The 57,389-nt window shown below is 70.0% G+C and carries 50 protein-coding genes (2 of these 50 running past the window's edge); 22 read left to right on the forward strand and 28 right to left on the reverse strand.

The features are described 5' to 3' along the window. Positions 1-371, reverse strand: partial view of an Lrp/AsnC family transcriptional regulator gene (locus tag HJ588_RS02425; protein WP_343036563.1) — the 5' portion only. The gene continues 91 nt to the left of window position 1, outside the view; 371 of the gene's 462 nt are visible here — the first part of the coding sequence; the start codon lies at positions 369-371; the stop codon falls past the left edge of the window. A 135-nt stretch (positions 372-506) separates the two neighbouring features. On the opposite strand from HJ588_RS02425, the gene pdhA reads away from it, so the two are divergent. The 5 genes from pdhA to HJ588_RS02450 are packed head-to-tail and all read left to right on the forward strand — an operon-like array spanning position 507 to position 5,640. After that, positions 507-1,622, forward strand: a complete 1,116-nt coding sequence (gene pdhA, locus HJ588_RS02430) for a pyruvate dehydrogenase (acetyl-transferring) E1 component subunit alpha (protein WP_171151612.1) — start codon at positions 507-509, stop codon at positions 1,620-1,622. Continuing rightward, positions 1,619-2,638, forward strand: coding sequence for an alpha-ketoacid dehydrogenase subunit beta (locus HJ588_RS02435; RefSeq protein WP_171151615.1), 1,020 nt, complete (start codon positions 1,619-1,621; stop codon positions 2,636-2,638). The genes pdhA and HJ588_RS02435 overlap by 4 nt, the downstream gene beginning before the upstream one ends. Beyond that, entirely contained in the window at positions 2,638-4,302 is a 1,665-nt protein-coding gene (locus HJ588_RS02440; protein ID WP_171151617.1) for a dihydrolipoamide acetyltransferase family protein, read from the forward strand. Before HJ588_RS02435 ends, HJ588_RS02440 begins: the two co-directional genes overlap by 1 nt. Positions 4,303-4,354: 52 nt before the next feature. Further along, positions 4,355-4,666, forward strand: a complete 312-nt coding sequence (locus HJ588_RS02445; RefSeq protein ID WP_171151619.1) for a DUF4333 domain-containing protein — start codon at positions 4,355-4,357, stop codon at positions 4,664-4,666. Continuing rightward, complete coding sequence (locus HJ588_RS02450) at positions 4,663-5,640, forward strand: CorA family divalent cation transporter (protein WP_171151620.1); 978 nt, start codon at positions 4,663-4,665, stop codon at positions 5,638-5,640. Before HJ588_RS02445 ends, HJ588_RS02450 begins: the two co-directional genes overlap by 4 nt. Here the strand turns inward: HJ588_RS02450 and hutI are convergent. The 5 genes from hutI to hutH form a co-directional block, all read right to left on the reverse strand. Next, positions 5,637-6,818 (reverse strand): imidazolonepropionase, encoded by a 1,182-nt coding sequence (gene hutI, locus HJ588_RS02455; protein ID WP_171151622.1) that lies wholly within the window; start codon positions 6,816-6,818, stop codon positions 5,637-5,639. The two genes, HJ588_RS02450 and hutI, sit on opposite strands and share 4 nt — an antisense overlap. A 120-nt stretch (positions 6,819-6,938) precedes the next feature. Further along, positions 6,939-8,267 carry a formimidoylglutamate deiminase gene (locus tag HJ588_RS02460; protein ID WP_171151624.1) on the reverse strand — a complete coding sequence of 443 codons (1,329 nt, stop codon included), beginning with the start codon at positions 8,265-8,267 and terminating at the stop codon, positions 6,939-6,941. Further along, positions 8,264-9,466 carry an allantoate amidohydrolase gene (locus HJ588_RS02465; RefSeq protein WP_425483525.1) on the reverse strand — a complete coding sequence of 401 codons (1,203 nt, stop codon included), beginning with the start codon at positions 9,464-9,466 and terminating at the stop codon, positions 8,264-8,266. The genes HJ588_RS02460 and HJ588_RS02465 overlap by 4 nt, the downstream gene beginning before the upstream one ends. 7 nt (positions 9,467-9,473) lie before the next feature. Next, positions 9,474-11,129, reverse strand: a complete 1,656-nt coding sequence (gene hutU, locus HJ588_RS02470) for a urocanate hydratase (RefSeq protein ID WP_171151626.1) — start codon at positions 11,127-11,129, stop codon at positions 9,474-9,476. Between the two features lie 40 nt (positions 11,130-11,169). After that, positions 11,170-12,711 carry a histidine ammonia-lyase gene (gene hutH, locus HJ588_RS02475; RefSeq protein ID WP_171151628.1) on the reverse strand — a complete coding sequence of 514 codons (1,542 nt, stop codon included), beginning with the start codon at positions 12,709-12,711 and terminating at the stop codon, positions 11,170-11,172. Positions 12,712-12,793: 82 nt separating this feature from the next. Between hutH and HJ588_RS02480 the strand changes: the two genes are divergently transcribed. From HJ588_RS02480 to HJ588_RS02500, 5 genes are all read left to right on the forward strand, one after another. Then, positions 12,794-13,561, forward strand: a complete 768-nt coding sequence (locus HJ588_RS02480; RefSeq protein ID WP_171151630.1) for an IclR family transcriptional regulator — start codon at positions 12,794-12,796, stop codon at positions 13,559-13,561. A 38-nt stretch (positions 13,562-13,599) separates the two neighbouring features. Continuing rightward, positions 13,600-14,790 (forward strand): NTP transferase domain-containing protein, encoded by a 1,191-nt coding sequence (locus HJ588_RS02485; protein ID WP_171151632.1) that lies wholly within the window; start codon positions 13,600-13,602, stop codon positions 14,788-14,790. Positions 14,791-14,799: 9 nt separating this feature from the next. Next, entirely contained in the window at positions 14,800-15,768 is a 969-nt protein-coding gene (locus tag HJ588_RS02490) for an NAD(P)H-quinone oxidoreductase (protein ID WP_171151634.1), read from the forward strand. Between the two features lie 41 nt (positions 15,769-15,809). Further along, positions 15,810-16,382 (forward strand): bacterial proteasome activator family protein, encoded by a 573-nt coding sequence (locus HJ588_RS02495; protein WP_246241742.1) that lies wholly within the window; start codon positions 15,810-15,812, stop codon positions 16,380-16,382. Positions 16,383-16,465: 83 nt separating this feature from the next. Further along, a complete protein-coding gene (locus HJ588_RS02500) occupies positions 16,466-17,563 on the forward strand; it encodes a mannosyltransferase family protein (protein ID WP_212755255.1) in 1,098 nt (365 codons plus the stop codon). A 30-nt stretch (positions 17,564-17,593) separates the two neighbouring features. Here the strand turns inward: HJ588_RS02500 and HJ588_RS02505 are convergent, their stop codons facing one another. From HJ588_RS02505 to HJ588_RS02520, 4 genes are all read right to left on the reverse strand, one after another. Next, a complete protein-coding gene (locus tag HJ588_RS02505; RefSeq protein WP_171151636.1) occupies positions 17,594-18,550 on the reverse strand; it encodes a hypothetical protein in 957 nt (318 codons plus the stop codon). A gap of 320 nt (positions 18,551-18,870) precedes the next feature. Continuing rightward, entirely contained in the window at positions 18,871-20,649 is a 1,779-nt protein-coding gene (locus HJ588_RS02510) for an HNH endonuclease signature motif containing protein (RefSeq protein ID WP_171151637.1), read from the reverse strand. Between the two features lie 1,025 nt (positions 20,650-21,674). Next, on the reverse strand, positions 21,675-22,178 hold the full coding sequence (locus tag HJ588_RS02515; protein ID WP_171151639.1) for an NUDIX hydrolase: 504 nt from the start codon (positions 22,176-22,178) through the stop codon (positions 21,675-21,677). After that, the gene (locus tag HJ588_RS02520; protein WP_171151641.1) at positions 22,178-23,845 is read right to left on the reverse strand and encodes an FAD-binding dehydrogenase; all 1,668 of its coding nucleotides are present in this window, start codon (positions 23,843-23,845) and stop codon (positions 22,178-22,180) included. The genes HJ588_RS02515 and HJ588_RS02520 overlap by 1 nt, the downstream gene beginning before the upstream one ends. A gap of 47 nt (positions 23,846-23,892) precedes the next feature. On the opposite strand from HJ588_RS02520, the gene HJ588_RS02525 reads away from it, so the two are divergent. Continuing rightward, positions 23,893-24,771, forward strand: coding sequence for a hypothetical protein (locus HJ588_RS02525; protein WP_171151643.1), 879 nt, complete (start codon positions 23,893-23,895; stop codon positions 24,769-24,771). Here HJ588_RS02525 and HJ588_RS02530 read toward each other — a convergent pair. Further along, positions 24,761-25,084, reverse strand: a complete 324-nt coding sequence (locus HJ588_RS02530) for a hypothetical protein (RefSeq protein WP_171151645.1) — start codon at positions 25,082-25,084, stop codon at positions 24,761-24,763. The two genes, HJ588_RS02525 and HJ588_RS02530, sit on opposite strands and share 11 nt — an antisense overlap. Between HJ588_RS02530 and HJ588_RS02535 the strand changes: the two genes are divergently transcribed. Beyond that, a complete protein-coding gene (locus tag HJ588_RS02535; protein ID WP_171151647.1) occupies positions 25,056-25,358 on the forward strand; it encodes a hypothetical protein in 303 nt (100 codons plus the stop codon). The two genes, HJ588_RS02530 and HJ588_RS02535, sit on opposite strands and share 29 nt — an antisense overlap. A 61-nt stretch (positions 25,359-25,419) precedes the next feature. Here HJ588_RS02535 and HJ588_RS02540 read toward each other — a convergent pair whose 3' ends face one another. From HJ588_RS02540 to HJ588_RS02555, 4 genes are all read right to left on the reverse strand, one after another. Continuing rightward, positions 25,420-26,418: an alpha/beta fold hydrolase gene (locus HJ588_RS02540; RefSeq protein ID WP_171151649.1), complete on the reverse strand. Its 999-nt coding sequence runs from the start codon at positions 26,416-26,418 to the stop codon at positions 25,420-25,422. A gap of 74 nt (positions 26,419-26,492) precedes the next feature. Then, positions 26,493-27,530 carry an SGNH/GDSL hydrolase family protein gene (locus tag HJ588_RS02545; RefSeq protein ID WP_171151652.1) on the reverse strand — a complete coding sequence of 346 codons (1,038 nt, stop codon included), beginning with the start codon at positions 27,528-27,530 and terminating at the stop codon, positions 26,493-26,495. A 135-nt stretch (positions 27,531-27,665) separates the two neighbouring features. Then, positions 27,666-28,625 carry a GDSL-type esterase/lipase family protein gene (locus HJ588_RS02550; RefSeq protein ID WP_171151654.1) on the reverse strand — a complete coding sequence of 320 codons (960 nt, stop codon included), beginning with the start codon at positions 28,623-28,625 and terminating at the stop codon, positions 27,666-27,668. A gap of 23 nt (positions 28,626-28,648) precedes the next feature. Next, positions 28,649-29,830 (reverse strand): PucR-like N-terminal domain-containing protein, encoded by a 1,182-nt coding sequence (locus HJ588_RS02555; protein WP_484489522.1) that lies wholly within the window; start codon positions 29,828-29,830, stop codon positions 28,649-28,651. Between the two features lie 269 nt (positions 29,831-30,099). On the opposite strand from HJ588_RS02555, the gene HJ588_RS02560 reads away from it, so the two are divergent. From HJ588_RS02560 to HJ588_RS02575, 4 genes are all read left to right on the forward strand, one after another. Then, entirely contained in the window at positions 30,100-31,158 is a 1,059-nt protein-coding gene (locus tag HJ588_RS02560) for a ferredoxin reductase (RefSeq protein WP_246241743.1), read from the forward strand. Positions 31,159-31,175: 17 nt separating this feature from the next. After that, positions 31,176-32,423, forward strand: coding sequence for a fatty acid desaturase family protein (locus tag HJ588_RS02565; protein WP_171151660.1), 1,248 nt, complete (start codon positions 31,176-31,178; stop codon positions 32,421-32,423). A 63-nt stretch (positions 32,424-32,486) separates the two neighbouring features. Then, positions 32,487-32,756 carry a hypothetical protein gene (locus tag HJ588_RS02570; protein ID WP_171151662.1) on the forward strand — a complete coding sequence of 90 codons (270 nt, stop codon included), beginning with the start codon at positions 32,487-32,489 and terminating at the stop codon, positions 32,754-32,756. Between the two features lie 84 nt (positions 32,757-32,840). Next, entirely contained in the window at positions 32,841-33,584 is a 744-nt protein-coding gene (locus HJ588_RS02575) for a histidine phosphatase family protein (RefSeq protein ID WP_171151664.1), read from the forward strand. A 174-nt stretch (positions 33,585-33,758) separates the two neighbouring features. Here the strand turns inward: HJ588_RS02575 and HJ588_RS02580 are convergent, their stop codons facing one another. After that, the gene (locus HJ588_RS02580) at positions 33,759-35,552 is read right to left on the reverse strand and encodes a long-chain-acyl-CoA synthetase (RefSeq protein WP_171151667.1); all 1,794 of its coding nucleotides are present in this window, start codon (positions 35,550-35,552) and stop codon (positions 33,759-33,761) included. Between the two features lie 241 nt (positions 35,553-35,793). On the opposite strand from HJ588_RS02580, the gene HJ588_RS02585 reads away from it, so the two are divergent. Then, positions 35,794-37,419, forward strand: a complete 1,626-nt coding sequence (locus tag HJ588_RS02585) for an ABC-F family ATP-binding cassette domain-containing protein (protein WP_171151669.1) — start codon at positions 35,794-35,796, stop codon at positions 37,417-37,419. Here the strand turns inward: HJ588_RS02585 and HJ588_RS02590 are convergent. The 4 genes from HJ588_RS02590 to HJ588_RS02605 form a co-directional block, all read right to left on the reverse strand. Next, complete coding sequence (locus HJ588_RS02590; protein ID WP_171151671.1) at positions 37,401-38,141, reverse strand: class F sortase; 741 nt, start codon at positions 38,139-38,141, stop codon at positions 37,401-37,403. The genes HJ588_RS02585 and HJ588_RS02590 overlap by 19 nt on opposite strands. Before the next feature lie 13 nt (positions 38,142-38,154). Next, complete coding sequence (locus HJ588_RS02595) at positions 38,155-38,925, reverse strand: LPXTG cell wall anchor domain-containing protein (RefSeq protein WP_171151673.1); 771 nt, start codon at positions 38,923-38,925, stop codon at positions 38,155-38,157. Between the two features lie 107 nt (positions 38,926-39,032). Continuing rightward, a complete protein-coding gene (gene glmS / locus HJ588_RS02600; RefSeq protein WP_171151675.1) occupies positions 39,033-40,853 on the reverse strand; it encodes a glutamine--fructose-6-phosphate transaminase (isomerizing) in 1,821 nt (606 codons plus the stop codon). A 32-nt stretch (positions 40,854-40,885) separates the two neighbouring features. Next, positions 40,886-41,146, reverse strand: coding sequence for a hypothetical protein (locus HJ588_RS02605; RefSeq protein ID WP_343036565.1), 261 nt, complete (start codon positions 41,144-41,146; stop codon positions 40,886-40,888). A 177-nt stretch (positions 41,147-41,323) separates the two neighbouring features. On the opposite strand from HJ588_RS02605, the gene HJ588_RS02610 reads away from it, so the two are divergent. Both HJ588_RS02610 and ligD read left to right on the forward strand, forming a co-directional pair. Next, entirely contained in the window at positions 41,324-42,820 is a 1,497-nt protein-coding gene (locus tag HJ588_RS02610) for a CehA/McbA family metallohydrolase (RefSeq protein WP_171151678.1), read from the forward strand. A 68-nt stretch (positions 42,821-42,888) separates the two neighbouring features. Continuing rightward, positions 42,889-43,854, forward strand: a complete 966-nt coding sequence (gene ligD, locus HJ588_RS02615; protein ID WP_171151680.1) for a non-homologous end-joining DNA ligase — start codon at positions 42,889-42,891, stop codon at positions 43,852-43,854. On the opposite strand, the gene HJ588_RS18915 is transcribed toward ligD, so the two are convergent. From HJ588_RS18915 to poxB, 7 genes are all read right to left on the reverse strand, one after another. Next, a complete protein-coding gene (locus HJ588_RS18915; RefSeq protein WP_343036566.1) occupies positions 43,788-44,645 on the reverse strand; it encodes a dolichyl-phosphate beta-glucosyltransferase in 858 nt (285 codons plus the stop codon). The genes ligD and HJ588_RS18915 overlap by 67 nt on opposite strands. Next, positions 44,642-46,732 carry an ArnT family glycosyltransferase gene (locus HJ588_RS18920; protein WP_212755256.1) on the reverse strand — a complete coding sequence of 697 codons (2,091 nt, stop codon included), beginning with the start codon at positions 46,730-46,732 and terminating at the stop codon, positions 44,642-44,644. Before HJ588_RS18920 ends, HJ588_RS18915 begins: the two co-directional genes overlap by 4 nt. Before the next feature lie 210 nt (positions 46,733-46,942). Then, the gene (locus HJ588_RS02625; RefSeq protein WP_171151682.1) at positions 46,943-47,605 is read right to left on the reverse strand and encodes an SDR family oxidoreductase; all 663 of its coding nucleotides are present in this window, start codon (positions 47,603-47,605) and stop codon (positions 46,943-46,945) included. Between the two features lie 41 nt (positions 47,606-47,646). Further along, on the reverse strand, positions 47,647-48,531 hold the full coding sequence (locus tag HJ588_RS02630; RefSeq protein ID WP_171151684.1) for an SDR family NAD(P)-dependent oxidoreductase: 885 nt from the start codon (positions 48,529-48,531) through the stop codon (positions 47,647-47,649). 111 nt (positions 48,532-48,642) lie between these two features. Next, positions 48,643-50,232 (reverse strand): M4 family metallopeptidase, encoded by a 1,590-nt coding sequence (locus HJ588_RS02635; protein WP_171151686.1) that lies wholly within the window; start codon positions 50,230-50,232, stop codon positions 48,643-48,645. A gap of 129 nt (positions 50,233-50,361) precedes the next feature. After that, a complete protein-coding gene (locus HJ588_RS19895) occupies positions 50,362-53,595 on the reverse strand; it encodes an SNF2-related protein (RefSeq protein ID WP_171151688.1) in 3,234 nt (1,077 codons plus the stop codon). A gap of 43 nt (positions 53,596-53,638) precedes the next feature. Next, positions 53,639-55,363, reverse strand: a complete 1,725-nt coding sequence (poxB, locus tag HJ588_RS02645) for a ubiquinone-dependent pyruvate dehydrogenase (RefSeq protein ID WP_171151689.1) — start codon at positions 55,361-55,363, stop codon at positions 53,639-53,641. A gap of 160 nt (positions 55,364-55,523) precedes the next feature. Here poxB and HJ588_RS02650 point away from each other — a divergent pair, with 160 nt between their 5' ends. Genes HJ588_RS02650 through HJ588_RS02660 form a run of 3 tightly spaced genes read left to right on the forward strand, consistent with a single transcriptional unit; the run spans position 55,524 to position 57,186 of the window. Beyond that, complete coding sequence (locus HJ588_RS02650; protein WP_171151690.1) at positions 55,524-56,420, forward strand: multinuclear nonheme iron-dependent oxidase; 897 nt, start codon at positions 55,524-55,526, stop codon at positions 56,418-56,420. Then, positions 56,417-56,908: an SCO6045 C-terminal-like domain-containing protein gene (locus HJ588_RS02655; protein ID WP_171151691.1), complete on the forward strand. Its 492-nt coding sequence runs from the start codon at positions 56,417-56,419 to the stop codon at positions 56,906-56,908. The genes HJ588_RS02650 and HJ588_RS02655 overlap by 4 nt, the downstream gene beginning before the upstream one ends. Continuing rightward, on the forward strand, positions 56,905-57,186 hold the full coding sequence (locus tag HJ588_RS02660) for a hypothetical protein (protein ID WP_171151692.1): 282 nt from the start codon (positions 56,905-56,907) through the stop codon (positions 57,184-57,186). Before HJ588_RS02655 ends, HJ588_RS02660 begins: the two co-directional genes overlap by 4 nt. Before the next feature lie 32 nt (positions 57,187-57,218). Here the strand turns inward: HJ588_RS02660 and HJ588_RS02665 are convergent, their stop codons facing one another. After that, positions 57,219-57,389 carry the final stretch of an HNH endonuclease signature motif containing protein gene (locus HJ588_RS02665; RefSeq protein ID WP_171151693.1) on the reverse strand. 1,302 nt of this gene lie beyond the right edge of the window, so only the last 171 of its 1,473 coding nucleotides appear in the window; the start codon falls outside the window, past its right edge; its stop codon occupies positions 57,219-57,221.

Here is a 57,389-nt window from a genome sequence, read left to right on the forward strand (position 1 = left end):
TCGAGCACGAGCGTGCGCAGCGCGACGTTGTCCGGGGCGTGCGCCCGCAGGATCACGTCGAACTCGGCGCCGAGCAGGGCGATCGTGTCGACATAGTCCAGGTGCGCCAGCGCCGCGGAGACCTGTCGCCAGGTGTTCTGCTCGATGTTCAGCGCGATGTACGCCGTGGTGTCCAGCCCCGCGCGATGCGGCACCACCCGGGTCGTATAGCCGGCGATCACGCCGTCCTCGGTGAGCCGCTGCAGCCGCGCGTAGGCGCCGGCCCGGGACAGGTGGAGCCGCTCGGAGAGCGCCCGCACCGAGAGCCGCGCGTCGCGCACCAGTGCACCGAGGATGCGCCGGTCGGTCTCGTCGAGCCGGCGGGGCGGCACCGACTGTCCATCGAAGGCTTGCGCCCCGGACCGTTTGCTGGACTCTTGGCTTGGCATCATTCCATCATCGCACCAATCATCCAATCTTGTCCGGTTGAAGTGAGCAACTTGGCTGGGTGACGGGACACTGGTGTGATGGAGACCACAGCTCACGCCGCGACCGAATCGCTGCTGCCGTCGGCCCATCCGGTGCAGTTGCTCGACCCGACCGGTGCGGAGGTGCCGCAGACCGGCACCGCCCGCGACTACGCGATGCCGAGTGCCGCACGGCTGCGTGCGGTCTGGCACGCGATGGTGATCGGCCGGCGCTTCGACATCCAGGCGACCGCGCTGACCAAGCAGGGGCGGCTCGCGGTCTACCCGAGCTCCCGCGGCCAGGAGGCCTGCCAGGTCGGGGCGACCCTGGCGATCCGGCCGACCGACTGGATGTTCCCGACCTACCGCGAGTCGATGGCGCTGGTCACCCGCGGCATCGACCCGGTGGAGGTGCTGTCCCTGCTCCGCGGCGACAGCCACTGCGGCTACGACCCGATCGCGACCCACACGGCGGCGCAGTGCACTCCGCTGTCGACGCAGCTGGTGCACGCGGCCGGTGCGGCATACGGCGAGAAGCGGCGCGGCCGCGACAGCGTGGCGCTGGCCTTCATCGGCGACGGCGCGACGAGCGAGGGCGACTTCCACGAGGCGCTCAACTTCGCTGCGGTCTTCGAGTCGCCGACGATCTTCTTCGTGCAGAACAACAAGTATGCGATCAGCGTGCCGCTCTCCAAGCAGACCAAGGCTCCGTCGTTGGCATACAAGGGGATTGGCTACGGCGTGCCCGCCGAGCAGGTCGACGGCAACGACCCGGCCGCGGTGCTCGCGGTGATGGACGTCGCGCTCGAGCACGCCCGCTCCGGCAAGGGGCCGTTCCTCATCGAGGCGCACACCTACCGGCTGGACGCGCACACCAACGCCGACGACGCGACGCGCTACCGGTCCTCGGACGAGGTGACCGCCTGGCTCGACCGCGACCCGATCGCCCGCGTGGAGGCGTGGCTCAAGGCGCGCGGCGAACTCAACGACGACATCGTCGCCGCCACCAACGCCGAGGCGGAGGCGCGTGCGTCGGAGCTGCGTGACCGGATGAACGCCGAGCCGACGGTCGAGCCGATGTCGTTGTTCGACAACGTTTTTGCCGAGCCGACGGCACAACTGGAAGAGGCTCGCGCAATGGTGCAGGCCGAGCTCGAGGCGGAGGCCACGGCATGAGCAGCGCACGGCCGGTGACGATGGGGTCCGCGCTCAACACCGCACTCCGCGACAGCCTGCGTGACGATGACGACGTGCTCGTCTTCGGCGAGGACGTCGGCACGCTCGGCGGCGTCTTCCGCATCACCGACGGTCTCGCGGCCAACTTCGGCGAGGACCGCTGCTTCGACACCCCGCTCGCCGAGGCCGGCATCGTGGGCTTCGCAATCGGCATGTGCCTCACCGGTTTTCGCCCCGTCGTGGAGATGCAGTTCGACGCGTTCGCCTACCCGGCGTTCGAGCAGATCACCTCGCACGTCGCGAAGATGCGCAACCGCACCTCCGGCCGGGTCGGGCTGCCGATGGTGATCCGCGTGCCCTACGCCGGTGGCATCGGCGGCGTCGAGCACCACTGCGACTCCAGCGAGGGCTACTACGCGCACACCCCCGGCCTCAAGGTCGTCACCCCGTCCGACGCGGCGGACGCCTACAGCCTCCTGCGGGAGGCGATCGACGACCCGGACCCGGTGATCTTCATGGAACCCAAGGCGCTCTACTGGTCCAAGCAGGAGATCGAACTCCCTTCCCGCCAGCCGGCTTTCGGCAAGGCCGTCGTCCGGCGCAAGGGCACCGACGTCACGCTGGTGACCTACGGGCCGTCGGTGCCGATGGCGCTCAAGGCGGCCGAGGCCGCGGCCGATGAGGGCTGGAGCGTCGAGGTGGTCGACCTGCGCACGATCGTGCCGTTCGACGACGAGACCGTGGTGGAGTCGGTGCGCCGCACCGGCCGCTGCATCGTGGTGTCCGAGGCGCAGGGCTTCGCCGGTGTCTCCGGTGAGGTCGCGGCACGGGTGAGCGAGCGTTGCTTCCACTCGCTGCAGGCGCCGGTGCTGCGGGTCAGCGGACTCGAGATCCCTTATCCCGCACCGATGTTGGAGAAGATCCACCTGCCCGGCGTCGAGCGCGTGCTCGACGCGATCTCGCGACTGCAGTGGGACGACCAGCCCGACCTGACCTTCGCAGGAGGGGCCGTCTGATGGCCGAGCAGACCTTCAACCTGCCCGACCTCGGCGAGGGACTGACCGAGGCCGAGGTCGTCGAATGGCTCGTCGCCGACGGCGACGACGTGCTCGTCGACCAGCACGTGGTCGTGGTCGAGACCGCGAAGGCGACCGTCGAGGTGCCCTGCCCGTATGCCGGGAAGGTCAGCCGCCGCCACGGCTCCGAGGGCGAGGTGGTCGCCGTCGGCGCGCCGCTCGTCACCGTCACCCAGGGTGTGTCGGGCGATGCTTCCGGCGACTCGGCGGCGGGCGGTTCACCGGCCGGCGACGGTTCGGCTGCTGCACCCGGTGCCGCACCTGACGGCGCCGCATCGGGCGATGCCTCCGGCGACTCGGGGTCGGGCGACTCGGGGTCCGGCGCGGTGCTGATCGGTTACGGCACCGCGGCCGACAGCGCCGCCCCCTCCGGTGGCCGCCGGGCCGCCCGTGCCGCGCGCCGCACCGCGCGCGGGACCGCCACCCGGCCACCCTCCCCCGCCCCCGCGCCGCCCGCACCCGCCCCCGGCGGACCCGCACCCGCACCCGCGCCCGAGCAGCCGCCAGTGACGGCTCCCTCGGCGACTGACGCCCCGATCGCACCGTCACTCGGCGAGGAAGCCGTCAGTCGCGGGAAGGATGCGGGCGCAGGCGTCGACTGGGGCGCAGGCGTCGATACGGGCACGGGCGCCGGTGGGGCTGCGGCGTCGCCGAAGGTGATCTCGCCGATCGTGCGCAAGCTCGCCGCGGACCGCGGGATCGACCTGCGGTCGGTGCGGCCCGGCCCTGGCGGGGTGATCCGCCGGGCGGACGTCGACGCGGTGGACCCAGTGGACGCGGCGGACGCGCGTGGCGTGAATGCGGCGAGCGCGCCTGCCGCGGGCGGCGTGAACGCAGCCGGTGTGGACGCGAGTAGCGTGCACGCGGCCGGCGCAACCTCCCTCGCGGCCGCGGCAGGAGCGGCCCCCGTCATACCGGCGGAGGGTGACGAGCGGGTGCCGCTGACCGGCATCCGGCGGATCGTCGCCGAGAAGCTCAGTCAGTCGCGGCGTGAGATCCCGGACGCGACCACGTGGGTCGACGTCGACGCCACCGGTCTCGTCGGGGCGCGCCGGGCGATCGGCCTCGAACGCGCCGGCATCCTCGCCCTGCTCGGCCGCATCTGCGTCGCGGCGCTGCACCGTTTCCCCGAGCTCAACTCCTCGGTCGACACCGAGCGGGGCGAGATCGTGCGGCACCGGGCGGTGCACCTCGGCTTCGCGGCGGACTCGCCGCGGGGGCTGGTGGTGCCCGTCATACATGACACGGATCGGCTCACGACCCGCGAACTCGCTTCTCGCATGGTCGAACTCATCGACAGTGCGCGCGAGGGCACCCTCAAGCCGGCCGACCTGACCGGCGGCACGTTCACGCTGAACAACTACGGCGTCTTCGGCGTCGACGGCAGCACCCCGATCATCAACCACCCCGAGGCCGCGATGCTCGGCGTCGGCCGCATCATCGACCGCCCGTGGGTCGTCGACGGGGAGCTCACCGTGCGCAAGGTCGCCCAGCTCGGGCTGAGCTTCGACCACCGGGTGTGCGACGGCGGCGTGGCGGGCGGCTTCCTGCGCTTCGTCGCCGATGCGGTCGAGCAACCGCTGCAGCTGCTCGGTGATGTCTGAAGGGCCCGGCACGTAAACTGCGCTCCGTGAACTTTCGGGCACGGGAGGCAGGATGAAGCTGGGGATGCGCCGCAGCGCTGCGGGGCTCGCGGTGGGTGCCGTCATCGTGACGTCCGTCGCCGGCTGCGGCGACCGGGTGGTCAAGAAGAGCGACCTGCAGAGCCAGGTCAAGGAGAAGGTCGTCATCGTGTCGCCCGGGCAGCAGGTCGGCGCCGTCACGTGCAAGGACGACCTCAAGGCGAAGGTGAAGGCCACCACCAGCTGCACCGTGGACGTGGCGGGCACCGAGCGCAAGGTGACGGTGACGGTCAACCAGGTCGACGGCAACACCGTGCGCTACAACATCGCCAAGGACGGCTGGTGACCTGCCAGGTCCAGACCAAGGTATGGCGCGGTGGGGCGCTCGCGGAGTCCGGTCTCCCGCTCGACCGGGTGAGCGAGCTTCTCGAGGAGCCCGACGCGTTCACCTGGGTCGACCTGCTCGACCCCGAGGGCGATGATCTGCGCAGGCTCGCCGACGAGATCGGCCTGGACCCGCACACCGTCGAGGACGCGCTGACCCGCAACGAGCGCCCCAAGGCGGTCCGCTTCAAGTCCTACTTCTTCATCACCGCCTTCACCGTCACCGGGATGGCCGAAGACGACCACGTGCACCGGATCTCGATCATCGTGCTGCCGCACGGCCTGGTCACCGTTCGGCTCGGGGGCGCGTTCCCGGTCGACGAGGTCGTGCAAAACCTCGAAGACGACTCGGATCTCATGCAATTGGGGCCGAAGGCACTGCTGCACGGGTTGCTCGACGCGATCGTGGACGGCTACTTCGACGCGATATCCACGATCGACGACAAGGTCGACGCGCTGGAGAGCGGCCTGTTCGACGAAAACCACGCGGGCAAGGACGTCGCCCGCAAGGCATTCCTGCTGCACAAGGACGTCGGCCGACTACGCCGCATCGTGCTGCCGATGCGCGAGGTCGTCGGCGTGGTTCTGCGGAAGGTGACGACCACGCCTGGGGAGCAGGCGCTGACTCCCTACTACGAGGACCTCTACGACCACACGATGCGGGTCGCCGAATGGTCGGACTCGCTGCGCGACACCGTGGAGTCGATCCAGGACACCAACCTGGCGCTGGGCGACGCGGCGCTCAACAACATCATGAAGAAGCTCACCGCGTGGGCGGCGATCATCGCGGTGCCGACCGCGATCACCGGCTTCTACGGCCAGAACGTCCCCTATCCCGGCTTCTCCAAGGAGTGGGGATTCGTCGTCAGCATCAGCTTGATCATCGTGATCTCCGGCGCGCTCTTCGTCTCCTTCAAGCGCCGAAACTGGCTCTAACCCAAGTCGATTCGGCGGGCGATCGGCACACCGGGCCGATAGGCCAGGTGCAGGTATGACGGCGCGTCCAGCACCGTCAGCTCCGCTCGAGCGCCCGGCCGCAGCACACCGATGTCGTCGCGACGCAGCGACTGCGCCGCGCCCGCGGTGGCCGCGTGCAGCGCCTGCGCGGGTGTCATGCCCATGTCACGCACGGCCACCGCGATCGCGAACGGCATCGAGCTGGAGTAGCACGTGCCGGGGTTGCAGTCGCTCGCAAGGGCGACCGTCACTCCCGCGTCGAGCAGGCGGCGCGCGTCCGGGTAGGGCGATCTGGTCGAAAACTCCACGCCGGGCAACAGCGTTGCCACCGTTGACGATCCGGCAAGCGAGGCGATGTCCTCGTCGGTCAGGTAGGTGCAGTGGTCGACGCTTGCCGCGCCCAGCCGGGCCGCGAGCTGCACGCCGGGACCGGCGCCGAGCTGGTTGCCGTGCACCCGCAACTCAAGACCAGCCTCCTTACCGGCGGTGAGAATCTGCCCGGATTCGTCTGCGGTGAAAGCAAATTCGCTGTGCGGCTCGCAGAAGACGTCGATCCACCGCGCATGTGGCGCGCACGCCTGCAGCATTTCCCCGCACACCAGCGCGACGTATGACGCCCGGGACGCGTCGTCCGACCGGAATTCAGGAGGCACGACGTGCGCACCGAGAAACGTTGTCTCATCGGTGAATTCGCGGGCGATGCGCAGTGCGCGCGCCTCGTCCGCGACGCTCAGCCCGTAGCCGCTCTTGATCTCGACGACACCGGTGCCCTGGGCGCGCATCTCCGCGACCCGGCGCCCGACCAGGGCACGGAGCTCATCGTCCGAGGCAGCTCTCGTCGCTGCCATCGACACGGCGATGCCGCCCCCGTCATACGGTGTGCCGGTCATGCGGGCCGCGAACTCCGCGGATCGGTCGCCGGCAAAGACCAGGTGGCTGTGGCTGTCGACGAAGGCCGGGACCAGCGCACGGCCGTCGAGGTCGTCACGCTCGTCGGCGTCGGGAGCGTCCTGCGCGCGTCCGACCCAGGCGATGCGGTCGCCCTCGGTCACGACGGCTGCGTGCTCGATGACCCCGAGCGGTGAGCCGTCGCCGTCGGGGTGGGTCGGGTCGTTGGTGACGAGTTCGGCGATGCCGGTGACGAGGGTGGTGCTCATCGGGGCCCCCGCGAAGTATCGGAGCGAGGCACGAGCGTAGAACTTCGTGGGGTGGTGCTCATCGGGGCCCCCGCGAAGTATCGGAGCGAGGCACGAGCGTAGAACTTCGTGGGGTGGTGCTCATTGGTCCTCCCAGAGGTTGTCGATCGCGTCGGTCAGCAGCACGCTCACGTCGCCGAGCCGGTGCCGCCCGTCGGCGACGATGACCTCGCCGTCGCGGATCACGTCGGTCACGTCAGCGGCGGTGGCCACGGTGATGACGAATTGCGCTGGCACTCCTGCAAGTCGGGGTGAGTCGAGGGAGATCGCGACCAGGTCGGCCCGGGCACCTGGGCGAAGAGCGCCGGCGTCGTCCCAGCCGATCGTGTGGTGGGCGGTCGCGGCCGTCAGCAGCTGGTCGGTGCTGATCCGGCCGCGGACATGGGTGCGGAGCCGCTCGTGGGACTCCAGGCCGCGGATCTCCTCGAACGGGTCGATGACCGCGTGCTGGTCGGAGCCGAGACTGAGGGTGGCCCCGCCGTCGAGCAGCTCGCGGCTGGGGCCGAGGCCGTCGGCGAGGTCGCGCTCGGTGGTCGGGCAGAAGCATGCGGTGCTGCGGGCGGTGCCGAGCAGCCGCACGTCGCGGTCGGTCAGGTGGGTCGCGTGCACGGCGGTGAAACCCGAGTCGAGCAGCTCGGCCTCGGCGAGCAGCTCGGTGGGCGACCGGCCGTAAAAGGCGTGGCATGCTTCGTTTTCCGCCGGTTGCTCCGACACGTGCGCGTGCCGGATCGGCCGGTGCCGCCCGAAGCGGGAGTGCTGGGCGAACTCCTCGAGTTGCGGCCGCGGCACGGCACGCACCGAGTGGACGGCGGTGCCGACGCGGTTGCCGTCGTCCTCCCGCAACGACGAGGCCCGCTCCGCCCAGCGCGACACGTCGTGGTCGCCGAAGCGCCGCTGTTCCGGCGCGAGCGGGAGGTGCCCACCGCCGGTGAGTCCACCGGCCAGATAACAGGTGTCAAGCAGCGTCAGTCGCACTCCCGCGTCCCGGGCCGCCTGCTGCAGGGCGACGCCCATCGCGTTCGGGTCGTCATAGGGCGTCCCGTCGGGATTGTGGTGCACGTAATGGAATTCGCCGACCGAGGTGATCCCGGAGAGCGCCATCTCTGCGTAGGTCGCTCGGGCGAGCGCCAGGTAGTTGTCCGGGTCGAGGCGTTGCGCCGCGTCATACATGACCGTGCGCCAGGTCCAGAATGTGCCCCCGCCGGCGTGGGTGCGCCCGCGCAGGGCCCGGTGGAACGCGTGGCTGTGGCAGTTGGCGAAGCCCGGCAGCACGACTCCACCGAGGCGGTGCGCGTCTCCTTGCGGCGAGTCCGGCGTCACTGACCGGAAGTAGCCACCCTCGATCTCGAACCGGACATTGCGCGCCAAACCGTCTGGCAGCAGCGCAGATTCGGCCCAGTATGACGTCACGACGTCAACTCTCGCACGACGGTGGTGAGCGCGCCGACGCCGCGCAGGCAGTCGTCCCGCTCGGCGAACTCCTCGGGCGAGTGGGACACCCCGGTCGGGTTGCGCACGAAGAGCATCGCGCTCGGGATGCCCGCGGTGGCAAGGACCCCCGCGTCGTGGCCGGCGCCGGTGCCGAGCATCGGCGTCCGCGGGCCGAGGATGTCCCGCAGCCGGAGCGCCAGGTCGCCGTCGAAGCGGGTGGTGCCGGTCCAGGACTCCTCGGTCAGGGTGCCACCCACACGCTCCGCTTCGCGGCGCACCGCGTCGACGGTTGCCCGCACGGCTGATTCGTCGGCGCCGCGCGCATCCAGCCACACCCGCACGTGGGACGGGATGGCGTTGACACCGCCGGGTTCGACCTCCAGCTTGCCGGTCGTCGCGACGCAGCCGTTCGCGGTGGCGGCGGCACGCGCGCTGAGCACGACGTGGGCGGCGGACAGCATGGCGTCGCTGCGATCAGCCAGCGCCGTCGTCCCGGCGTGGTTGGCGACCCCTGGCAGGTCGATCCGCCACCGCCCGTGCGGCCAGATGTCGGTGCCGACCGCGACGGCCGACGTCGCCGGCTCGAGGTCGGCCAGCACCCGTCCCTGCTCGACGTGCAGCTCGACGAAACTGCCCACCCGACGCAGGGTTTCGTCGTCCCGGCCGATCCGCGACGGGTCCCGCCCGGCCGCGCGCAGCGCTTCCGCCATCGAGACGCCGTCGGCGTCGGTCAGCGACAGGGCCCGGTCCGCGGTCATCGCGCCGGTGATCACCCGCGAGCCGGCGCAGGCCACCCCGAAGCGGGCGCCCTCCTCGTCACCGAAGTTGACGACGGCGATCGGCCGCGCCGGCCGAAAGCCACTGTCCCGCAAGGCATCCACCGCCGCGAGCGACGACACCACGCCGAGCGGCCCGTCATAGGCACCACCGTCCGGGACCGAGTCCAGGTGGGACCCGATCGCAAGGCCCGGTCCGTCGGCGTCCGGGTCGCCCCACCACGCCCACTGGTTGCCCATCCGGTCCTCGACCAGGTCGAGGCCGCGTGCCGCGCACTCGCCCGCGAACCACTCCCGCAGGGTGTGGTCCTCGGCGGTCCAGGCGAAGCGGCGGTAGCCGCCGCTGGCGACCCGGCCGACGGGGTCGAGCGCGTCCCACATCCGGTCGAATGCGCTACTCACCGGCCGCTCAGCCTTCGCGCATCGGCACGCGCACGTCCCGCTCCCGCGCGATCTCGTCGGCGCGGTCGTAGCCGGCGTCGACGTGCCGGATCACGCCCATCCCCGGGTCGTTGGTGAGCACCCGCGCGAGCTTCCGCGCCGCGAGGTCGGTGCCGTCGGCGAGGGACACCTGACCCGCGTGGATGGATCGTCCGATCCCGACGCCGCCGCCGTGGTGGATCGAGACCCAGCTCGCGCCGGAGCTCGTGTTGACCAGCGCGTTGAGCAGCGGCCAGTCGGCGATCGCGTCGGATCCGTCTGCCATCGCTTCGGTTTCACGGTATGGCGACGCGACCGATCCGCAGTCGAGGTGGTCTCGGCCGATGACGATCGGGGCGCTGACCTCGCCGCGGGCGACCAGGTCGTTGAAGGCCAGCCCGGCCTTGTCCCGCCCGCCGTAGCCGAGCCAGCAGATGCGTGCGGGGAGCCCCTGGAAGGCAATCTTCTCGCGCGCGCCGCGCATCCACTTCTGCAGACGGTCGTTGTCCGGGAAGAGCTTCATCACGGCCTCGTCGGTCGCGTGAATGTCCTTCGGGTCGCCCGAGAGAGCCGCCCAGCGGAACGGGCCCTTGCCCTCGCAGAACAACGGACGGATGTATGCCGGCACGAACCCCGGGAAGTCGAACGCCCGGTCGCAGCCACCGAGGCGCGCCTCGTCGCGGATCGAGTTGCCGTAGTCGAAGACCTCGGCACCGGCATCCTTGAAGTCGACCATGGCCTCGACGTGCTTGGCCATCGAAGCACGGGCCCGGTCGGTGAACTCCTCGGGCTTCTTGTCGGCGTAGTCGTGCCAGTCGCCGAGCGAAATGCCCTCCGGCAGATAGGAAAGCGGGTCGTGCGCGCTGGTCTGGTCGGTGACGATGTCTATCGGCACCCCACGCCGAAGCAGCTCGGGGAAGATCTCGGCGGCGTTGCCGACGACCCCGACCGACCAGGCGCGGCGCTCGTTCTTGGCGGCGACTGCCTTCTCGATCGCGTCGTCCAGCGAGTCGGCCACTTCGTCCAGGTAGCGGTGCTCGACCCTGCGACGCAGGCGCGCCTCGTCGACGTCGACGATGAGGCAGGCGCCGTCGTTGAGGGTCACCGCGAGCGGCTGGGCGCCACCCATGCCGCCACAGCCCGCGGTGAGCGTCAGGGTGCCGGCGAGAGTGCCGCCGAAGCGCTTCTCGGCGACCGCGGCGAACGTCTCGTAGGTGCCCTGCACGATGCCCTGGGTGCCGATGTAGATCCAGGACCCAGCGGTCATCTGGCCGTACATCGTCAGGCCCTGCTGCTCCAGCCGGCGGAACTCCGGCCAATTTGCCCAGTCCGGCACCAGATTGGAGTTGGCGATCAGCACGCGCGGCGCCCACTCGTGGGTCTGCATGACGCCGACCGGCCGACCGGACTGCACGAGCAGCGTCTCGTCGGCCTCCATCCCCTGCAGGGTGCGGACGATCGCGTCGAACGACCGCCAGTCGCGTGCCGCGCGACCGGTGCCGCCGTAGACGACCAGGTCGTCGGGCCGTTCGGCAACCTCGGGGTCGAGGTTGTTCATGAGCATGCGCATGGGGGCCTCGGTCGCCCAGGACTTCGCACTCAGCGTCGTGCCGCGCGGGGCGCGGACGGGACGTGCACCTTCCATGATCGATCTCCTTGATCTACAGCAGTTTTCGTATGACGAATCAGTGGAGCGGCCCGGTCACACTCTGTGCGGCGGCGACGGCCGCACCGGAGGCGACGAAGTCGACCGCGCTCTCGATCTCCGGCGACAGGTGACGGTCCGGGCCCGGCATACCGATCGAAGGCAGCGCTGCAATGACGGCCGCGGACGCCGGCCCAGGGCGCAGCGGCGCGCGCAACTGGATGCCCCGCGCCGCGGTCAGCAGCTCGATCGCCAGCACCCGGCGCAGGCCGTCGACGGAGCGCCGGAGCTTGCGCGCCGCAGACCACCCCATCGAGACGTGATCCTCCTGCATCGCGCTCGAGGGGATCGAGTCGACGGAGGCCGGTGATGCGAGCCGCTTCAGCTCGGAAACGATTGCTGCCTGGGTGTATTGCGCGATCATGTGCCCCGAGTCGACGCCGGGGTCGTCGGCGAGGAAGGGCGGCAACCCGTTGCTGCGGGACACGTCGAGGAAGCGATCGGTGCGGCGCTCGGCGATGCTGGCGAGGTCGGCGGCGACGATCGCGAGGAAGTCGAGCACGTAGGCGACCGGAGCGCCGTGGAAGTTGCCGTTGGACTCCACCCGCCCGTCCGGCGTGACGACCGGGTTGTCGACGGCCGCGGCGAGCTCGGCCCCGGCGACCGACGTCGCGTGCGCGATCGTGTCCCGGGCGCCGCCCGCGACCTGCGGGGAGCACCGCAGCGAGTAGGCGTCCTGCACCCGGGTGCAGGCCGACGGATCGCGATGACTCTCCCGGATCTCGCTGTCCTGCAACAGCTTCCGCAAGTTTTCGGCACTGAGCGCCTGTCCGCGCTGCGGACGCAGCTGCTGCAGGTCGGCGGCGAAGACGTCGTCGGTGCCGAGCAGACCCTCGACCGACATCGACGCGGTCAGATCGGCGACCGTCACCAGCTGCTGCAGGTCGGCGATCGCCAGGCACAGCATCCCGAGCATGCCGTCGGTGCCGTTGATCAGCGCGAGGCCCTCCTTCTCGCGCAGCTCGACCGGGGTCAGCCCGGCGGCGGCAAGGGCGTCCGCGGCGGACCGCAGCTGTCCGTCGGCGTCGCGGACCTCGCCCTCACCCATCAGCGCGAGCGCGCAGTGCGACAGCGGGGCGAGGTCGCCGGAGCAGCCGAGCGAGCCGAACTCCCGCACCACCGGGGTGATTCCGGCGTTGAGCATGCCGACATACGTCTCCAGCGTCTCCGGCCGGATGCCGGTGCGGCCGGTCGCGAGCGTGCTGATCCGCAGCAGCATGAGGGCCCGCACGACCTCGCGCTCGACCTCGCGGCCGGACCCGGCCGCGTGCGACCGCACGAGGCTGCGCTGCAGCTGGGCGCGCTGCTCGACCGGGATGTGCTTGGTCGCGAGCGCACCGAAGCCGGTGGAGACCCCGTAGTGCGGGATCGGGTCGTCGGCCAGCTTCTCGATGATCGCGCGGCTGCGGGCGACCTCGGCGATCGACTCGGGCGAGAGTGCGACGGTGGCGCCGTGGCGTGCGACGGCGACGACCTCGTCGACGGTCAGCGGCCCGGTCCCCACGGTGATCGTGTTGCTCATGGATCCATTGCAGCGCCGGCGGGCGTGCGGCATCGCGCCGCGGGACCGCATTGTGTCTCGGATATGAGACAGTGAGACCGGTATGCCGAACGCCCCCGCCGCCGCCCAGGCGCTCTCCTTGCTGCAACTGCTCGCGCACCACGCGGAGCCGATGCCGGCCGCGGCGATCGCGCGCGAGCTCGGCCTGCCGCGTTCGTCGACCTATCACCTGCTGGCGGTGCTGAAGGAGTCCGGCTTCGTGACCCATCTCGCCGACGACCGTCGGTGGGGCCTGGGGGTGGCGGCGTTCGAGCTCGGCTCGGCATACGTGCGGCAGGCGCCGCTGCAGCGCATCGCCCGGCCGGTGCTGACCCGGCTGGTGGAGGCGACCACGCACAACGCCCACCTCGCGGTGCTGCACGGCCGGGACGTCTTCTACGTGATCGAGGAGCGTGCGCCCCGGCGGCCGTCGCTGGTGACCGATGTCGGGGTCCGGCTGCCCGCCGCGCTGACCGCTTCCGGCCTCGCGATGCTGGCAGCGCTCCCGCCGCAGCAGGTGCGTGCCCTCTATCCGGCGCGTGACGTCTTCGTGCAGCGCAACGGCCGCGGCCCCACCTCGCTGACCGCACTCACCTCCGAGCTGGCGCAGGTACGACGCAGGGGATACGCGGTCGAAAGTGACTCGGTGACAGCAGGTTTCGCGTCGGTCGCTGCCGTCGTACTCGACCACAACGGCAATGCGGCCGCCGGCCTCGCGGTGACCTACCCGCAACACGACCCACCCGAGCGGGACCTGCTGATCACCGCGGTGCAGCGCGCGGCCGGCGAGCTCAGCCGGCGGCTCGGCCACCGCGCCGAGCAGGGACGGTGACTGAGGCGTCCGTGATCCGATTTGCGAGACTGGACCGCATGCAGACCACCACAGTGGTGCTGGCGGGGGGCCGGTCGTCTCGCTTCGGGCAGGACAAGACGCGCGCGCTGCTCGGCGACACCACGCTGCTCGACCGGGTGCTCGACGCGTTGCCCGACGATGCCGACGTGATCGTCGTCGGCGAGCAGAGACCGACGACGCGGACTGTGCGCTGGGTCCGCGAAACCCCAGTGTTTGCAGGCCCGTTGGCGGGTCTCGGCGCGGCGCTGCCGTTGATCGGTGCCGACGCGTTCACTCTGATCGGCGGCGACATGCCACTCGGCGCGCCCGCGCTGGCCCAGCTGGCCGACCTGCTGCGGACCACCCCGGTCGACGCGGTGGTCGCCACCGACCTCAACGGTCATCGTCAGCCGTTGCTGGCGGCCTATCGCACCGCCGCCGTGCGCGCGGCGATGCCGGCCGACCCGGCCGATCGCTCGATGCGCGCACTGCTGCACGACCTCGACGTGACCACGGTGCCGGTCGAGGAACAGTTCGTCACCGACATCGACACCCCGGAGGACCTGGCCCGCATGAGCAGCACGTATGACGGCACGCCCGCCCGCGCCGCCCGCGAGGCCGACCTGGTCACCTACTACGACAACGAGGCCGCCGACCGGCAGGACAATCCGTTGCCCGAGGCTCGGGTGGCGCACCGGGACGAGTTCGTCGCCCAGCTGAAGGCGGAGGGTCGCAGCCGCCTGCTCGAGGTCGGCACCGGCCCCGGCCGGGACGCGCTGGCTTTTCAGCAGGCCGGCCTGACGGTGAGCGGCGTCGACCTGGCACCGGCAAGCGTCGAGCTGTGCCAGCAGGCCGGACTGGACGTCCGTGTGGGCTCGGCGCTCGGGCTTCCTTTCGGGGACGGGGAGTTCGACGCGGCATACACGGCCAGCACGCTGCTCCATGTCGCCGACGAGGACCTCGACACGGCGCTGGCGGAGTTGGTGCGCGTGGTGCGGCCGGGGGCACCGATCGCGATCGGCCTGTGGGGAGCGCAGAAGTCCCGGCAGGAACGGTGGGGCAGGCAAAGCTACGGCCCACCGCGCTTCTTCGCCCTGCGCAGCGACGCCGACCTGACGACGACGCTCGTCGCGCACGGCGTGATCGAGCGGTTCGAGACCTGGCCGAGCAGTGACGGCGACGAACTGCACTACCAATGGGTGGTGCTGCGGACCCCCGATCGCGCCTAGATTGGTCACATGCGTGCGATCACCCTGCCGTCCTTCGGCGACGAGTCCGTCTTGACGCTGTCCGAGGAACCGACTCCGCACATCGGCGACGACGAGGTGCTGGTCGACGTCGCGGCCGCCGGGGTCAACCGGGCGGATCTGATGCAACGCCAAGGGCTTTACCCGCCGCCGAAGGGTGAGTCGGAGATCCCCGGTCTGGAGATCAGCGGCACCATCGCCGCCGTCGGCTCGAAGGTCTCCGACTGGTCGGTCGGCGACCGGGTGTGTGCGCTGCTGGCGGGTGGCGGGTATGCCGAGCAGGTGGCCGTCCCGGCCGGTCAGTTGCTCCCCGTGCCCGCCGGCATGGACCTGGTCGAGGCCGCCGCCCTGCCGGAGGTGGTCTGCACCGTCTGGTCGAACATCTTCATGTCGGCCCACCTGCAGCCGGGCGAGTTGCTGCTGGTCCACGGCGGTGGCAGCGGCATCGGCACCATGGCGATCCAGCTCGGCAGCGCCTTCGGGGCGCGGGTCGCGGTGACGGCCGGTTCGGCCGAAAAGCTCGAGCGTTGCAAGGAACTTGGCGCCGAGATCCTGATCAACTACCGCGACGAGGACTTCGTCGAGGTGATCAACGAGGCGGGCGGCGCCAACGTCATACTCGACGTGATCGGGGCGAAGTATCTCGCGCGCAACATCGACGCGCTCGCTCTCGACGGGCGCCTCGACATCATCGGCATGCAGGGCGGGGTAAAGGCCGAGCTCGACATCAGCACGCTGATGGCCAAGCGTGGCGCGATCATGGCGATGGGTCTGCGCGCCCGGGACAGGGCCAACAAGGCGGCAGTCGTCGCCGACGTACGACGGCACGTGTGGCCGCTCATCGAGTCCGGCGCCGTGCGGCCGATCATCGATCGGAAGCTGCCGCTGGCGCAGGCCGGCGAGGCGCACCGGACGCTCGCCGACTCGCAGCACGTCGGCAAGGTGCTGCTGACCACGTGATCGCCGGAGCCGGCCGTGACCGATGAGGCAGGATGAGAGGTATGACGCCCGAATCGGACAACCCGAAGAACGCCGACGAGCAGCGGATCGTGGTCGTGACGCAGGACGGCATGGGGGTGGCAGGCACGCCCACCGGCGACGACTCCGGGACCGGCGACAGTCAGGACGAGAAGCAGGGTGAGAACCCGGCCGACCTGGTCGAGCAGCCGGCGAAGGTGATACGCATCGGCTCGATGATCAAGCAGTTGCTGGAGGAGGTGCGCAACGCGCCGCTCGACGATGCCGGTCGCCGCCGCCTCGCCGAGATCCACAAGCGGTCGATCGGTGAGTTGAAGGAGGGCCTCTCGCCGGAGCTGGTCGAGGAGCTCGACCGCATCGCGCTGCCCTTCAGCGAGGACGCACCGAGCGACGCCGAACTGCGCATCGCGCAGGCGCAGCTGGTCGGCTGGCTCGAGGGTCTCTTCCACGGCATCCAGACCGCGATCGTCGCCCAGCAGATGGCTGCCCAGGCGCAGCTGCAGGCGATGCGGCGCGGGCTGCCCGTGGGTCACGCCGACCTGCCGCAGCAGTCGGCGGGTGACGGACCTCCTTCGCCGACGGGCCAGTACCTCTGAGCACCATCACCCGATCCGGCACCGCCCCTGACCGCGGCCGTGCCGCGATCGAGCATCCCTGGCTGGCCGGCATCGGCGTCTTCGTGCCGATCCGGGCGATCGGCCTGTTCTGGCTGGCCTACGTCGGGCACCGTCAGAACAAGGACGTGCGGGACATGCTCTCGGCGTGGGACGGCGAGTGGATGCTCGCGCTCGCCCAGCATGGCTATGACGGTGTGCCGCAGCGCCTCGTCGATGCGCACGGAATGCATTCCGCCGACACGGCATACGCGTTTTTCCCGGGTTATCCGATGCTGGTGCGGGCGGTCGCGGTGCTGCCCGGCGTCTCGGTGTATGCCGCAGCGATCCTGACCAGCGTGGTCGCGGGTGCGGTGGCGACCGTCGCGGCATACCGCATCGGCGAGTGGTGCATGCTGCGTGCCCGCCCCGACGACGCCGGTATGGCGCGGCGCGTCGGACTGCTGGCGGCGGTCCTCTTCGCTGCGGCCCCCATGAGCATCGTGCTGACGATGGCCTACACCGAGGCGCTCTACTGCGCACTCGCCGGCTGGGCGCTTGTGATGGTGCTCGAAAAGCGTTGGATTGCAGCGGGTTTGCTGACCATCGCGGCCGGTCTCACCCGCACGACGGTCGTGGCGCTGATCGCGGTGGTGGTGCTGGCTGCGCTGCTGCACTGGCGGGACGGCTGGCGGCCGTGGGCGGGCATCGTGCTCGCCCCGCTGGGCTGGCTGGCCTGGCTGGTCGTGGTCGCGGTTCATGCCGGATCGCCGTTGGCATGGTTCCGCATCCAGAGCGACGGGTGGGACACCGGTTTCGACGCGGGCCAGGCGACCTGGCACTACCTGCGCGAGACGCTCGCGACGAACAACTCCGCCGGTGACGTGTTCACTGCCTGGGTGATCCTTGCGACGCTGGTGCTCGTCGTGCTCGCGTTCGTCACCCGATTGCCTTGGCAGGTCAGCGTTTACGGTGCGCTCGTGGTGGCGACGGTGCTGCTCACGGACGGATTGATGAACTCCCGGGTGCGGTTGTTGCTCCCGGCATACGTCTTGCTGGTGCCGGTGGCGATCGGCCTCGCGCACCGGTCCCGCACGACTCAGGTGACCGTCGGGGTGGCGGCCACCGCGGTCAGTGCGTGGTTCGGCGCCTACATGCTTGGGGTCTACCCGTATGCGATCTGAGCCGGGCGATCCGGGCCTGCTGATGTCTCACTATTCGTAGAGCACGTACTCCGGCTGAGGCGTGAGGGCGAGCACCTGGTCCGGCGTCATGAGCGGTCCGTAGCGCCCGTCCTCCTGGAAGAACAGTTTGAATCCGGGGTGGATGTGCGGCGGGGTGCCGGCCATCACCGCGTTGTAGGCCTTGACCTTGTCGTGCATCGGCCCGATCCCGTCGACCGACTTGACCAGCGCGACGCCGGGGTGCGGGCGCAGGGCCGATTCGTCACTGACGATGTCGCGACGAAGCACATGGATCACCATCGGCTTCTCCGGCAGCTTGTGCTCGGTGACCAGGCCCGAGACGTATGACGCGACGTCGTCGAGCACCTGGCCGGTGGTGTGTCCGAACACCTTGCCGGGCGTCTGCCCTGGCCCGACGGACCACTCGGGGTCCAGGGCGAGACCGACGTCGGGCTCACGCAGCCACCGCTCGACCGCCTTGACCTCGTCGAGGAAGGTCGCTCGTCCTGGCTGAATGTTCAGCAGCAGCAGTGCTTTGTGTTGCCGGGCGACGTCGAGCCACTGCCGGATGGTGTCGTCGCCGAGGCGGATGCGGTATTGCCCGTCGGCGCCGGGCGCGCTTTGCACGATGCAGGAGATGAGCTCCATCACCGGCTGCACGCGGCGTCCGCCGTCCCATGCGGTGACCTTGCCCATCATCTGCTCCGCCTCGTCGGCGAGGTCGCCGACACCGAGCTGGCCGAGCGCTGCTCCGGCCGGGGATCCGCAATAGCCGAAGAGGCGGTAGGCCGGAAAGATCTCGCGACCGCCGTTCGGCAGCTGGATGGGCGTCGGCAATCCCGAACTGGATGCGGCGTCGCCGCCGCCTGCCTCGCGCGGGCTCGATCCCTTCGAGCCACTCGAGGAGCAGCCGGCGAGTGCGCCGACCGAGCCGGCTCCGGCGATGGTGAGCAACGAACGACGTGTCAGATTTCCCCCGTAAAACATCGCCTCCCACGGTAACTCCCGGGCGAATGCGGTGTCGGCGGCGTTGACGCTTCCGTGAATGCTGATCGAGTAGGCCGAGCCACTTCCCCACGCGGATCGAGTAGGCCGAGCCGCTAGGCGAGGCCGTATCGAGATCAGCAGTCCTTCAGTCGGCGGGTCGAGTCGCTGATCGAGTAGGCCGAGCCGCTTCCCCACGCGGATCGAGTAGGCCGAGCCGCTAGGCGAGGCCGTATCGAGATCAGCAGTCCTTCAGTCGGCGGGTTGGGTGCTGATCGAGTAGGCCGAGCCGCTAGGCGAGGCCGTATCGAGATCAGCGGTCCTTAGTCGGCGGGTTGGGTGGTGTAGACGTGTCCGGCGGGGCTGGTCCAGGTGCAGGTGCCGTCGGCGCTCATGGTGACGGTCCAGCCGGCTTCGTGCTTGGCGCGGTGGTGGTGCCGGCACAGGCACTGCAGATTGTGGGCCGCGGTCGGACCGTCCGGATACGGGGTGACGTGGTCGAGGTCGGTGAGCCTCGCGGGTCGGGTACAGCCGGGGAACCGGCAGTGTTGGTCGCGGGCTCGCACGAACCTCGCCAACTGCGCACCGGGGGCGTAGGACTGGGTGCCGGTTTCGGCGACGGTCCCGGTCTCGGCATCCACCAGGGCGCGGGTGAACTTCACCCCGAGGAGGCCGGACAGTTCGCGGATCACGGTGGCTGGGATGACGCCGACACCGGGGACTTGGACGTCGCCGAGTCGGTAACGCACCGGGTCCGCGGCGGGAGCGGGATCTTCACTGGGTGTGAACTGCTGGGAGCGGATCTGCTCGGGCGGTGGTCGGGTGCCAGTGCGGAGTGCGGCTTCGTACAACATCGCTTCGAGTTGGCGTTCGGCCTCGCTGATCGGTCGGTAGCTGCCGAGGTCGAGGACCCTCCGGTTGACGGGGAGGATGACCTTCGGCGGACCGGGCGGTCGCACCTTCGCCGTCCACGCGCCGACGGCCCCGGGTGCCGCGCCGTTCGCTGCTGGGTCGTCGATGGTGCTCGGCCGGTCGAGCACGCCGACCCCACCGCCCACGCCTGTCGCATCACCCCTGCCGGTCATGTCCCCCGTGCTCGTCGCGTCGCCTGTGTCCGTCGCCCCGTGGCGGCGGTGCGCTCCGGTCCCGCCGACACCAGTGCCGTTCCCCCGAGGCGTGTTTGTGGACGAGGCGGTGTCGGTGTGGAAGGGGACGTGCAGGACCAGTTCGGTGGTCACGCGCGCGTTCGACAGGAGCAGGTCCGTCAGGGCGTCGATGCGGCATTCGCCGAGGGTCTTAGCGGTGGTGGTTGCTTGGTGCAGCTGGCGGGCGTGGGTGTTGACCGCGGCCATGAGTTTCGCCGCATCCAACGACGGCAGGACGGCAGTGAGCATGGACATGCCCGGCTCCCAGTGCGGTTCGACGGTCACGTTCGTACAGTCCCGCCGCCGCGCAACCGAGGCTTGATCGGCGGCGACGGGTGCGTGCTGCACCAACAGGCGTTGGGTGCGCCGCCGCAGTTTCGTCGAGGTGGATGTCTCCGGGGCACTGGCCAGGATCTCGGCCTCGACGGTTGCGGCGAGGTCGGCCGGACAATCAGATGTGTCCGATGCCTCCAGCGCATCGGACGCGCCGGTTGCGGGGATTGCGTCGGCGAGGGCGTCGCTGACCGCCACCAGCTTCCGCGACTCCAGCTCGCCGGTGCCGGCGTGGTCGAGCAGCAGCGGCGTGTAGCGGACACTGTCGACTGCTTGGCTCAGCCGGGCGCTGGTTTGCCGGTCGGTCCACCCCAGGCGGGCACCGACTTCCAACGGTGTCCAGGTGTCCGGGCTTTCCGGGTGCTTGTCGTATTCACGCTGCGCGAGTTGCTCCAGCCGCAGGGTTTGGGTGGCCCAGGCGGAGTTCTGCACCCGCTGCGTGGCCAGCACCTGGTCGAGGAGTTGGTCGTCTGAGAGACCCGACGCATCACCTCGTGCGCTGGCGGTGTCGTCGCGGGCCTTGTCGAACGCGGCGCGCAGCAGCGTCTGCGCTGCCTCCAGGAGTTCTCTCGTGGTGGCAGCGGCGATCACCTGATCGGTGAGTGCTCGCTGCAGGTGCGACATACCAATACCATACACCTGTTCGAATGAACTGGGAAGGGTTCAAGGTGCCGAATGTTCAGTGTTTTCAGTGTGATTCGTGGGATTCGGCAGGTTGTCAGGGTGGGTGGGATGGTGTTGCGTGGCGGGGTGGGTGGTCTCGATACGGGCTCCCCCGCTTCGCTCCTCCGCCCTACTCGACCACCGAAAGGGACTTCGCTGCTTTGCCCTACTCGACCAGCGTCAGGGGGCTGTATCTGTTCGGTCACAGTCGGCACGATCAGGTGAGCAGCAAGATCACCGAGCGGGGCGAGGGGCCGCGTGAGCGGCCCTATGAAGCGAAGCGGAGCGCTAGCGGAGCGAAGCGGAGTGAGGCCGCGAGGGCGGTCCCTCGTCCCGCGGTCCCACCCGGGGTCGCACAGCACAATCAGGTGCGTGGCGCCATCACCGAGCGGGACGACCCGGGGTGGTCTCGATACGGGCTCCCCCGCTTCGCTCCTCCGCCCTACTCGACCAGCAACAACCAACCTCAACAGCTTCGCTCCTCCGCCCCTACTCGACCACCACAAAAGGGCTTCGATGCTTTGCCCTACTCGACCAGCCTGGGGACTGCACCTGTTCGGTCGCAGTCGGCACGATCAGGTGAGTGGCGAGATCACCGAGCGGGGCGAGGGGCCGCGTGAGCGGCCCTATGAAGCGAAGCGGAGCGCTAGCGGAGCAAAGCGGAGTGAGGCCGCGAGGGCGGTCCCTCGTCCCGCGGTCCCACCCGGGGTCGCACAGCACAATCAGGTGCGTGGCGCCATCACCGAGCGGGACGACCCGGGGTGGTCTCGATACGGGCTCCCCCGCTTCGCTCCTCCGCCCTACTCGACCAGCAACAACCAACCTCAACGACTTCGCTCCTCCGCCCTACTCGACCAGCGCAAAGGGACTTCGCCGTAGTCGACCACCATCAGGGGCTGTATCTGTTCGATCGCGAACCAGCTGTCGCTCCTCAGCCTTCGCGCCGAAACCCACCCGATCTCAGTGCATTTCGATGTCCCTCCAGCTCAGGCCCTGAGCACCCGTCCCGGCCCGGGCGTATGACGAGCCGCCCGCACGGCGGCGAGGATCCGGGCGGTTGCGGAGTCGATGTCCCACCACTCGTCGAGCGGCAACCACTCATGGTCGGTCGCCTCGCTCGCCACCCGGATGTCGGGCTCGCGATCGCACAGCACGCGGAAGATGACGTCGATGTGCCGCAGCTTCGGCTCGAAGACGGTCGCGAAGGCATCGCCCGGGTCGATGCGTAATCCGGTCTCCTCCAACACTTCTCGGGCAACGGCCTGCTCCGGACGTTCGCCGCGCTCGATCAGGCCGCCGGGCAGACTGACGCCGCGACGGTGCGTCTGCCGAAGGGCGAGCAACGCGCCGTCGTGCTCGATCAGGGCGATCGCCCCGACGCTGAACGTCGGCGTGGTGAGCCGGACCAGTCGATAGCTCGGCCCGGTCGGCAGCCAGCGGAAGAGGGTGAGGCCGAGGCGTCGCAGCGGACCGGGACGAGCGTGCGACATCAGCCCGCCTGGGCGGCGGCCGCCCGGCCCGCGGATCGGCCCGAGAAGATGCAGCCACCGAGGAAGGTCCCCTCGAGCGAGTTGTAACCGTGCACCCCGCCACCGCCGAAGCCGGCCGCCTCGCCGGCCGCGAAGAGTCCTTCGACCGGTGCACCGGACGCATCCAGCACCCGCGACTGGAGGTCGGTTTGCAAGCCTCCCAACGACTTTCGGGTCAGCACGTGCAGCTTGACCCCGATCAGCGGACCGGCGGCCGGGTCGAGGATCTTGTGCGGCTTCGCGACCCGCACCAGCCGGTCGCCGCGGTAGCGGCGCGCGCCGCGCAGCGCCGTCACCTGGGCGTCCTTGGTGAAGGGGTTGTCCAGCTCGCGATCGCGCGCCACGATCTGGCGTTCGATCTCCGCTGCGTCGAGCAACGGCTCGTCGGTGAGTGCGTTCATCTTCGCGACGAGGTCCGAAATATCCTCTGCGACAACGAAGTCCGCGCCGTGCTCCTTGAACGCCTCGACCGGGCCGGGTGCTCCCTTGCGCAACCGCGAGGCGAGCAGCTTGAGATCCTTGTTGGTGATGTCCGGGTTCTGCTCCGACCCGGAGAGTGCGAATTCCTTCTCGATGATCTTCTGTGTCAGGACGAACCACGAGTGGTCGTGCGGCGCGAGTTCCGGTGTGGTGCGCAGATATCGGAGCGTCCCGAGAGTGTCGAAACCGGGCAGGTAAGGGTGCGGCAGCCGTCGGCCGAGCGCGTCGAACCACATCGACGACGGCCCGGGCAGGATGCGGATCGCGTGCTGCGGCCACACCGGGTCCCAGTTGCGGATGCCCTCGACGTAGTGCCACATGCGGTCCCGGTTGACCGTGCGCCCGCCGGCGCGCTCGGCGATCTCGATCATCCGGCCGTCGACGTATGCCGGCACTCCCGTGATCATCTGCTGCGGCGCCGCACCGAGACGCGACGGCCACCACTTGCGCACGAGCTCGTGGTTGCCACCGATCCCGCCGCTGGTAACCACCACCGCCTGCGCGGTGACTTCGAAATCCCCGACTTCGTCGCGGTTGCTGGCAACCCCGCGAGGAGCGTTGTCCTCCTTGAGGATTCGTCCCCTCACGCCCACGACTGCACCTTCGGAGGTGACGAGCTCGTCAACCCGGTGCCGGTGCAGGAAGCGCACGTGCCCCGTCTCGACCGCGGCGAGCGCGGCCTCGGCGAACGGCTTGACCACGCCCGTGCCGGTGCCCCAGGAGATGTGGAAGCGCGGCACCGAGTTGCCGTGGCCGTCGGCGCGGCCGTCTCCGCGCTCGGCCCACCCGACGACGCCGAGCCAGCCCATGCCGCGCTCCTTCAGCCAGGCGCGCTTCTCGCCGGCCGCGAACTCGACATACGCCCGCGCCCACCGCTGCGCCCACGAGTCCTCGTCGTCGAGCCGGTCGAAGGCGGCGCTGCCCTGCCAGTCCTGCCAGGCGAGTTCGACCGAGTCCTTGATGCCGAGGCGGCGCTGCTCGGGCGAGTTCACGAAGAACAACCCACCGAGCGACCACCACGCCTGACCGCCGAGATTGGCCGCGCTCTCCTGGTCGACGATGACGACCCGCTTGCCCGCCGCGACGAGTTCGCCGGCCGCGACCAAACCGGCCAGGCCCGCGCCGACGACGATGACGTCTGCGTCCATCTGGTGCAACCTCCGTGGGATCGGGGGTTCCAACCTAACCTGGTCGTATGGCGACCGAACGCTTCGACCAGATTGTCGATCGGCTGTATGGCGAGCCGCCCGCCAACTTCGTAGCCGAGCGCGACGCCGCCGCCAAGCAGGCTCGCGAGGCCGGCGACAAGGAGCTGGCGACCAGGTTGAAGGCCCTCCGTCGCCCCGCGGCATCCGCCGCACTCGTCAACCGGCTGGTGCGCAGCGCGGCCGAACCCGGCATACCCCAGCTGCTCGACCTCGGTGCACGACTGCGCGAGGCGCAGAGCAATCTCAACGGCGCAGCGATGAAAACGCTGGGCGCAGAACGCAATCGGCTGGTCGCCGGGCTGCTCGAATCGGTCGCCGGCCTCACCGACGAACCGCTCACCGCGAGCGCGAAGGACCAGCTCGCCGCCACCTTCACGGCGGCGATCGCCGATCCGGCCGCGGAGTCGGCGGTGAGCAGCGGCCGGCTGGTCAACCCGATCAGCTACAGCGGCTTCGGCGAGGTGGACGTCAGTGACGCCGTCGCCACCCCGCTGCCGGCGACGCGCGCGACCCCCAAGTATGACGACAGCTCCGACGACACCGACGACACCGCCGCCGAGAGCACTGACGACACCGACACCGAGACCGACACCGACGACAAGGCCGCCAACGCGACCAGGGAGGCCGAAGAGCGCGCCGCCGCCGCGAAGCGGATGCTCCAGTGCGCCCAGCAGTCACTGCAGGACGCGCAGGCCGCCGAGGCGTCGGCGCAGGCCGCGCTGGAGCTGGCCGAGCGGACGCTCGCGTCGGCTCGGCATACCCACGACAACGCCGCGGAGCGCGCCCGCAAGGCCACCGCCGCCCGCGAACTCGCCGAGCAGGCGGTCGCCGACGCGGCCGCGGTCGCGGACGGGGCTACTTCGTGATGAGGGCCTGGCAGTAGGTGCGCAGGGCCGCGTTGTCGGCGTTGAACTTGGTGGTGCTGACGGTCTGCCGGTCGGTGCGCGACTTCGCCATCGACTCCATGTCGCTCGCAACCGTGCCGACCTTCGCGACGAAGCCGGAGTCGCCGGCCTGCGGGCCGAGCTTGCGCAGCTCGGTGGCAGTCTTGCGGAAGTTCGCGGCAGCCGAGTCGAGCTGACTCGACACCTGCGTCTCGACAGCCTTGTTCCACGTGGTCGCGGCGGAGTTGCTCTTGTTGAGCGCGGTCGTGCAGGCGCCGACCGGGTCGATCTTCACCGACGGGGAGGAGTTGCTCGCCGAGGCCGAGCCGCTCGCGGAGCCGCTGCCGGACGCGGCCGACGACGAGCCGGCCGAGCCGCTCGCTGCAGCCGAACTCGTCGACGGCGCAGCCGCGCTCGTGGTCGCGGAGGAGCTGGTGGCGGTGGGCAGGGTGCTGCTGGACGCCGCGTCGTTCGAGCCGCTGCTGGAGCAGGCGGTCAGCGCGGCGACGCCGCAAGCGGCGGCCGCGAGGGCGGTCAGCCGCTTCACGTTATGGGTTGTGCTCATGTGACCACCATGCATGGCGGGCGTGTCGCTCTCCAAATCGCGTGATCCGCGTCACGCCGCGGATCTCAGCCGCCTGCGGACGGCGCCTCGGTGGGCGTGGCGGCGGGCGAGGCCGTGGGCGTGGCGGCCGGCCCCGCCGTCGACGGCGCACTGGCCCGACGCGCCATCTCGGGGTGCTGATCGAGCCAGCGCAGCATGTTGTCCGCGACCCACTCGGGGTAGTCGAGCATCGGCGTGTGCCCCTGGGCGGCGCCCTCGACATACGTCCACTGCGGGTGCGCTGCGGCCAGCCCCTGCGCGGCACGCACGCTCACCAGCTTGTCGCGCGCACCGTGCAACAGCAGCACCGGCTGGAGGATCTTGTTCATGGTGGCGGCGTACTTGCCGCGGCGGGTGATCTCCCACAGCACCGACTTGGCCGCCGCGAGGAACTGCGCGTCCCCGTCCGGGACCTCCTCACGCCGCTGCGCGGCGCCGTCGAGGTGGAGCTTGAACAGCTCGGGACTGACCCGCTTGATGTCGCTGGTGACCAGCTTCAGCACGCCCCGCACCTGCTGCTCCAGCGACGCGCGCTTGGCCTGGTCGGCGAGGAAGCGCGGCCCGAGACCGGGCGTGGCGTAGATGCCGAAACCCACTGCCACCAACGGATGCGGCCGTTTCGTGGGACTGATCGGGATCGCCGGGTCGATGAGTACGGCGCCGGCCACGGCCCGCTTGTCGGCGGCCGCGAGCTTGGCGGTGAGCAGCCCGCCCATCGAGTTGCCGGCGACGATCGCCGGGCGGTCGCAGACGGTCTGCACGAAGCGCTGCAGCAGCCGCAGGTTGGCCGGCACCTTCGCCAGGGCCGGCGCGACCCGCGTCATACCGTGCCCGCCGAGGTCGAGCGCGATCACCCGGCCACGCTCCGCCAGCAGGGGCATCACGTCGGCCCAGTTGGCCCAGGAGCCGCCGAGCCCGTGCACCAGCACGAACGTCGGCCCGTCCTCCGGGCCGGCGACGGTCACGTAGTGCACACGGGTGCCGTCAAGCTCGACGAACCGGTCTCGGGGCTGCGCAGTGGTCACGGTCGCCCAACATAGTTGGGAAAACCAACTCGTGGGTAACAAAACCCTGCCCGTATGTCGGGCGACCGTGCCGCTCAGGCCCGCGAGAGGTTGGCGGCCGCCTGCCGGTCGAGCTGCTTCAGCCGCTTCATCGCCGCCTTCTGCCGCGCGCCGTCACCGGAGTGCAGGTCGGTGTTCAGCGCCTTGATCTCGGCCGGGTTGAGCCCGGCCCGCTTCGCACCCCGCAGGCTCTCCGGGGATGCCAGATCGATGTTCGGCACCGCGACCGCACCGGGCAGCGTCCGGCTCGTCGATCCCGACGAGGCGATGCTCGGCATCGGCATCGAGCTGCCGACCAGCGACGGGCTGATGACCGCCGCGAGCGCCTTGTTGCCCGAGGTGTTGGGGTGGTAGGACTCCTCGACCGGGTTGGACAGCCCGTTGATCCACTCGCCCTTGGTGCCGCAGACCTCGTGGCCGGTGAACGGCGCCCGCGGGTCGACCCACGTCATGCTGTGCGCGCCGGCCTTGGTGCGCTCCAGGCTGTTGAGGTCGTCGGTGGCCGAGTTGAGCGACGCTTCCTCGTCCGGGGAGAAGAACGTCAGCGCGTTGCAGTCTTCCCCGTTGAAGATGTGCGGGTAGCCGCTGATCACGATCTTGGCGTTGGGTGCCTTGCTGCGCACCGACGCGAAGAGCGAGTCGTAGCGACCGGGCAGGCTGCCGGTCAGCACGGCGCGGCCGCCGGCGATGGCGCCGTTGCAGTCGCTCATCCAGCCCGGCTTCGCGCACTCGGTGAGCACGCTGGAGAAGCCGACGTCGTTGCCGCCGATCGTCATCGTCACGTATCTCGTGCCGGTGCCGAGCGTGCCGAGCTGGTTCGCCGACACGTCCGCGGTCTTCGCCCCACTGCACGCCTGGTAGCTGAGCGCCAGGCCCTTCGCCGAGGCGATCAGCGGCGCGTAGCCGAGTGGCGACTGGTAGCAGGAGTTCTGCGAGGACCGCGTGCCGACGCCCGCGGAGTAGGAGTCGCCCAGGGCGACGTAGGTCGTGCCGGCCGCGTCGGCCGACGGCATCACAAGAGCTGCGGCCGCGAGGCCTGCGGTCGCGGACAGCACCGCTCCGATCCGTTTCATAGGGATCAACCTGGCCTGCCCGGGCGACGTGTGGGGGTACGGGAGCCGAAAATTTCTCCGCGCCAAGGTCAGAACTTGGTAAAGACCACCGTGGTGCAGACCACCGCGATCACGGCGGGGCTCAGCGGCGGCGGCTCAGCGGCGGCGGCTCCGCACCTGCCGGTCCAGCTCCCGCAGCCGCGCGTGCGCGGCCGGGTCGTCGCGCTCGGCACCCAGCGCCGCGACCTCGTCGGGGTCGAGACCGTGCCGCTCCGCGCCCTCGCGGCTCGCCCGCCCGGTCAGGTCCGGGATCTGGAAAACCGGTGCGGGAGTGGGGAGTTCGGCACCCTGCGCGACGTTGGACCGCCACAGGTCGAGCGCCGGCCTCGGCAGCACCGTCTCGGCCACCCCGAAAGCCCTGCCGACCGCCGACGTGTAGGCGCCGTGGCCGTCCGCCGTCGGGTGGAACGACTCCTGGATCGGCAGCACCACGTCGTGGATCCACGCCTGCGGGTCACAGACCGCGTGACCGGCGAAAGCGTCTCGCACGTCGACGAATTCGAAGCCGGCAGCATCCGCCGCGCCGCCGATCACCTGGGCGAGTTCGTCGGCCGCGTCGTTGAGGCGGGTCATCTCCTGCGTCGTGAAGAAGGTGACCAGGCTGCAGTCGACACCGTTGAACAGGCGTGGGTAGCCGGCCACCACCACGCGTGCCTTCGGTGCTCGCGCGCGGATTGCGTCGTACACGGTGGAGAGGCGGGTGGGCAGTTGCTCACGCAGGACCGTGAGCGCCGCATCGATCACGGGGCCGGAGTCGCCCATCCAGGCGGGCTTGGCGCACTCGGTGAGCACGTGGGTGAAGCCGATGTCGTTGCCACCCACCGTCACCGAGACGTATGACGCAGCCTCCGGCACCGACGCGAGCTGGGTGCCGGTCACGTCCGCGACGGTCGCCCCGATGCACGCCTGCAGATCGACCTGCACCCCGAGACCGGCCGCCACCTGCACCGGGTAGGCGGCCGCGGTCTGCCAGCACGAGGTCTGCGGATCCCCAGCGCCGACGCCGGCGGCGTAGGAGTCGCCGAGGGCGACGTAGGCGGGTTCTGCGGTGGCCACGCACCCATCCCAGCAGAAACCGGTCAGTCGGTGGGCGGTCGACGCCCGGCACGCAGGACGAGCTCCAGCTCGAACCGGCGGTCGGGGTCGTCGAGTTCGTCGCCGAAGACGTCGCGCAGCTGCGCCAACCGGTAACCGACCGTCTGCGGGTGCACGTGCAGGTCCTCGGCGATGCGGGCCCGCTCGCCGCGGTGCCGCAGCCAGGCGAGCAGGGTCTCGGCGAGCCGTTCGCGTTGCGCGGGCCGCAGGTCGAGCATCGGCTCGAAGCACACGGTGGCCAGGTCCTCCATCAGCAACGGATCGGCTTGCAGCGCAATGGCCGACAGATGGTCGTCGACGAAGCGCGGCTCCTCGCTGTCGTCGGCGAACGCCGGCGTCGCGGCGGCCATCGCGGCCGCGCGGTGCGACTCGCCGGCACCCTCCCACGGCCGGACCGGCCCGATCCACGCACGCCGCCCGCGGAGCGCCGACGCCAGCTCGGACCGCGCCTTGGCCGTCTCGGCGGCGGCCACCAGCGCCACGACCTCACCGGTGCGGCCGCTGATCAGCGCCTGGTCGCCGAGCAGCGCCCGCAGCCCCTCGGCGTGCTCCGGCGGCAGCACGATCGCGCGCACCCGCGGCGGGATCGTCCAGCCCGCGCCGCCGGCAAGGCGCCGCGCCTCCACCTCGGGCAGATTGCCACCGAGCAACCGCCGCAGCAGCGACTCGCGGCGCCGGTCGCGCTCACCGACCTGACGGGACTGCTCCTCGGTGAAGCCCTCGACGCTCGCGGCGGACATCTCGTCGATGTAGACGAAGATCGACTCACCGAGCGGCAGCATCAGCCGGGGCTCGATGCCGGCCCGCTCGGCGACGCCCGACGCCGCCCGGAAGGTGACGCGAGCGCCGAGCCGGTATGCCGACAGCAGCGCCTCGAGCGACCGGCCGCTGCGTGCCTCACCGATGCCGATCTGCCGGTAGACAGCGCGGGTCTCGGGCTTGAGCGCCGGCTCGTCGCGACCGGGCAGATCGATGAACAGCCGGCCGAGCGCGATCTCGACACCGCGCCGCACTGCCGCCCCGAACTCGCCCTCCAGCGGCCGCGAATACTCCGGCACCTCCTGCGGGATGCGGCCGATGATCTCCTCGACGAGCTCCGGCACCGCGTCGGCGAGGATCTCGCTGAGCTCGCGGGGCAGGGTCGACCAGGGCTGTTCGGCGCCGATCGGTCCGGCGGCCGAAGCGGGCTTCGACGCGGGCTTCGATGCAGGCCCCGATGCTGGCCTCGATGTCGGCCCGGATGCAGGCCCTGTGGGGGAACCTTTCCCGGAGCCTCCTTCGAGCTGCCTCCCAGGTGCCTCCGGGGTCGATGTGCTGGAAGGGACGACCGTCATCGCCATACACCTCGAATTTATTGCGTCACGCTAGTTTTACCGGGCTCATTGTAGGCCCGGGGTGGATGAACGAGCGCGCCATGCCAATTACAGTAGGGGTCATGGGTATGAAATCGGTCGCGCTGCGTGCTGCCTCGGTATTCACCCACCCCGCTCCCCCGCACGACTTCCTGGCGCTGTTCAACCCGCTGTCCTCCGCGCGGCAACTGCGCGGTGTCGTCACCGCCGTGCGACCGGAGACCCCGCAGTCGACCACGATCGCATTCCGGCCGGGCAACGGCTGGTCACCGCACGACGCCGGCCAGTGGGCCCGCATCGGTGTGGAGATCGACGGCGTGCGGCAGTGGCGCTCCTACTCGTTGTCCGCGCCGGCGGGCAGCGACCCGGAGATCACCGTGACCGCCTGCGGCAAGGTGTCGGCGCATCTGGCGCACGAGACCCGCGTCGGCGACATCTTCTTCCTGGCGCCGCCGCAGGGCGACTTCGTGCTGCCGACCGGCCCGCGCCCCCTGCTGATGCTCACCGCCGGCAGCGGCATCACCCCGGTGATGTCGATGATCCGCACCCTCGTCCCGCGTCGCCCCGACGCCGACGTCGTGCTGATCCACTCCGCACGCGACCGCGAATCCACCTTGTTCGCAACCGAACTCGCCGAGCTCTCCGAGCAGTATGACGGCCTGCACGTCATACATCGCTTCACCGGTGAGGACGGGCGCATCGACTTCTCCGACGCGGCCGACCTCGACGCGCTGTGCCCCGACTGGCGCAGCCGCAAGACCTACGTGTGCGGTCCGAGCGAGATGCTCGACGCCGCCGAGTCGCTGTGGACCAATGCGAACCTTCCCGACACACTGACCGTTGAACGCTTCGCGACGGCGACCTACGCCGAGGTCGACGGAGCGACCGGGGGCACGGTCACGTTCGAGAAGTCCGACCGTGAGATCGAAGCGGACGGCACGACGCCGCTGCTCGAAGTCGGCGAGGAGGCTGGTGTGCTGATGCCGAGCGGTTGCCGCATGGGCATCTGCCGCACCTGCCTGACCCCGCTGCTGTCCGGCCAGGTGCGCGACCTGCGCACCGGCGAAATCAACGCAACCGAAGGCGATCTCATCCAGACCTGCATCTCGGCTGCCGCCGGCAACTGCCACCTCGACGTCTGATTAGGAGCACCCTCCCCATGACGCTCACCACCGAAGAGACCACCACCGACGTGCGGGTCGCGCTGCCGCCGACCACCAAGCGCACCGGCGTGCTGCCGACCACCGGCGCGCCGCTGGAGCGGCCGACCGCGGCCGCCCACCTCAGCGACGAGCAGGTGCAGCAGCTCGGCGCCGAGCTCGACGCGATCCGCGACGAGGTGCTCGCCGCCCGCGGCGCCGACGACGCGGCCTACATCCGCAACATGATCCGGCTCGCCCGCACGCTCGACATCGGCGGCCGCATCGCCCTCGCCTTCAGCAAGACCCGCGTCGGCTGGGCCGTCGGCACCGGCTCGCTCGCGCTCGGCAAGGTGCTGGAGAACATGGAGATCGGGCACAACGTGCTGCACGGCCAGTGGGACTGGATGCGCGACCCGGACATCCACTCCACCACCTGGGAGTGGGACTTCGTCGCCCCGGCCCGCGGCTGGCAGCATACCCACAACGACATCCACCACACGTGGACCAACGTGCTCGGCAAGGACCGCGACGTGGGCTACAACATCCTGCGTGTCAGCGACGAGCAGCCGTGGAAGCCGCGCGACGTGTTCAACCCGGTCGTCAACCTCTTCCTGGCGCCGGCCTTCGAGTGGGGCATTGCGTCATACGACCTCGAATGGGACATGGTCAAGGCCGGCGTCAAGAGCAAGGAGGAGTTCAACTCCGACCTCAACGCCTTGAAGCAGAAGGCGATTCGCCAGGTCCTCAAGGACTACATCGCCACCCCGGCGGCCGGGCTGCTGGCCGGCAACTCCTTCAAGCGCGGCCTCGCCGGCACCGTCGCGGCCAACATGATCCGCAACGTATGGTCGCACGCGGTCATCTTCTGCGGTCACTTCCCCGACGGCGTCGACGTCTTCACCGAGGAGATGATCGACGGCGAGACCCGCGGCGACTGGTACATCCGGCAGATGCTCGGCTCGGCGAACCTGTCCGGTCCGAAGGTCTTCCACATCCTCACCGGCAACCTGTCGCACCAGATCGAGCACCACTGCTTCCCGGACCTGCCGTCCAACCGCTACCTCGAGGTCGCACCGCGGCTGCGGGAGACCTGCGAGCGCTACGGCTTGCCCTACGTCACCGGCCCGCTGCACACCCAGCTGTTCCAGACCTGGCGCAAGATCTGCCAGCTGGCACTGCCCGACGAGAACAAGGCCGAGACGCTCAAGGAGACGTTCCTGCCCAAGTGGATGCGTCGTCGCAAGGCGGCCGTCGCCACGGCCTGAACCATCCCGGCGTCACACGAGGCGCACAGACGGGCCAAAGTCCGGAGCGGTTGGCTCGGAGCCATGACCGCTCACGGATCCAACCCAGGCCCACTTCGCCGCGTCGCCCGAGGCATCCTCGGGGGCGCGGCGATCCTCATTGTCGGCGTCGGCGCCCTGCCGGCCGCCGACGCGTCCGCGGCGGGGGTGTCGACCGGGCTGAAGAACGTCTCGGCCGCGCACTCCGCGACCGGCGGCGTCAGCCCGACCCAGTTGCCGGCCGAAAGTCGTGCAGTGGCAGCCCGGTTCGCCGTCGACGGGGACGGGAAGCTCGTCCGGCTCCACCCCCAGTAGTCCTGCGGCAGACCGCCGACGCGCCCTGTAGCGCTCGGCGAGCGCACGCCCCAGATCACCGTTCACCCGGGATAGGTTGACCCCATGACCCGATCTGTGCTGCTGGTGCGCCACGGGCAGGCGTCATTCGGCAAAAGCGACTACGACCAGCTGAGCGACCTCGGGCACACCCAGTCGCGGTTGCTCGGGCAGTTCCTCGGCACCCGCGAGTGGAAGCCGGACCGCATCATCACCGGCAGCCTGCGCCGTCATCGGCAGACCGCAGCCGAGATCTGCGTCGCGGCCGGCTGGGCGACGCCCGCCGACACCGACCCGGTCTGGAACGAGCTGGACCACGTCGAGATCATCAACACCTTCCGCCCGGCATACAAGAACATGCTGGTGCTCAAGGCCGACATGGTGCGCACCTTCCGGCCGCGCGCGGCGTTCGAGGACATGTTCACCGCGGCGATCGAGCGGTGGGCCGCCGGCGAGCACGACGACGAATACACCGAGACCTTCACCGATTTCGACAACCGGGTGCGCGCTGCGTTCCAGGGCCTGCTCGCGGGCGACGCCGAGCGCACGCTCGTGGTCTCCAGCGTCGGCGTGATCTCCTGGATCGCGGCGAGACTGCTCGTCGGCGAGCCGTGGGACCGCGGCGTGCGTGACCCCGAACGCGAGACGGCCAACGACGCCGCCCTCGAGAACGTATGGCGCATGGCGTCCCTCACCGGCCACAACACCGGCGTGACCCGGCTGCAGCTGGACAAGGAGAAGCCGCCCCAGCTGGTCACCTACAACGAGACCGCGCACCTGCCGGAGGCGCGGCTGGTCACCGGCCGCTGAGCCGGCGCAGGGGCGGGCCATTCACCGCACTGAGCCGACGCTCCCACCCGCACTCTGACGGCGCAATTCACGTTTGACGGTCGAATTCGGCCGTCAGACGTGAATCCGACCGTCAGGGTTGGCTGCTCCGGTTCGCTGGTCCGAGTTCGCTGCTTTCGGGGTGCTGCTCCGGCGCTACAGCCGCGGGTACTTCGCGGCCGCGACCTCCTCGGCATACCCGTCGTAGACCGGGACGTAGCCGCGCTCGGCGTCGGTGAGCACGTAGACCTGCCCGTCGCGCGCCTTGTCGAAGCTCTCGTCGCGCAACTCGACCTTGCGGCTCTTGAAGGTCGAGGTGTGCTCCAGCGAGAAGACCGTGCGCACGAAGAGCGGCACGGCGTATGACGGCAGCGCCGACGCCAGGTGCTTGGCGAGCTGCTGCCCGTCGAAGGCCGCGCCGTCGCGCAGGACGACCGCCGCCATACCGGCCTTGCCGTCGGTGCCGGGGACCTCGACGCCGTAGACGGTGACGTCCTCGATCTCGTCGAGGTGACCGAGCGCGGCCTCGACCTCGGTGGTCGCGACGTTCTCACCCTTCCAGCGGAAGGTGTCGCCCAGCCGGTCGACGAACGACACGTGGGTCAGGCCCTGGTTGCGCACCAGGTCGCCGGTGTTGAACCAGACGTCGCCGTCCTTGAAGCCGTTGCGCAGCAGCTTGGCCTCGGTGGCACCGGCGTCGGTGTAGCCGTCGAACGGTGCGCGGTCGGTGACCTTGGCCAGCAGCAGGCCGACGTCGCCGACCTTGACCTTGGACAGGCGGCCCTTCGGGGTGCGCACCGCCTCGCCGGTTTCGGGGTCGTAGGCCACGACCTTGTAGGGCAGCGGGCACGTGCCGGCGGTCTGGTCGACGTTGTAGGCGTTGATGAAGGCGATGTTGCACTCGCTCGCGCCGTAGAACTCGGCGATCCGCTCGATGCCGAAGCGCTCCTGGAACTCCTGCCAGATGTCCGGGCGCAACCCGTTGCCGACGATCACCCGCACCTTGTGCTGCCGGTCGACCGGTTTGGCCGGCTGGCCGAGCAGGTAGCGGCACAGCTCACCGATGTAGATGAAAGCCGTTGCGTCGTAGCGGATGCAGTCGTCCCAGAACTTGCTGGCCGAAAACTTCGGCGCGATCGCCATGGAGGCTCCCGCGACCAGCACGGAGCCGAGCGCGACCGTCACCACGTTGTTGTGATAGAGCGGTAGCGAGCAGTACATCGTGTCGGTGCTCTTCAGCCGCACACCCAGGGCGCCGAGTCCGGAGTATGACTTCAGCCAGCGGAAGTGGCTCATGACCGAAGCCTTCGGCATACCCGTGGTGCCGGAGGTGAAGATGTAGAACGCCTTCTCTTTGGCGAGGGTTTGGGCGGTAGCAGAAGGGTTTTCGTCGCTCTCGGCCTCGGCGGCCTCGTTGAGGTCGCTGAAGGTCATCACGTGTTGCTGGGCGGCTGCGTCGCCGGCCGTCGCAAAACCTTCCTGACAGTCGTCCTCGACCAGCACCACCCGGGCGTCCAGGATGCCCAGGCTGTGCGCGAGCACGTCACCACGTTGGTTGTAGTTGAGCAGACCGGCGATCGCACCGAGCTTGACTGCGGCGATGATCGTCAGCAGGTTGTCGATGTCGTTGTGCGCCATGATGCCGACGACGTCGCCACGCTTGACGCCTTGCGACTGCAGCACGTGCGCGAAGCGGTTGACCTGGGCGTTGGCCTCGCCATACCTCAACGTGCGGACGCTGCCGTCCGGGTTCTCGCCCTTGAGGAAGACGCGCTCGGGGTGCTTGGCCGCGGCGTTCTGGAAGATCAGCCCCAAGGAGTTCTTGTCGGTGGGCTTGCGCAGCAGCAGGCCCGGACCCTCCTTGGCCAGCAGCGGTAGGTCTCCGATCATGCCGGCAAGGCCCTTGCCGACGTCGAGCAGGGTGACGCGCTGACGGGTTTGCGCACTCATGCGTACTTCCTTCGCTGTTCCATCGAGACGTTGGAGGCTCCGAGAGTTGTGCGGATCACAATACCCGCGGGTAACTCCCCCGTAACCGGCGAACCACAGCTTGGTCGCAATTTGCGGTTGTACGCCGCGCGCCGCGGCTGCCATGCTGGCGCCGTCATGAAGCACTGAGTCCGCCCATCGCTCGCGCCCGCGGCCACCTGGCCCGGCGAGCGTCCGCCGTCTGCGCGAACGGACTCCTTCCATGGCTATCACCTGCACCGACCTCACCTTTTCGTATGCCGACCGCCGCGTCCTCTCCGGCGTGGACCTCGTCGTACCGCCCGGCGCCCGGGTCGGGCTGGTCGGCGAGAACGGCTCCGGCAAGTCGACGCTGCTGCGCCTACTCGCGGGCGCGGACCTGCCCGAGTCCGGCCGCGTCCAGGTGCCCGCCGACACCGGCTACTACGCGCAGGACTCCGGGCTCGATCTCGCCGCCGACGTCGCGACCGTGCTGCGCGACGCCCTCGCACCATTGCACGACGCGGTCACCCGGCTCGAGGAGCTGGCCGCGCGGCTCAACGACGACGAGTCGGCGGCGAGCGACTACGCGGCCCTGCTGGAGTGGGCGACCCTGCACGACGCCTGGGATGCCGACCGTCGCGCCGAGGTGGCCGCGCACCGGCTGGGGCTTGCCGCCATACCTGGTGATCGGCGGGTGGCACAGCTGTCGGGTGGCGAGCGGTCGCGGCTCGCGCTCGCGGCGTTGCTGACCCGCCGGCCCGAGGCGTTCCTGCTGGACGAGCCGACCAACCACCTCGACGACGACGGCCTCGACTTCCTGCAGGCCGAGCTCGCCGAGCAGGCCGGCGCGGTGCTGGTCGCGTCGCACGACCGGGTCTTCCTCGACGCGGTCTGCACCGGGATCGTCGATCTCGACCCGTCGCACTTCGGCACCGACGGTCGCGGCGGGCGCGCCTTCACCGGCAACTACAGCGACTACCTGCAGGCCAAGCGCACCTCGCGGAGGCGCTGGGAGGAGGAGTTCGCGGCCCAGCAGGACGAGTTGACCGAGCTGCGGGTCGCCGCGCGCACCGGCGAGCGCGACATCGCCCATGACCGGCCGCCGCGCGACAACGACAAGTTCATCTACGGCTTCAAGGGCCAGCGAGTGCAGGCGACCGTGAGTCGGCGCCGGCGCAACGCGGAGCAGCGGATTGCCGCACTGGAGCGTGAGCGCATCCCGAAACCCCCTGCCGCCATGAGGTTTTCGGGTGCCTTCGAACGGCAACCGATCGCCTCGGTGCAGCTGCGGGACGTGCGGGTGCCGGGCCGGTTGCGGTGCGAGCGGCTCGACGTCACACCCGGTGAGCAACTGCTGGTGACCGGCGCCAACGGCTCCGGCAAGTCGACGCTGCTCGGGGTGATCGCCGGCCGGCTCTCGCCCGCCGAGGGTGCCGTCGAGGTGCGCGCACGAGAGATCGGGCTGCTTGCCCAGGAGGTCGGGATCGAGGATCCGACCCGCTCCCCCGCCCAGCTGTATGACGCAGCTCGTCCTCGAACACCGTTGTCCTCGCTGGGATTGCTGCATCCCCGCGATCACGGACGGCCCGTCGGCGAGCTCAGTCTCGGACAGCAGCGGCGGGTCGAGCTCGCCCTGCTGCTGGCCCGCCAGCCGGACCTGCTGCTACTCGACGAGCCGACCAACCACCTGTCGCTCGCGCTGGTCGACGAGTTGGAGGAAGCCTTGCTGGCGTCCCCGGTCACGGTCGTGGTGGCCAGCCATGATCGGTGGATCCGGAGGCGCTGGAAGGGTGTTCAGCTGGCGCTGGACCCTCCGGCATCGACGCGCAGCGCGCCACGGGCGGAGGGTCAGACCAGGCGTGCGTAGACCACGGTGTTGTCGCGGAAGTGCCCGGTCGAGGCGTCGAAGGTGCCGCCGCAGGTGATCACCCGCAGCTCCGGGCCGGGGGTGTTGCCGTAGACCACGCCGGTCGGGAACTGGTTCTTGGGATAGCGCTCGGTCTTGTAGACCCGGAAGGTCAGCGTCCTGCCGCCCGCCTGGGTCACCCGCACGTCGTCGCCGACGCGGATCGAGCCGAGCTTGTAGAACACGCCAGGGCCCTTGGGACCGGTTACGTGGCCCTCGATGACCGCCGGACCGTCCGCACCCGGAGCCGGCGACCCGGTGAACCACGCCGCCTTCATCACGTCGGCGAAGCTCGGCACGGCGACCGTGCCGTCCTTCTGGAGGCCGAGGTGGAGCAGCTCCGACGACACCCCGATCGACGGCAGTTGCACCGAAACCGGTTTGGCAACAGTGGTTTTGGCAGCTGGGGTTTTGGCGGCTGGGGATCCCGCCGGGCCGCTCCCTGAACGGCTCGGCGGGAAGCCTTCGGTGGCGGCGCTCGGCCCTGCGGAGGGCCCCGTCGAGTCCGGTGGGCTCGTCGAGCCCGCCGCGGGGCTGGCCGCCGAGCTCGGCGCGGGCGGCGTCGCACTCTCCTGGTAGCGGTGCTTCACCGCCCACAGGCAGGCGACGATGCCGGCCACCACGAGCAGCACGCACACCGCCAGACCGATCGTCCGACGGTGTGCGTGGGTCTGCTGCGTCATACCGATGAGGTGATCAGCGGTTGGCGCGGTTCTTGCGACGCATGCCGAGGAATCCAGCACCGCCGAGCAGGACGGCAGCCGCCCCGCCGGCGAACGCGATCGGCGCGACGGGGTTGTCCGAGCCGCCGCCGGTCTGCACGCCACCCTCCGGCATGGAGTTCATCTGGCTGACCTCGAGGACACCGCAGGTGGCCGGATCGGTAGCTTCCTCAGGCAGTTTCGGGTCGAGCTCGGACTTCGAGTCACCGTCGTACTTGCCGTTGCCGTTGTAGTCGACACCGTGCTGGACCACGACACCCTCGCCGTTGCGCAGCGACTTCGCGACCGAGTCCGAGACGGTCAGCGTGCGCTCGTAGGTCTCGTTGCCGGTCGGGAAGCGGTCGACCGCGAGGCCGCTGTTCGGCGACGAGTCACCGGTCTTGGTAAGCGACACCGCGATCATGCCGTAGCTCTTCATGCCGTCCGCGACCCGCAGGTGTCCGTCGACACCGGTGCCCTTCGCGTCGGGCGCCGGGCACTGGTTGCTGCCACCGATGTGGATGTGCTGAGCGTGCGGCGCGTTGGCGAGCAGCCCGGTCGACACCATCTTGATGCGCAGCTGGTTGCCCGTCAGCCAGGCGGTCACCGTCGAGGACGCGCCGCTGTCGTTCAGCGGGGTCGCCTTCGCCCACAAGGTGGTCGTGCCGCCGCCCTCGGCGGCGCTGGCGCTGCCCATCGACATGGCCATCGGCGCCGCGGCCAGGGCCAAGGTGGCGCCGGCGATGGCGGTTTTGCGAAGAAGCATGACGTATCCCTTCACTCGTGAAACTCGCTCGGCGGCGAGCGTGCATCAGTGGTTCGGGACCGTCCGGCAACCGGATGGGTGGCTGTGCGGAAAATGTGTGAACGGGGTCACTCCACCGTGACCGACTTGGCCAGGTTGCGCGGCCGGTCGATGTCCCGGCCCAGCGCGGTCGCGAGGTGATAGGCCAGCAACTGCAGCGGGATGGTCAGCAGGATCGGGTCGAGCTCGACCTCGCTGCGCGGCACGTCGATGCGGGTCACCGGCAGGTCACCGAAGTCGACGGTGTCGTGGGTGATCGCCACGATCGTGCCGCCGCGCGCGGCGATCTCGTGGAGCGCACCGACGTTGCGCTCGGTCAGGTCGTCGTCGGGCACGATCGCCACCGTCGGCATCTGCGGCGAGATCAGCGCCAGCGGCCCGTGCTTGAGTTCGCTCGCCTGATAGGCCTCCGCGTGCTGATAGCTGATCTCCTTCAGCTTCTGCGCGCCTTCGCGGGCGACCGGGAAGCCGCGCACCCGACCGATGTAGAAGAGGTTGTCGGCGTCGACGAGCTCCTTGGCCACGACGCCGATGGCCTCCTCGGCGTCGACGATCTGCTGCAGCTGACCGGGCAGCGCCTGCAGCGCGTCGACGATGCGGGTGCCGTCGGCGTGCGACAGGTCGCGCACCCGGCCGAGAGTGACTGCCAGCAAAGCGAATCCGACGGCCATGTGGGTCAGCGCCTTCGTCGAGCAGACGCTGATCTCAGGCCCGGCGTGCAGGTAGATGCCGCCGTCGCACTCGCGGGCGATCGACGACCCGACGACGTTGACCAGGCCGACCACGCGGCCGCCCTTGCGCTGGATCTCGCGCACCGCGAAGAGGGTGTCCGCGGTCTCGCCCGACTGGCTGACCGCGACGTACAAGGTGTCGGGTTCGATGATCGGGTTGCGGTAGCGGAACTCCGACGCCGCCTCCGCGTCGGCCGGGATGCGGGCGAGATCCTCGATCATCGCCGCGCCCATCTGGCCGACATAGTATGCCGAGCCGCAGCCGATCGCCTTGACCCGCTTGAACATTCGCAGCTCTCGCGCATCGATGCCCAGGCCGTCGAGGCGCGCGGTACCGAAGCGCGGGTCGAGGCGGCCGGTGAGCATCCGCTGCACGGAGGCCGGCTGCTCGAGCATCTCCTTGTGCATGAACGTGCCGTGCCCGTCCATCTCGAGCTCGGCGACGTCCAGCTCGATCTGCTCCGGCTGCTTGCCGGTGTCGGTCTGGTCGGCGGTGAACGTGCGGAAGCTGTCCGCGGTCACGACCGCGAGTTCGCCGTCGTCGAGGTGCACGACCGAGGAGGTATGCCGCACCAACGCCGCGGCGTCCGAGGCCACGAACATCTCGCGGTCCCCCACACCGAGGATCAGCGGCGAGCCCTGCCGCGCGACCACGATCTCGCCGGGTCGGTCGGCGTCCACCACGGCGATCGCGTAGGTGCCGGTGATCTGTCCGAGCGCGTCGATCACCTTGTCCGACAACGATTCCGCGTCGGACGCGACGATCAGGTGCGCCAGCACCTCGGTGTCGGTGTCCGAGTGGAGGTCGACCCCGTCAGCGGTGAGCCGGCCGCGCAGGGTGGCGGCGTTGTCGATGATGCCGTTGTGCACGACCAGGATGCGCCCGGTGGCGTCGCTGTGCGGGTGGGCGTTGGCCTCGGTCGCCGGGCCGTGGGTCGCCCACCGGGTGTGACCGATGCCGACCTTGCCGGTCAGCCGTGACGGCAGCGTCGCCGTCAGGTCACGCACGCGTCCGACCGCGCGGAACACCTTCGGCCCGCGCGAGGTCAGCACTCCGATGCCGGCCGAGTCGTACCCGCGATACTCGAGCTGGGTCAGCCCTTCGATCAGCACCGGCACCGCGTTGGCGCGCCCGACATACCCGACGATCCCGCACATGTGTTGCTCCTTCTCCTCGCGGGGTCTGGCCGCTACCCGTAGACGATCCGCCGCAACTGGCGCGGCGAGAGCTCCGGGGCGGCGAAAGCCCGCTCGGCAAGTTCGGCAGCGATCAACGTGAAGATCTCGTCGTTGCGCTTGCCATAGGTCTGGTGGTGCGCGTGCCGCCGGCGGACGAAGTCCTCGACGGTCTCGCGGTGCCAGGCGAGCACGTCGTCGATCACCCGGGTGGCCTCGGCCGGGGACAACCCGGTCGTGGCGGCGACGCGATCGACGAGCTCTGCATCCGGCACGGGAGAGATCATGCAGCGTGATGTGAATGAAATCCAAACTTCTGCCCGTTTTCGGGCAGATGGCGGGCCATTGAGCGCTGCATCACTTCGTCACGCAGTGTTCACCGGGCCACGGCCCCGCCCGAGGCGGCCACCGCCATACGTTGGGCGACGGATCAGCAGCTCGAGGAGGACACGATGGCGCCTGGGATCAGTCGACGCACGATGCTGCGCGCGGGAGGTGCGGGAGCCGTCGTCGCGGCGTCCAACCTGCTGCCCGGCGTGGCCTTCGCCGCAGCGCCCGCCGGGAGCGGGCCGACCAGCAAGACCGTGACCGGTCACTTCGGGCCGGGCAACCCGGACTTCTACTACCTGCCGGTCGAGGTGCCGCGCGGCGTCAACCGCATCGACGTCTCCTACACCTATGACAAACCGGCGGTGCCGGACGGCCGACACGGAAACGCTTGTGACATAGGCATGTTCGGACCAGAAGGCACCCAGATCGGCAACCGCAAGGGCTTCCGCGGCTGGTCGGGCGGCTTCCGCAAGGAATTCTTCATCACCGCCGGCGACGCGACCCCCGGCTACCTCGCGGGTCCGATCAAGCCGGGCACCTGGCACGTCATCCTCGGGCCCTACACCGTGGCGCCGCAGGGCATGGACTACAGCGTCACGATCACGCTGTCGTATGGCGCCGCCGGCCCCTCCTTCACGGCGACGCCGGCCCCGACGAGCGCACCCCGCAGGCAGCGCGGCGCGTCCTGGTATCGCGGCGACGGCCACCTGCACACGGTGCACAGCGACGGGCGCCGCACCCCCGAGCAACTGGTCGCCGACGCCCGGACCGCCGGTCTCGACTTCGTCGTCTCGACCGAACACAACACGCCCAGTGCGCAATTGGTGTGGGGCAAGTATGCGACCGACGACCTGCTGATCCTCAACGGCGAGGAGGTGACCACCCGGTCCGGCCACTGGCCGGCGATCGGGCTGCCCGCCGACACCTGGCTCGACTGGCGCTACCGGGCCGGCGACGGCCGGGACTTCGAGCGGTTCGTGGACCAGACCCACAAGGCCGGCGGCCTGGTCACCGCGGCCCATCCCTTCGCAAACTGCTTCGCGTGCAGCTTCGAATTCCCTTACGAGCGAGCCGATCTCGTCGAGGTGTGGAACGGTCCGTGGTCAGCCGAGGACGACGCCGCGGTCACACACTGGGACGGACTGCTGCGCAGCGGCACGTTCATCCCGGCGATCGGCGACTCCGACGCGCACAGTCCCGGCGACACGATCGGCCTGCCGCAGACCGTCGTCCGGGCCGACAGCCTCGAGCGACGGGCGCTGCTGCGCGGGCTCGCGGCCGGACGCTCCTACCTGGTCGCCGACCAGCACAAGACCCTCGACTTCCGCGCGGCCGCGGGCCGGTCGCGCGCCGGCATCGGCGAGACGGTCTCGTCGACCTGGGGCGACGCGGTGACCGTCACCTGCACGGCAACCGGGTTCAGCCCCGGGACCACCCTGACCGTCTTCGACCAGCTCGGCCCGCAGACGTCGATCCCGCTGGCGTCCGGCACGGGCACGCTCACCTGGACCACCGACTCCCGCTACTCCACGTGGGCACGTGTCGAAGTGCGCCGCGCCGACCGCACGATGGAGGGAATGTCGAACCCGATCTTCGTCACCGGCAAGCCCGCCCGCTGACTCCCGGCAGCGCCCTCGTCACTGCGACGGACGGCCGCCGGACGACGGACAGCCGCTAGGTTGAGCACATGCCAGCCAAGGGCACGTCACCGGCGACCGAGGTGAGCGCGGGCGAGCGCACGATCCGGATCTCCAACCCGGACCGGGTCTACTTCCCGGCCCGCGGCGAGACCAAGCTCGACCTCGCCAACTACTACCTGTCGGTCGGCGACGGCGTCGTGCGCGCGTTGCGCGACCGGCCGACGATGCTGCACCGCTACCCGACCGGCGTCACCGGCGAGAAGGTGCATCAGAAGCGGCTGCCCAAGGGCGCGCCGGATTGGCTGGAAACAGTCAACATTCACTTCCCGCGGTGGAACCGCACCGCCGACGAACTCTGCGTGACCGAGATCGGCAGCGTGATCTGGGCGGTGCAGATGTCGACGGTCGAGTTCCATCCGTGGAACTCGCGCCGGACCGACGTCGAGCGCCCCGACGAGTGGCGCATCGACCTCGACCCGATGCCGGAGGCGGGTTTCGACCGGGTGCGCCGCACCGCGCACGTGGCGCACGAAGTCCTCGACGAGCTCGGCATCACCGGCTACCCGAAGACCTCCGGCGGGTCGGGCCTGCACATCTACGTGCGCATCGAGCCGGAGTGGGGCTTCGCCGACGTACGACGAGCGGCGCTCGCCTTCGCCCGGGAGGTCGAACGCCGCTCCCCGCAGGACGTGACGACCACCTGGTGGCGCAAGGACCGAGACCCCGCAACGGTTTTCGTCGACTACAACCAGAACGCCCGCGACCACACCATCGCGGCCGCCTACTCGGTGCGCGGCAATCCCGAGGCCACCGTGTCCACCCCGATCGACTGGTCCGAGCTCGACGACGTCGACCCGCGCGACTGCACGATCGCGACCGTGCCCGCCCGGTTCGCCGAGCGCGGCGACCTGCACGCCGGCATCGACGACCAGGCATTCCGGCTCGATCAGCTCCTGGACTGGGCCGACCGCGACGCACGCGAGGGCGCCGACGAGCCGCCCGAGCCGGACTGAGGGAAGGCCGGAGCCGCGAGGATTCCGTTGCGTCCCAGGCGGTTTCGGACACCCGCCAGCTCGTATGCCGCAGCTCGTCGCGTCCGGCGAAGCCGCCATACGCCGCGCAGGTCGTCACATGCCGTTCGCGCGATCTGCACCCGGCTGTCCGGGTCGTCATACCAGTCGACCGGCACCTCGTGGATCCGCAAACCCGCACGTTCGGCGAGCACCAGCAGCTCGGTGTCGAAGAACCAGCTGTCGTCGACGATCAACGGCAGCAAGCAACCCGCGACGTCCGCCCGGATCGCCTTGAAACCGCACTGCGCGTCGCTGAACCGGGCGCGCAGCGCCGAGTGCACGATGAAGTTGTAGCCGCGAGAGATGACTTCGCGCTTCAGGCCGCGCACCACGTGCGACCCGTGCGCGCGGCGAGAGCCGATCGCGACGTCCGAGTGTCCGGACATCAGCGGCGCCACCAGAGGCGCGAGCGCGTCGAGATCGGTCGACAGGTCGACGTCCAGGTAGGCCAGGATCATCGCGTCCGACGCCGACCAGGCTCGCTTCAGCGCGAGACCACGACCCTTCTGGGCCACCAGATGCAGGTGCACACAAGGCAATTCGCGCACGAGGCGGCGGGCCACCATCGCTGTGCCGTCGGTCGATCCGCTGTCGGCGACCGTGATCCGGAACGGATAGGGGAACGTCTCGGTGAGCATGCGGTGCACGGTGCGCACACTCGCCGCGACGACCCGTTCCTCGTTGTGCACCGGGATCACCAGGTCGAGCACCGTCGTCGTCGGGGTGTTCACGAGCCGGCCCCTGCCCCGCCGGCGAGCGGCTGCGTGAGGTCGTAGAACGTCTGGCCGCCGATGGTGACGCTCGTGAAGTTGGCCGACACCCAGGCGGTGATCTGCTGGGCCGCGCCCGATCCGCCGGCCTGGTCCGGGCCGTTGCCTCCGGCGAGGAAGTAGTGGATCTTGCCTTGGGCCACATAGGTTTTGAACTGCGCCAGGGTCGGCGACGGGTCGCTGCCGTTGAAGCCGCCGACCGGCATCACCGGCAGGCCGGTCCCGAGCTGCAGACCGGCGGCGTTGTTGCTGCCGATCGCCGCGGCCACCCAGGTGTAGCGTTCGGCGTCCTTCTCCAGCGCTGAGACCACGGCGGTGCTCGGGCTGTTCGCGTCGAGCAGACCGCCCATCCCGCCGGGCGGTCGGGTGCCGGTCGGCTGCCCGCCACCCGGCTGGGTGCCGGGCCGGATGCCCGGTGGGGTGCCGGCCTGCTGGTTGCGGGCCGCGCCGGGCGGGGCTCCCGGCATACCTCCGCCAGAGCGGCCGCCGCCGAACCCACCTGCCCCGGCCGGTCCGGCCGTCGGGATCGATCCGGTGTGCGCCTCCCGCACGGTGGTGACCGTGTATGCCGTCGGCCCGGCCAGGCCCGCCAGGATCGCGCCGGCCACCAGCAGCGGGATTGCCTTGGTGGGCAACCATTTCAGCCCGAGCAGCAGGAAGGCGGCGGCCAGGCCGACCACGAGGATCGAGACTCGCAACCAGTCGCCATAGGCAGTCGTGCGGCTGAGCAGGATGAAGGACCAGATCGCGGCAGCCGCCGTCGCCGCGGCCAGCCCGATCGATCCGACCGGCGTATGACGACGGCGCCACGCCTCGGTCGCGCCCATGCCGACGAGCGCGCCGATCGCCGGTGCGAGCGCGACCGTGTAGTACTGGTGGAAGATGCCGGCCATCAGCGAGAAGGTCAGCCCGGTGACCACCAGCCAGCCGCCCCACACCAGGTAGGCGGCCCGGCGCAGGTCGGTCCGCGGCGCACGGCCGCGCAGCCAGAGTCCGACGCCGAGCAGGATGAGTGCGGTCGGCAACAGCCAGGAGATCTGGCCCCCGACCTCGGCACCGAACATCCGGGTGAGCCCGGTCGAACCCCACTGGCCGCCGGCTCCGCCTGGTCCGCCGCCGCCGACCGAGCCGGCCTCGTTGCCGCTGATCCGGCCGAACCCGTTGTAGCCGAACGTCAGATTCCAGAACGAATTGTCTTGACTACCACCGATATACGGTCGCGCTCCGGCCGGGACGAGCTGCACGACCGCGACCCACCAGCCACCGGCGACGACCATTGCACCGGTCGCGACGAGCAGCCCGGCGATGCGCCGGCGCAGCGGTGAGTTTGCGGCGATCAGGAACGCGGCCGCGAAGAACGGCACGACCAGGAAGACCTGCAGGGTCTTGGTCAGGAAGCCGAGGCCGAGGAACACCCCGACCAGCGCCGCCCACCGCATCGATCCATGCTCGAGCGCCCGCATGGTCGCCCAGGCGCCGAGGGTCATCAAGAGGACGAGCAGGGCGTCTGGGTTGTTGAAGCGGAACATCAGCGCCGCGACCGGGGTGAGCGCGAGCGTTGCCCCAGCCAGCAGACCCGCCGCGGCGCCGAAGTGCCGTCGCACGGTCGCATAGAGCGCGCCGACGGTCGCGACTCCCATCAGCGCCTGCGGCATCAGGATCGCGAACGAATTGAGTCCGAGCACCCGCACCGACAGCGCCATGACCCAGAGGGATGCCGGTGGCTTGTCGACCGTGATCGAGTTGGCCGCGTCGGAGGAGCCGAAGAAGAAGGCCTCCCAGTTGACCGAACCCGCTTGTGCCGCAGCGGAATAGAACGAGTTTGCCCATCCGCTGGACGTGAGGTCGTAGAAGTAGAGGATGCCGGTCGCGACGAGCAGCACCAGCAACGCCGGTCGTGCCCAGCCCGGATCGTCAGGGTGTCCGTGCCACAGCCGGTGCAGCCGGCTGGTGCGGGAGCCGGTGCTGGTGCGGTGCTCAACTCCGGCGGAGTCGCCGCTGCGGGGTGTCTGATCGAAGGTCCGCAGCTGCGCGGTCACGTTGTCCATGAGTGATGAGAGTGCTCACCGACAATATGGCGGCGCTGTGGTCACGACCGGGTGCTGCCATGAGCGCCGGCGCGCCCGTCGCTCAGGCACCGAGAGGCCCACTTATCGTCGACAGGACCACTTATCCGGCCGGATCGGTGGCCGGACAAGTGGTCCACTCAGTGATAAGTGAGCCTCTCGGTGAGGGGTTGGGCGTGCGCTAGAGCTGCGCTAGAGCTGGTCGATCGCTTCGGCGATCGGCGTCGGTCCGTTGTTGAACTGCACCATCGTGCCGACCGACTGGGGCGCCTGCAGCAGCGCGGCGATCACCGCGGCCACGTCGCCGCGGGTCACCTCGCCGGCGGAGACCTCCGCACCGTCGACACCGTTGATCTCGATCCGGCCGGTGGGTTCGTCGGAGGTGAGGCGGCTCGGCGCGGCGATCGTCCACTCCAGGCCGGTGCCACGGAGGTACTCGTCGGCGGCGGCCTTCGCCTCGGCATACGCGAAGAACGAATTGTCTTCCGGCACACCGTGATCCACCGATGCGCCGAAGTAGGACACCATGACGTAACGCTGCACGCCGGCGGTGGTCGCGGCGTTCATGCTGCGGATGGCGGCGTCGCGGTCGACCGCATAGGTGCGCGACGGGCTGCCGCCACCCGCGCCGGCCGACCAGACGACGGCGTCCGCACCGGTCAGGTGCTCGGCCATGGCCGGCACGTCGAGGTGCTCGACGTCGGCGACGACCGGGGTCGCACCGGTGGCCGCCACCTCCGCCACGTGCTCGTCGTTGCGGATGATCGCCAGCACGTTGTGCCCGCTCGCGCTCAGCAGCTGCTCGAGCAGCAGCGCAACCTTGCCATGTCCACCGATGATCGCGATTGTGCTCATGGCTCCACCGTACGTCGGCGGGGGTATGGCGTGGGGCCCGACTACTTGTCCCGTCGGGATCGGGCGCCGAGCGACTGCAGCTTGTCCAGGGCGGCGGGCGTGGGTGACTTCCCGGCCGCGACCCGCTTGCCGGCCGAACGCATCGCCGCGTCATACACGGGACGCACGAATCGCTTGGCGCCATACGCGATCTGGCCGTCCTGATCGGTGAGGATGATCAGCTTCTCCGCCTTCATGCCGGCGTAGGCGACCCGCGCGACCTGGTCGGCGGAGCGCGGCGCCTTGTTGATCAGGTCGGTGCCGCTGTGCTCCATGTCGACATCCTTGCCCTGGAACGACGAGGCGAGGTTGGTGCGGAAGAACGCGGGACAGATCGCCGACACCGCGATGTGGTCGGGCGCCAGCTCGGCGCGCAGCGTCTCGCTGATCGCCACGACCCCCGCCTTCACCGCGTTGTATGACGACATCGCCGGCGCATGCACCAGCCCCGCGAGGGAGGCGGTGTTGACGATCTGTCCACCGCCCTGCTGCTTCATCATCGGCACGAACGCGCGGCAGCCGCGCACGACGCCGAGCAGGTTGATGTCGATGATGCGTTCCCACTCCTGCATGTCGGCCACGTCGATGCGGCCGCCGGCCGCGATGCCGGCGTTGTTGACCAGCAGGTCGAGGCCGCCGTAGTGGGCCTCGACCCAGTTGCGCGCGGCGTTCCAGTCGTCCTCGCTGCGCACGTCGAGCCGCAGGTAGTCCACGCCCTCGGGCAGCGAGCCGGCCGGTGCCTGCTCGTGCACGTCGCCGACCACCACGCGGGCGCCGTCGCGCACGAGCAGCTTGACCAGGGCCTGACCGAGGCCCGAACAGCCGCCGGTGACCAGGGCGCGGGCACCGGCATACGAACGCGGTTGTCTTGCGAACGGGAGTTTCATGGTCAGTCAGCGTAGACGAAGTTACTTGGGGGTAACCAGATTTCCGCCGATGAAAACGGCCGGCCCCGTGGGGTAGGGCCGGCCGTTCTCATCCGAAGCTGTCCGCGGACGTCAGTTGACGTTGACGGCGCTCCAGGCCTTGCCGACCGCGGTGTATTGCGCGGAGGTCGCGCCATACAGGTCCTTGGCGGCGTTGAGGGTGGCGGTGCGGGCACCGGCGTAGTTGGTGCTGCTGGTCATGTAGACCGTCAACGCCCGGTACCAGATCTGCTGGGCATCACTGCGGCCGATCCCAGCCACGCTGCTGCCGTCACAGGTCGGGGAGTTGTGCGCGACACCGTTGATCGTCTTGGCACCCGAGCCCTCGGCCAGCAGGTAGTAGAAGTGGTTACCCACCCCCGACGAGTAATGCACATTCAGGCTGCCCACGCTCGAACTCCAGCAGTTGGCGCTCTTGCCGTCGGCGGCCGGGTTGTCCATCCGCCGCAGACCCTTACCGGTCTTGTCGAACATCTCCCCGATCAGGTAGTCCCCGGTGTCCTTGGCATTGGCCGAGAAGAACTCCACCATCGTGCCGAAGATGTCACTGGTCGACTCGTTCAACCCACCCGACTCTCCGCTGTAGGTCAGGTTCGCCGAGTTCTCCGTCACCCCGTGACTCATCTCGTGCCCGGCCACGTCCAACGACGTCAACGGCCCGTAGTTGGCGCCGTCCCCGTCGCCATAGGTCATCTTCGTGCCGTCCCAGAACGCATTCACATAGCCCTGCCCGTAATGCACCCGGTTGTACGACCCCTTCCCGGTGTTGAAGATCCCGTTGCGGCCGAAGTTGGTCTTGTAGTAATCCCACGTCTCGTCCGTGCCGAACTGCGCATCCACACCCGCAGACTCCCGACTCGACGTCGTGCCATTGCCGAAGCTGGTGTCCGGACCGGAGAAGACCGGACCGGTGGCGCAGTTGGACCCGAAGTACTGGCAGATGACCGAGTCGGTCTGGTTGTTGACGTCGATCGTGTAGGTGTTGCCGCGGGTCGGGTCCTTCATCAGGTAGTTGGCACCACTCTGGGTCAGCTCCAGCGGCACCGTCCCGCCATACAACGAATTGCCCTGCCCACCCACGGTCATCACCCGCTCCTCCGAGCGAATCACCACACCGGTCTTCGCATCGGTGTAGACCAACTTCCGGCTCGGCGTCCCGTCCGCCTGCACACCGGTGACGGTCGTCTCCCAGGCGAGCTTCGGCGCGCCCTTCACCGTGTCGACGACGAGACGCGAATTGCCTTGTGCGCCCTTCATCTTCGGCGCCGCGGCAGCGCTCTTGGTGTCGAGCGAGAGAGGTTTGCCGAGGGTGCGCGAGATCGTGACCGCGCCACCGGTGGTCTGGTGGATCACCAGGTCGCCGCCGATCACCGGCAGCCCCTTGTAGGTCTGCTGCGCGCGCACGTGCGTGGTGCCGTTGTCGTCGGTGAGCGCCGACTTCCTGGTGAGCTTCTGATCGGCCGACAGGCCGTAACGGCCGCGGTTGTCGTCCACTGCCTTCACCGCCCGGTCGACCTTGGGCGAGCCGACCGAGACCGCATTGGTCGAGCGCACGCGATCGTTGCCGCCGGGGGCGGCGTTCGCGGCACCGGCGACCGCGGTGGCTGCGGTGACGGCGCAGCACGCGGTGAGGACGAAGAAACGCTGACGGGGAGTTGCCATTGGATCGTGTTCCCTTCTGATGGACCTCGGGATGGCCGAGGTTCATCAGATGGTGTCCCCGGCCGCGTAAGGGCCGGGTGATGAAGCGGTAAAGGTTTCGTCAGCTTTGCGGTTGCGGCCGGACCGGCATCACTGGAGCAGGCCGCGGATGTCGTCCGGCGTGATCGCGCCGCCGAGCACCCCGCCCCCGTCGACCACCTGCTCGAACAGCGCCCGCTTGCGCTCCTGCAGGGCCACGACCTTCTCCTCGATGGTGCCCGCGCTCACCAGCCGGTAGACCATCACCGGCTTGTCCTGCCCGATGCGGTGCGCGCGGTCGATCGCCTGCGCCTCGGTCGCCGGGTTCCACCACGGGTCGAGCACGAAGACGTAGTCGGCCTCGGTGAGCGTGAGACCGACGCCGCCGGCCTTCAGCGAGATCAGGAAGGCGGCCTGGTCACCCTGCTTGAAGTCGTCGATCACCTTCTGCCGGCTCCGCGTGCGGCCGTCGAGGTATGACGTGGTCAGCCCCGCCTCGGCCAGTGCGTCCCGGGCGAGCGCGAGGTAGGAGGTGAACTGGCTGAAGACCAGCGCACGGTGGCCCTCCTGCGCCAGCTCCACGAGCTGCTCGACCAGGACCGCGAGCTTCGCCGAGGTCTCGGCCGCGGCGGTCTCGGGGTCGACCAGGCGGGGGTCGAGCGCCAGCTGTCGCAGCCGGGTCAGCGAGGCGAGGATCTCCACCCGGTTAGCGTCGGGGTCGTCGAGCAGGCCGAGGATGCGCTGCCGCTCGCGCTGCAGCTGGCGATCGTAGGTCTGCCGGTGCCGCGGGGTGAGCGTCACCGAGAGCGTCTGCTCCTGCTTCGGCGGCAGATCGGAGGCGACCTGGTCCTTGGTGCGACGCAACATCAGCGGCCGGATGCGTTGCCGCAGCTGGTCGAGCAGCTCGGGCGCCTCGCCGCGCTCGATCGGCTTGCGGTAGCGCTGGGTGAAGGCGTCGGGCCGGGGATAGAGCCCCGGCGCGGCGAGCGCGAGCATCGACCAGAGATCCATCAGGGAGTTTTCGAGCGGGGTGCCGGTGATCGCCAGCGTGAACGGCGCGCCGACCCGCTTGGCGGCCTGGAAGGTCTTGGACTGGTGGTTCTTGACCGACTGCGCCTCGTCGAGCACCAAGCCGTTCCAATCGGTTTCGGCGAACTGCTCGGCGTCCAGCCGCAGCACTGCGTATGACGTGACGACCACTTCGGCCCCGGCGATCGCCTCGGCGACGGTCGTGCCCCGCCGCTTGCTGGTCTCGGCGAGCGCCACCACCCGCAGGTCGGGCGCGAACCGGCCGGCCTCACTGACCCACGTGCCGACGACCGAGCTGGGCGCCACGACCAGCACCGGGATGTGCAGCTCTCCCTCCTCGCGGGCGCGGGCGAGGAGCGCGAGGGTCTGCAGTGTCTTGCCGAGCCCCATGTCGTCGGCGAGCACGCCACCGAGCGCACAGTCCCAGAGAGCGGCGAGCCAGGTGAAGCCGTCGAGTTGGTAGGGCCGCAGGGTTGCCTTGAGTCCGTCGGGCACGGTCGGCCGGGTGAACTCGTCGAGTCCGCGGATGCGCTCGATCTGCTGCGCCCAGCGGCTGCTCTGCTGGTCGACGACGCCGATGGACTCGAGCTCCTCCCACAGGCCGAGCTGAAACCTGTTGATCGACAAGCCTTCTCGCTGTCTATCGGACAGCTCGCGGGCCTCGGCGATGAGCCGCTCGAGCTGCTGCAGCTCGGGGTGGTCGAGGGTGAACCACGTGCCGGAGTCGAGCAGCATCGCCTCGTCACCGCGGGCCAGGGCGGCGAAGAGCGGGGTGAAGGGGACCTCCTCGCCGTCGATGGTGACGCTGACGCGCAGGTCGAGCCAGTCGTTGTCCTCGGAGTCGGTGGCACCGACGCTGATCTGCGGCGTGCTGGTCGACTCCTCGAAGACGGGCAGGTCACCGTCGACGACGAGGTCGATGTCGTCGTGCTCGGCAAGAGTGTCGAGGCGCTCGGCGAGGCGCACCGCACGCCAGCCCTCCAGCCGGGACCGCTCCATCGGCCACCAGCCGAGCCCGCCGATCGCATGCATGAGGCCGACGGCGCGCAGGTCCGGCTCCAGTCGCTGCACCAGCTCGTGCTCGGCCTTGCGGTCGCGGGTGCGGTCGTAGAGGTCGGGGGCGACAGCCTTGAGATGCCTTCCGGCATAGACCAACTGGGCGGTGATCTCGATGGCCTGCGGCTCCGGCGACGTCACCGTGAGCCGCAGCCGCAACGGCTCGGGAGGGCCGTCGAGATCGGCCACCGCGTGCAGGCGGCGGGCCAGCCGCGGCAGGTAGAGGTCGACGAACTCGTCGGCGTCCTGCGCGGGCACCTCGACCGGCCCGTCGAGCAGCATGGCGAGCGCTGGACCGGTGACCGGGCGGTCGGTGGCGGCGAGGGTGAGGTTGTGGTCGAAGCCGCGCAGCACGACCCCGTGCGGCGGGTCGCCGACGAGCAGCAGCTCGCCGTCGTCGTCGGGCAGACCGACGACATCGGCCCGGCCAACCACCGAACCGTCCTGCTGGCGCTGGAAATCGGCGGCGACCCGCACCGGATCGGGCACGAGGCTCACCCCATAGTCACTGCCGTATGACGGGAGCAGCTCCACGCCCCCGTCGACGATGTCGTGCAGCGCGCCCCACACCGCCGGACCGCACTCATCGAGGAAGATGCCGGCACCGGAGTAGAACACCGCGTGCGCCCCGCCGCGAGCGAGCTGGCGGAGACGCGAAAGTGCTTGTGCTTGCTCGGCATTGAAGCGCCGGATCAACTGGTTGGCAGCCACGTCGTCCCACGAGGTCTGCTTGGACCAGCGGCCGGTCTTGGTGAGATGGCTGGGCGCCAGCGCCACCCGCAACGCCGGCCGGCCGTGCAGCAGCTGTCGCGAGGTGCCGATGCGCAGCCCGAGCCGGACGCCGTCGTCGGCGGCCGCGCGCTGCTCGGTGTCGTCGAGTTGCTGCTGCACGAAGCGGCGCCACGCGGGGATCGGGTCGGCGCGGCCGCCGACGGCGTCGCGCGCGGTGAGCAGGGTGGCGGCGACGTGTTTGCACTCGGTCGCTACCGGGCAGGAGCAGCGGGACATCCAGTCCGGGTCGCCGCCGGCGGTGTCGAGACGGGTGATCATCACCGTGTAGGGACGGTCGCGGCTGCCGTCGACGGTGGAAAGCAGCAACCGGCCGCGGTCGCCGGTGTTGATGGTCAGCACCCGCTCGGAGTCGACGTAGACCAGCGCGCGCTCGTAGGACAACTCCCCTACGTGCTGCACGATCTGCTCGTCGGTCACCTGGCGCACCCAGTCGGCGCCGTGCACCTCGAAGTCCGGGCTGTGGCTCACCACTCGACGGTAGCCCGGGGCACCGACATACCGCGGAGGTTGTTCACAGGAGCTGGCGGAAGTTGGTCGAGGCCAGGTCGAGCAGCTCGTCGCCGCGCCCCGACAGCACGGTGCGGATCGCGTAGAGGGTGAACCCGCGCGCCTGCTCGAGCGTCACGGCCGGAGGCATCGACAGCTCCTGCCGGTTGGTGCGCACCGAGACCAGGGCCGGCCCGTCATGGGCCAGCGCGTCACGCAGTGCCGGCTCGAGCTGGTCGGAACTGTCGACCCGAAAACCCTTGAGGCCAACGGCATCCGCGACCGCGGCGAAGTCCGGGTTCTGCAGATCGGTGCCGTAGGTGACGAAGCCGGCGGCCTTCATCTCCAGCTCCACGAAGTTGAGCGAGGAGTTGTCGAAGACCACGATCTTGACCGGCAGGCGGTTCTGCACCAACGTCACCAGCTCGCCCAGCAGCATGGTGAGACCGCCGTCGCCGGCCATCGCGATGATCTGCCGATTGCGGTATGCCGCCTGGCCCCCGATCGCCTGGGGCAGCGCGTTGGCCATGCTGCCGTGCACGAAGGAGCCGAGCATCCGGCGCGTGCCGTTCATCGTGATGTAGCGCGCGGCCCACACCACCGGCGACCCGACGTCGGGGATGAACACCGCGTCGTCCGCGGCGAGCCGGTCGAGAGTGCGCGCGACGAACTGCGGGTGCAGCGCCTTGTCGGCCGGCGCGGGCGTCGCGAGCTCGTCGAGTTTGGCGCGGGTCTTGCGGTAGTGGTCGCGCGCGTCGCGCAGGTGCTTGTCGTCGGTGCGCGGGGCGAGGCGGCCCGCCAGCGCGGGCACGGTCTCCTTGACGGTGCCGACCAGGCCGACGTCGACCGGGTGGCGTCTGCCGAGTTGCTCGCCGCGCACGTCGACCTGCACGTACTTCGCGTTCGCGGGCAGGAACTGCTGGTAGGGGAAATCCGTGCCGAGCATGAGCACCGCGTCGGAGCCGGCCATCGCGCGATAGCCCGACGCGAAGCCGAGGAGTCCCGTCATACCGACGTCGTAGGGGTTGTCCCATTCCAGGTGTTCCTTGCCGCGCAGCGCGTGCACGATCGGAGCGTTCAGCTTGCCGGCGAGGGCGACGACCTCGTCGTGCGCGCCTGCGGTGCCGGCACCGGCGAGGATCGTGATGCGCTGCGCGCCGTTGAGCAGCTGCGCCGCTGCCTCGAGCTCGTCCTCGGACGGCAGCACGGCCGACCGCGTCGGCCGGATGCGCACCACCCGATCGCTCTTGGCCTCGGCGAGCGCGACATCGCCGGGTATGACGAGGACCGCGACACCGCGCTTCTCGATCGCGGTGCGGGTCGCGATCTCCAGCAGGCGCGGCATCTGCGAGGGGTCGGCGACGTATTCGGCGTAGACCGAGCACTCGCGGAAGAGCTCCTGCGGGTGGGTCTCCTGGAAGTAGCCGGAGCCGATCTCGGCGGTGGGGATGTGGGCGGCGATCGCGAGCACCGGGACGCGGCTGCGGTTGGCGTCATACAGGCCGTTGATGAGGTGCAGGTTGCCGGGGCCGCAGCTGCCGGCGCAGACCGCGAGATCGCCGGTGAGCTCGGCATCGGCCGCGGCCGCGAACGCCGCCGCCTCCTCGTGCCGCACATGCACCCAGGTGATGTCGCCCTGCTTGCGCAGCGCGTCGGTGAAGCCGTTGAGCGAGTCGCCGGGGATGCCGTAGACCCGCCGGATGCCGTGTGCGTGCAGGTTCTTGACCAGGTTCTCGGCGACCGTTGCCATCGGCGACTCCTCGGGGTCGGTATGACGGTGCGGGCGGGCTCGCCCCGCAGCCGTCTCCAGGTATAGCCCAGGGTCGCGGGTGACGTGCGTCGCACCCCGATGCGTGATCGTGACCTCCGCCCGGAACGCGCTCGCTATCTTGGGACGTCAAGGGGGCACCATGAGCGCAACGTTCGGATCGACCGGCGACGTCACCGCCGGCCTCACTCACGGACTCACCGCCGGTCTCACCGGCACCGCCGTCGCGTGGCGGCCGGCGGTGGCCGACCTCGTCGCCGAGCTGGCCGATGGCGGCCACCTGCACTTCACCGAGGTGGTCGCCGAGAATGTCCACCTGCCGGCGGTCGATCCGCGACTGGTGGCGCTCGCTGCGCGCGGCACCGTCGTGGTGCCGCACGGGGTGTCGCTCGGGCTGGCCGGCGCCGGGCGACCCGATCCAGCGCGATTGCGTCGATTGGCAGAGCTGGCAACGCATTTCGGCTCGCCGCTGGTGAGTGAGCATGTGGCGTTCGTGCGCGCGGCGGACAGCCCCGACACGATGCACGGGGACGTGCTGGAGGCGGAGCACCTGCTGCCACCGCCGCGCACACGGGACAGTCTCGCGGTGCTGGCCGACAACATCGCGATCGCGCGCGACCAGTTGCCGGTGCCGCTCGCGGTCGAGAACATCGCGGCCGTCATGTCGTGGCCGGAAGATGAGCTGTCGGAGCCCGAATTCCTCACCGAACTGGTCGAACTCACCGACGTGGGCATCGTGCTCGACGTGGCCAACCTCTATGCCAGCGCGACCGCGCGCGGCTCCGACCCGCACGCGGACCTGCACCGTTTCCCGCTCCACCGGATCGCCTACGTGCACGTCGCGGGCGGCCGGTGGGACTCCGGCTTCTATCTCGACACCCACGCCGACCCGGTGCTGCGCGCGGTCGCGGACCTGCTCACCGACCTGGCGGAAACCGTTGCGCCGCAAGCGCCGGGGGTGCTGTTGGAGCGCGACGACAACCTGAGCGCCGAGGCGGTCCGGGCCGATCTCGCGGTCGTGAACGGGGCGCTCGTATGACGGCGCTCGCGCGCGAGGCGGCCCCCGAGGTCGACGCCGCTCGGGAGCAGCTCGCGGCGCGGCAGTCGGCGGTGGTGGCGGAACTGCTCGCCGGCCGGGCGCCGGCGGGTTTCGACCCGGATGCGGCGAGGCTCACGGCGCGGATCCTGCTGCGCAAGCGGGCGTCGGCTGCGTCATACGCCTGCCCGGAGGTGGAGTTGCTGCCCCGCTGGCGGGAGATGTTCGCCGAATATGCCTGGCAGTGCGTCGAATACGGCTGCGCGCACGACGACGTCGCGGGCTTCCGGCGGTGGTTGCAGGGCCGGCCGGTGACACCTGTCGTCGGTGCATGGTTGCGGCTGGCGGCGGTCTATGCGGGTGAGCGCCGCGGGTGTCTCGCCATCCGCGCCGGCTGCTGGTCGTTGAACATCGGTGTCGGCGACACGGTCTGGCACCTGAAGCTCACGCGGGCGCGCGGCCCGCGGCTCGGGAGGGGAGCACAGTCATGATCCTTGCGATCGTCCTCATCACCATCACTGTCGTCGGAGCGGGCTTCCTGCTCCGCAACAGCGGAGTCGATGCCGGCCGGCGCAGGCGGGTGAAGCGGTCGGGTGCCGGTGGGGGCACCGGTGCGGGCGTCTACGGCTACGACGGTGGACCGTTCGACGGCGGCGGCTCGCACCACGGTGGCGGTTCGCATCACAGCTGCGGGTCGAGCGGCTGCAGCTCGAGCAGTTGTGGTGGGGGCAGCAGCTGTGGCGGCGGGGGTGGCTGCAGCTCGAGCTGAGTTGCCTGCCTGCAGGGTGCTGCCGATTGGCATCAGGCTGCCGCGTGGGCGTGGCCGGGCATGCGGCCGGGGGTGAGGTCCCAGGTCACGCCGTCGGGGCCGACTTGTGCCATGAACCCGTGTCGGTGGACTTCCTGGTGATGTCGGCAGCAGAGCATCGCGGAGTTGGGGAGGCTGGTTTCACCACCGGCCCACCACGGGAT

The organism is Flexivirga aerilata (assembly GCF_013002715.1).
Classification (GTDB): Bacteria; Actinomycetota; Actinomycetes; order Actinomycetales; family Dermatophilaceae; genus Flexivirga; species Flexivirga aerilata.

Bases quoted from the DNA above. Each gene is read 5' to 3' on its own strand.
- pdhA (WP_171151612.1), top strand. From the start codon at position 507: ATGGAGACCACAGCTCACGCCGCGACCGAATCGCTGCTGCCGTCGGCC.
- HJ588_RS02435 (WP_171151615.1), top strand. From the start codon at position 1,619: ATGAGCAGCGCACGGCCGGTGACGATGGGGTCCGCGCTCAACACCGCA.
- HJ588_RS02440 (WP_171151617.1), top strand. From the start codon at position 2,638: ATGGCCGAGCAGACCTTCAACCTGCCCGACCTCGGCGAGGGACTGACC.
- HJ588_RS02445 (WP_171151619.1), top strand. From the start codon at position 4,355: ATGAAGCTGGGGATGCGCCGCAGCGCTGCGGGGCTCGCGGTGGGTGCC.
- hutI (WP_171151622.1), bottom strand. From the start codon at position 6,818: ATGAGCACCACCCTCGTCACCGGCATCGCCGAACTCGTCACCAACGAC.
- hutU (WP_171151626.1), bottom strand. From the start codon at position 11,129: ATGGAAGGTGCACGTCCCGTCCGCGCCCCGCGCGGCACGACGCTGAGT.
- hutH (WP_171151628.1), bottom strand. From the start codon at position 12,711: ATGAGCAACACGATCACCGTGGGGACCGGGCCGCTGACCGTCGACGAG.
- HJ588_RS02480 (WP_171151630.1), top strand. From the start codon at position 12,794: ATGCCGAACGCCCCCGCCGCCGCCCAGGCGCTCTCCTTGCTGCAACTG.
- HJ588_RS02485 (WP_171151632.1), top strand. From the start codon at position 13,600: ATGCAGACCACCACAGTGGTGCTGGCGGGGGGCCGGTCGTCTCGCTTC.
- HJ588_RS02490 (WP_171151634.1), top strand. From the start codon at position 14,800: ATGCGTGCGATCACCCTGCCGTCCTTCGGCGACGAGTCCGTCTTGACG.
- HJ588_RS02495 (WP_246241742.1), top strand. From the start codon at position 15,810: ATGACGCCCGAATCGGACAACCCGAAGAACGCCGACGAGCAGCGGATC.
- HJ588_RS02505 (WP_171151636.1), bottom strand. From the start codon at position 18,550: ATGTTTTACGGGGGAAATCTGACACGTCGTTCGTTGCTCACCATCGCC.
- HJ588_RS02510 (WP_171151637.1), bottom strand. From the start codon at position 20,649: ATGTCGCACCTGCAGCGAGCACTCACCGATCAGGTGATCGCCGCTGCC.
- HJ588_RS02515 (WP_171151639.1), bottom strand. From the start codon at position 22,178: ATGTCGCACGCTCGTCCCGGTCCGCTGCGACGCCTCGGCCTCACCCTC.
- HJ588_RS02520 (WP_171151641.1), bottom strand. From the start codon at position 23,845: ATGGACGCAGACGTCATCGTCGTCGGCGCGGGCCTGGCCGGTTTGGTC.
- HJ588_RS02525 (WP_171151643.1), top strand. From the start codon at position 23,893: ATGGCGACCGAACGCTTCGACCAGATTGTCGATCGGCTGTATGGCGAG.
- HJ588_RS02545 (WP_171151652.1), bottom strand. From the start codon at position 27,530: ATGAAACGGATCGGAGCGGTGCTGTCCGCGACCGCAGGCCTCGCGGCC.
- HJ588_RS02560 (WP_246241743.1), top strand. From the start codon at position 30,100: ATGGGTATGAAATCGGTCGCGCTGCGTGCTGCCTCGGTATTCACCCAC.
- HJ588_RS02565 (WP_171151660.1), top strand. From the start codon at position 31,176: ATGACGCTCACCACCGAAGAGACCACCACCGACGTGCGGGTCGCGCTG.
- HJ588_RS02570 (WP_171151662.1), top strand. From the start codon at position 32,487: ATGACCGCTCACGGATCCAACCCAGGCCCACTTCGCCGCGTCGCCCGA.
- HJ588_RS02575 (WP_171151664.1), top strand. From the start codon at position 32,841: ATGACCCGATCTGTGCTGCTGGTGCGCCACGGGCAGGCGTCATTCGGC.
- HJ588_RS02580 (WP_171151667.1), bottom strand. From the start codon at position 35,552: ATGAGTGCGCAAACCCGTCAGCGCGTCACCCTGCTCGACGTCGGCAAG.
- HJ588_RS02585 (WP_171151669.1), top strand. From the start codon at position 35,794: ATGGCTATCACCTGCACCGACCTCACCTTTTCGTATGCCGACCGCCGC.
- HJ588_RS02590 (WP_171151671.1), bottom strand. From the start codon at position 38,141: ATGACGCAGCAGACCCACGCACACCGTCGGACGATCGGTCTGGCGGTG.
- HJ588_RS02595 (WP_171151673.1), bottom strand. From the start codon at position 38,925: ATGCTTCTTCGCAAAACCGCCATCGCCGGCGCCACCTTGGCCCTGGCC.
- glmS (WP_171151675.1), bottom strand. From the start codon at position 40,853: ATGTGCGGGATCGTCGGGTATGTCGGGCGCGCCAACGCGGTGCCGGTG.
- HJ588_RS02610 (WP_171151678.1), top strand. From the start codon at position 41,324: ATGGCGCCTGGGATCAGTCGACGCACGATGCTGCGCGCGGGAGGTGCG.
- ligD (WP_171151680.1), top strand. From the start codon at position 42,889: ATGCCAGCCAAGGGCACGTCACCGGCGACCGAGGTGAGCGCGGGCGAG.
- HJ588_RS18920 (WP_212755256.1), bottom strand. From the start codon at position 46,732: ATGGACAACGTGACCGCGCAGCTGCGGACCTTCGATCAGACACCCCGC.
- HJ588_RS02625 (WP_171151682.1), bottom strand. From the start codon at position 47,605: ATGAGCACAATCGCGATCATCGGTGGACATGGCAAGGTTGCGCTGCTG.
- HJ588_RS02630 (WP_171151684.1), bottom strand. From the start codon at position 48,531: ATGAAACTCCCGTTCGCAAGACAACCGCGTTCGTATGCCGGTGCCCGC.
- HJ588_RS02635 (WP_171151686.1), bottom strand. From the start codon at position 50,232: ATGGCAACTCCCCGTCAGCGTTTCTTCGTCCTCACCGCGTGCTGCGCC.
- poxB (WP_171151689.1), bottom strand. From the start codon at position 55,363: ATGGCAACGGTCGCCGAGAACCTGGTCAAGAACCTGCACGCACACGGC.
- HJ588_RS02650 (WP_171151690.1), top strand. From the start codon at position 55,524: ATGAGCGCAACGTTCGGATCGACCGGCGACGTCACCGCCGGCCTCACT.
- HJ588_RS02655 (WP_171151691.1), top strand. From the start codon at position 56,417: ATGACGGCGCTCGCGCGCGAGGCGGCCCCCGAGGTCGACGCCGCTCGG.
- HJ588_RS02660 (WP_171151692.1), top strand. From the start codon at position 56,905: ATGATCCTTGCGATCGTCCTCATCACCATCACTGTCGTCGGAGCGGGC.